Origin of the sequence: Sulfitobacter sp. SBS6 (assembly GCF_048285585.1) — a bacterium.
In the GTDB taxonomy this organism is placed as follows: Bacteria; Pseudomonadota; Alphaproteobacteria; order Rhodobacterales; family Rhodobacteraceae; genus Sulfitobacter; species Sulfitobacter pontiacus.
On record NZ_JBLWBA010000005.1, the window covers coordinates 617,598 to 672,655 of the forward strand.

At 61.9% G+C, this 55,058-nt stretch carries 55 protein-coding genes and 1 tRNA gene (2 of these 56 cut by a window edge); 19 read left to right on the forward strand and 37 right to left on the reverse strand.

The features are described from left to right. Together ACNQ62_RS06415 and ACNQ62_RS06420 are read left to right on the forward strand one after the other, a co-directional pair. Positions 1 to 335: the 3' portion of a cation:proton antiporter gene (locus ACNQ62_RS06415; RefSeq protein ID WP_418094451.1), read on the forward strand. 1,468 nt of this gene lie to the left of the window's left edge; 335 of the gene's 1,803 nt are visible here — the last part of the coding sequence; the start codon falls outside the window, past its left edge; it ends in the stop codon at positions 333 to 335. 139 nt (positions 336 to 474) lie between these two features. Then, positions 475 to 987, forward strand: a complete 513-nt coding sequence (locus ACNQ62_RS06420; protein ID WP_418094452.1) for a hypothetical protein — start codon at positions 475 to 477, stop codon at positions 985 to 987. 122 nt (positions 988 to 1,109) lie between these two features. Here ACNQ62_RS06420 and ACNQ62_RS06425 read toward each other — a convergent pair. Continuing rightward, a tRNA-Leu gene (locus ACNQ62_RS06425) sits at positions 1,110 to 1,193 on the reverse strand. 103 nt (positions 1,194 to 1,296) lie between these two features. Then, positions 1,297 to 2,139 carry an NAD(P)H-hydrate dehydratase gene (locus tag ACNQ62_RS06430; RefSeq protein WP_418094453.1) on the reverse strand — a complete coding sequence of 281 codons (843 nt, stop codon included), beginning with the start codon at positions 2,137 to 2,139 and terminating at the stop codon, positions 1,297 to 1,299. Between the two features lie 246 nt (positions 2,140 to 2,385). Between ACNQ62_RS06430 and ACNQ62_RS06435 the strand changes: the two genes are divergently transcribed. The 4 genes from ACNQ62_RS06435 (at position 2,386) to ACNQ62_RS06450 (ending at position 5,856) form a co-directional block, all read left to right on the forward strand. After that, positions 2,386 to 2,724 (forward strand): P-II family nitrogen regulator, encoded by a 339-nt coding sequence (locus tag ACNQ62_RS06435; RefSeq protein WP_005852659.1) that lies wholly within the window; start codon positions 2,386 to 2,388, stop codon positions 2,722 to 2,724. Positions 2,725 to 2,760: 36 nt separating this feature from the next. Further along, complete coding sequence (gene glnA / locus ACNQ62_RS06440) at positions 2,761 to 4,167, forward strand: type I glutamate--ammonia ligase (protein WP_005852657.1); 1,407 nt, start codon at positions 2,761 to 2,763, stop codon at positions 4,165 to 4,167. A gap of 149 nt (positions 4,168 to 4,316) precedes the next feature. Continuing rightward, positions 4,317 to 5,120: a lytic murein transglycosylase gene (locus ACNQ62_RS06445; RefSeq protein WP_005852656.1), complete on the forward strand. Its 804-nt coding sequence runs from the start codon at positions 4,317 to 4,319 to the stop codon at positions 5,118 to 5,120. Positions 5,121 to 5,418: 298 nt separating this feature from the next. Beyond that, entirely contained in the window at positions 5,419 to 5,856 is a 438-nt protein-coding gene (locus tag ACNQ62_RS06450) for a glyoxalase superfamily protein (RefSeq protein WP_418094454.1), read from the forward strand. 39 nt (positions 5,857 to 5,895) lie between these two features. On the opposite strand, the gene ACNQ62_RS06455 is transcribed toward ACNQ62_RS06450, so the two are convergent. The 10 genes from ACNQ62_RS06455 to yajC form a co-directional block, all read right to left on the reverse strand. Beyond that, a complete protein-coding gene (locus ACNQ62_RS06455) occupies positions 5,896 to 6,618 on the reverse strand; it encodes a heme-dependent oxidative N-demethylase family protein (RefSeq protein ID WP_418094455.1) in 723 nt (240 codons plus the stop codon). A 151-nt stretch (positions 6,619 to 6,769) separates the two neighbouring features. After that, the gene (locus ACNQ62_RS06460; protein WP_037943946.1) at positions 6,770 to 7,309 is read right to left on the reverse strand and encodes a DsbE family thiol:disulfide interchange protein; all 540 of its coding nucleotides are present in this window, start codon (positions 7,307 to 7,309) and stop codon (positions 6,770 to 6,772) included. Then, positions 7,302 to 7,451 (reverse strand): heme exporter protein CcmD, encoded by a 150-nt coding sequence (ccmD, locus tag ACNQ62_RS06465; protein WP_386173699.1) that lies wholly within the window; start codon positions 7,449 to 7,451, stop codon positions 7,302 to 7,304. The genes ACNQ62_RS06460 and ccmD overlap by 8 nt, the downstream gene beginning before the upstream one ends. Continuing rightward, positions 7,451 to 8,185, reverse strand: a complete 735-nt coding sequence (locus ACNQ62_RS06470) for a heme ABC transporter permease (protein ID WP_418094456.1) — start codon at positions 8,183 to 8,185, stop codon at positions 7,451 to 7,453. Before ACNQ62_RS06470 ends, ccmD begins: the two co-directional genes overlap by 1 nt. A gap of 52 nt (positions 8,186 to 8,237) precedes the next feature. After that, the gene (gene ccmB, locus ACNQ62_RS06475; protein ID WP_418094457.1) at positions 8,238 to 8,894 is read right to left on the reverse strand and encodes a heme exporter protein CcmB; all 657 of its coding nucleotides are present in this window, start codon (positions 8,892 to 8,894) and stop codon (positions 8,238 to 8,240) included. Continuing rightward, positions 8,891 to 9,508, reverse strand: a complete 618-nt coding sequence (gene ccmA, locus ACNQ62_RS06480) for a heme ABC exporter ATP-binding protein CcmA (protein WP_418094458.1) — start codon at positions 9,506 to 9,508, stop codon at positions 8,891 to 8,893. The genes ccmB and ccmA overlap by 4 nt, the downstream gene beginning before the upstream one ends. Before the next feature lies 1 nt (position 9,509). Next, on the reverse strand, positions 9,510 to 9,863 hold the full coding sequence (locus tag ACNQ62_RS06485) for an Mth938-like domain-containing protein (protein ID WP_005852646.1): 354 nt from the start codon (positions 9,861 to 9,863) through the stop codon (positions 9,510 to 9,512). 167 nt (positions 9,864 to 10,030) lie between these two features. Beyond that, complete coding sequence (gene secF, locus ACNQ62_RS06490) at positions 10,031 to 10,999, reverse strand: protein translocase subunit SecF (RefSeq protein ID WP_037943943.1); 969 nt, start codon at positions 10,997 to 10,999, stop codon at positions 10,031 to 10,033. 11 nt (positions 11,000 to 11,010) lie between these two features. Beyond that, positions 11,011 to 12,660, reverse strand: a complete 1,650-nt coding sequence (gene secD / locus ACNQ62_RS06495) for a protein translocase subunit SecD (protein ID WP_386166837.1) — start codon at positions 12,658 to 12,660, stop codon at positions 11,011 to 11,013. A 36-nt stretch (positions 12,661 to 12,696) separates the two neighbouring features. Then, a complete protein-coding gene (gene yajC, locus ACNQ62_RS06500; RefSeq protein WP_005852640.1) occupies positions 12,697 to 12,975 on the reverse strand; it encodes a preprotein translocase subunit YajC in 279 nt (92 codons plus the stop codon). A gap of 264 nt (positions 12,976 to 13,239) precedes the next feature. Here yajC and serS point away from each other — a divergent pair, with 264 nt between their 5' ends. Next, positions 13,240 to 14,532: a serine--tRNA ligase gene (gene serS / locus ACNQ62_RS06505; RefSeq protein WP_418094459.1), complete on the forward strand. Its 1,293-nt coding sequence runs from the start codon at positions 13,240 to 13,242 to the stop codon at positions 14,530 to 14,532. Between the two features lie 59 nt (positions 14,533 to 14,591). Continuing rightward, the gene (locus tag ACNQ62_RS06510) at positions 14,592 to 15,299 is read left to right on the forward strand and encodes a hypothetical protein (RefSeq protein WP_418094460.1); all 708 of its coding nucleotides are present in this window, start codon (positions 14,592 to 14,594) and stop codon (positions 15,297 to 15,299) included. A gap of 49 nt (positions 15,300 to 15,348) precedes the next feature. On the opposite strand, the gene der is transcribed toward ACNQ62_RS06510, so the two are convergent. Genes der through ACNQ62_RS06525 form a run of 3 tightly spaced genes read right to left on the reverse strand, consistent with a single transcriptional unit; the run spans position 15,349 to position 19,022 of the window. Next, positions 15,349 to 16,824 (reverse strand): ribosome biogenesis GTPase Der, encoded by a 1,476-nt coding sequence (gene der / locus ACNQ62_RS06515; protein WP_037962876.1) that lies wholly within the window; start codon positions 16,822 to 16,824, stop codon positions 15,349 to 15,351. A gap of 50 nt (positions 16,825 to 16,874) precedes the next feature. Then, positions 16,875 to 18,254: a PQQ-like beta-propeller repeat protein gene (locus tag ACNQ62_RS06520; protein WP_005852629.1), complete on the reverse strand. Its 1,380-nt coding sequence runs from the start codon at positions 18,252 to 18,254 to the stop codon at positions 16,875 to 16,877. 54 nt (positions 18,255 to 18,308) lie between these two features. After that, positions 18,309 to 19,022, reverse strand: coding sequence for a tetratricopeptide repeat protein (locus tag ACNQ62_RS06525; protein ID WP_418094461.1), 714 nt, complete (start codon positions 19,020 to 19,022; stop codon positions 18,309 to 18,311). Positions 19,023 to 19,251: 229 nt separating this feature from the next. Between ACNQ62_RS06525 and ACNQ62_RS06530 the strand changes: the two genes are divergently transcribed. Both ACNQ62_RS06530 and ACNQ62_RS06535 read left to right on the forward strand, forming a co-directional pair. Beyond that, the gene (locus ACNQ62_RS06530; RefSeq protein ID WP_418094462.1) at positions 19,252 to 20,502 is read left to right on the forward strand and encodes an efflux RND transporter periplasmic adaptor subunit; all 1,251 of its coding nucleotides are present in this window, start codon (positions 19,252 to 19,254) and stop codon (positions 20,500 to 20,502) included. Then, positions 20,499 to 24,341: an efflux RND transporter permease subunit gene (locus ACNQ62_RS06535; protein WP_418094463.1), complete on the forward strand. Its 3,843-nt coding sequence runs from the start codon at positions 20,499 to 20,501 to the stop codon at positions 24,339 to 24,341. The genes ACNQ62_RS06530 and ACNQ62_RS06535 overlap by 4 nt, the downstream gene beginning before the upstream one ends. 3 nt (positions 24,342 to 24,344) lie before the next feature. On the opposite strand, the gene ACNQ62_RS06540 is transcribed toward ACNQ62_RS06535, so the two are convergent. Next, on the reverse strand, positions 24,345 to 25,571 hold the full coding sequence (locus tag ACNQ62_RS06540; protein ID WP_418094464.1) for a multidrug effflux MFS transporter: 1,227 nt from the start codon (positions 25,569 to 25,571) through the stop codon (positions 24,345 to 24,347). A gap of 236 nt (positions 25,572 to 25,807) precedes the next feature. Here ACNQ62_RS06540 and ACNQ62_RS06545 point away from each other — a divergent pair, with 236 nt between their 5' ends. Beyond that, positions 25,808 to 26,266, forward strand: a complete 459-nt coding sequence (locus tag ACNQ62_RS06545; RefSeq protein ID WP_418094465.1) for a DUF302 domain-containing protein — start codon at positions 25,808 to 25,810, stop codon at positions 26,264 to 26,266. Positions 26,267 to 26,298: 32 nt separating this feature from the next. Here ACNQ62_RS06545 and ACNQ62_RS06550 read toward each other — a convergent pair whose 3' ends face one another. Together ACNQ62_RS06550 and ACNQ62_RS06555 are read right to left on the reverse strand one after the other, a co-directional pair. Next, positions 26,299 to 28,098: an ABCB family ABC transporter ATP-binding protein/permease gene (locus ACNQ62_RS06550; protein ID WP_418094698.1), complete on the reverse strand. Its 1,800-nt coding sequence runs from the start codon at positions 28,096 to 28,098 to the stop codon at positions 26,299 to 26,301. Between the two features lie 144 nt (positions 28,099 to 28,242). Further along, positions 28,243 to 29,502 carry a peptigoglycan-binding protein LysM gene (locus tag ACNQ62_RS06555; RefSeq protein WP_418094466.1) on the reverse strand — a complete coding sequence of 420 codons (1,260 nt, stop codon included), beginning with the start codon at positions 29,500 to 29,502 and terminating at the stop codon, positions 28,243 to 28,245. A gap of 111 nt (positions 29,503 to 29,613) precedes the next feature. Here ACNQ62_RS06555 and ACNQ62_RS06560 point away from each other — a divergent pair, with 111 nt between their 5' ends. Continuing rightward, positions 29,614 to 30,168, forward strand: coding sequence for a TIGR00730 family Rossman fold protein (locus ACNQ62_RS06560; protein ID WP_005852616.1), 555 nt, complete (start codon positions 29,614 to 29,616; stop codon positions 30,166 to 30,168). A gap of 262 nt (positions 30,169 to 30,430) precedes the next feature. On the opposite strand, the gene ACNQ62_RS06565 is transcribed toward ACNQ62_RS06560, so the two are convergent. From ACNQ62_RS06565 to ACNQ62_RS06600, 8 genes are all read right to left on the reverse strand, one after another. After that, positions 30,431 to 30,886, reverse strand: a complete 456-nt coding sequence (locus ACNQ62_RS06565) for a host attachment family protein (protein ID WP_037943926.1) — start codon at positions 30,884 to 30,886, stop codon at positions 30,431 to 30,433. Further along, positions 30,883 to 31,122: a hypothetical protein gene (locus tag ACNQ62_RS06570; RefSeq protein ID WP_009826641.1), complete on the reverse strand. Its 240-nt coding sequence runs from the start codon at positions 31,120 to 31,122 to the stop codon at positions 30,883 to 30,885. Before ACNQ62_RS06570 ends, ACNQ62_RS06565 begins: the two co-directional genes overlap by 4 nt. Before the next feature lie 123 nt (positions 31,123 to 31,245). Beyond that, positions 31,246 to 31,845: a superoxide dismutase gene (locus ACNQ62_RS06575; protein ID WP_005852611.1), complete on the reverse strand. Its 600-nt coding sequence runs from the start codon at positions 31,843 to 31,845 to the stop codon at positions 31,246 to 31,248. Positions 31,846 to 32,040: 195 nt separating this feature from the next. Beyond that, on the reverse strand, positions 32,041 to 32,622 hold the full coding sequence (locus ACNQ62_RS06580; protein WP_260001808.1) for a sarcosine oxidase subunit gamma: 582 nt from the start codon (positions 32,620 to 32,622) through the stop codon (positions 32,041 to 32,043). Then, positions 32,615 to 35,632, reverse strand: coding sequence for a sarcosine oxidase subunit alpha family protein (locus tag ACNQ62_RS06585; protein WP_418094467.1), 3,018 nt, complete (start codon positions 35,630 to 35,632; stop codon positions 32,615 to 32,617). Before ACNQ62_RS06585 ends, ACNQ62_RS06580 begins: the two co-directional genes overlap by 8 nt. A 79-nt stretch (positions 35,633 to 35,711) precedes the next feature. Beyond that, the gene (locus ACNQ62_RS06590) at positions 35,712 to 36,041 is read right to left on the reverse strand and encodes a sarcosine oxidase subunit delta (protein WP_074635171.1); all 330 of its coding nucleotides are present in this window, start codon (positions 36,039 to 36,041) and stop codon (positions 35,712 to 35,714) included. A gap of 93 nt (positions 36,042 to 36,134) precedes the next feature. After that, the gene (locus tag ACNQ62_RS06595) at positions 36,135 to 36,371 is read right to left on the reverse strand and encodes a hypothetical protein (protein WP_005852605.1); all 237 of its coding nucleotides are present in this window, start codon (positions 36,369 to 36,371) and stop codon (positions 36,135 to 36,137) included. Positions 36,372 to 36,468: 97 nt separating this feature from the next. Continuing rightward, entirely contained in the window at positions 36,469 to 37,713 is a 1,245-nt protein-coding gene (locus tag ACNQ62_RS06600; RefSeq protein ID WP_039912259.1) for a sarcosine oxidase subunit beta family protein, read from the reverse strand. 234 nt (positions 37,714 to 37,947) lie between these two features. Here ACNQ62_RS06600 and ccmI point away from each other — a divergent pair, with 234 nt between their 5' ends. From ccmI to ACNQ62_RS06615, 3 genes are read left to right on the forward strand one after another with little or no spacing between them, the layout of a single operon-like run. Then, positions 37,948 to 39,174 (forward strand): c-type cytochrome biogenesis protein CcmI, encoded by a 1,227-nt coding sequence (ccmI, locus tag ACNQ62_RS06605; protein ID WP_418094468.1) that lies wholly within the window; start codon positions 37,948 to 37,950, stop codon positions 39,172 to 39,174. After that, positions 39,171 to 39,656: a Holliday junction resolvase RuvX gene (gene ruvX / locus ACNQ62_RS06610; RefSeq protein WP_037943920.1), complete on the forward strand. Its 486-nt coding sequence runs from the start codon at positions 39,171 to 39,173 to the stop codon at positions 39,654 to 39,656. Before ccmI ends, ruvX begins: the two co-directional genes overlap by 4 nt. A gap of 34 nt (positions 39,657 to 39,690) precedes the next feature. Beyond that, entirely contained in the window at positions 39,691 to 39,933 is a 243-nt protein-coding gene (locus ACNQ62_RS06615) for a DUF1289 domain-containing protein (RefSeq protein ID WP_278376209.1), read from the forward strand. 41 nt (positions 39,934 to 39,974) lie between these two features. Here the strand turns inward: ACNQ62_RS06615 and ACNQ62_RS06620 are convergent, their stop codons facing one another. Beyond that, positions 39,975 to 40,178 (reverse strand): hypothetical protein, encoded by a 204-nt coding sequence (locus ACNQ62_RS06620; RefSeq protein ID WP_235183771.1) that lies wholly within the window; start codon positions 40,176 to 40,178, stop codon positions 39,975 to 39,977. 301 nt (positions 40,179 to 40,479) lie between these two features. Here ACNQ62_RS06620 and dusA point away from each other — a divergent pair, with 301 nt between their 5' ends. Both dusA and ACNQ62_RS06630 read left to right on the forward strand, forming a co-directional pair. Beyond that, positions 40,480 to 41,493 (forward strand): tRNA dihydrouridine(20/20a) synthase DusA, encoded by a 1,014-nt coding sequence (gene dusA / locus ACNQ62_RS06625; RefSeq protein WP_418094469.1) that lies wholly within the window; start codon positions 40,480 to 40,482, stop codon positions 41,491 to 41,493. 37 nt (positions 41,494 to 41,530) lie between these two features. Then, positions 41,531 to 42,352: a sulfite exporter TauE/SafE family protein gene (locus tag ACNQ62_RS06630; RefSeq protein ID WP_037943915.1), complete on the forward strand. Its 822-nt coding sequence runs from the start codon at positions 41,531 to 41,533 to the stop codon at positions 42,350 to 42,352. A gap of 16 nt (positions 42,353 to 42,368) precedes the next feature. On the opposite strand, the gene ACNQ62_RS06635 is transcribed toward ACNQ62_RS06630, so the two are convergent. The 10 genes from ACNQ62_RS06635 to glpD form a co-directional block, all read right to left on the reverse strand. Next, on the reverse strand, positions 42,369 to 43,502 hold the full coding sequence (locus tag ACNQ62_RS06635; RefSeq protein WP_418094699.1) for an iron-containing alcohol dehydrogenase: 1,134 nt from the start codon (positions 43,500 to 43,502) through the stop codon (positions 42,369 to 42,371). Between the two features lie 4 nt (positions 43,503 to 43,506). Continuing rightward, on the reverse strand, positions 43,507 to 44,490 hold the full coding sequence (locus tag ACNQ62_RS06640) for a class 1 fructose-bisphosphatase (protein ID WP_304950494.1): 984 nt from the start codon (positions 44,488 to 44,490) through the stop codon (positions 43,507 to 43,509). 10 nt (positions 44,491 to 44,500) lie between these two features. Further along, positions 44,501 to 45,988, reverse strand: coding sequence for a glycerol kinase GlpK (gene glpK, locus ACNQ62_RS06645; RefSeq protein WP_286780109.1), 1,488 nt, complete (start codon positions 45,986 to 45,988; stop codon positions 44,501 to 44,503). A gap of 153 nt (positions 45,989 to 46,141) precedes the next feature. Further along, on the reverse strand, positions 46,142 to 47,863 hold the full coding sequence (locus tag ACNQ62_RS06650) for an ABC transporter substrate-binding protein (protein WP_037943910.1): 1,722 nt from the start codon (positions 47,861 to 47,863) through the stop codon (positions 46,142 to 46,144). 71 nt (positions 47,864 to 47,934) lie between these two features. Further along, a complete protein-coding gene (locus ACNQ62_RS06655; protein ID WP_005852584.1) occupies positions 47,935 to 48,207 on the reverse strand; it encodes a DUF2160 domain-containing protein in 273 nt (90 codons plus the stop codon). A 24-nt stretch (positions 48,208 to 48,231) separates the two neighbouring features. Continuing rightward, the gene (locus ACNQ62_RS06660) at positions 48,232 to 49,071 is read right to left on the reverse strand and encodes a carbohydrate ABC transporter permease (RefSeq protein ID WP_009826627.1); all 840 of its coding nucleotides are present in this window, start codon (positions 49,069 to 49,071) and stop codon (positions 48,232 to 48,234) included. Beyond that, positions 49,071 to 49,943, reverse strand: a complete 873-nt coding sequence (locus ACNQ62_RS06665; RefSeq protein ID WP_037943909.1) for a carbohydrate ABC transporter permease — start codon at positions 49,941 to 49,943, stop codon at positions 49,071 to 49,073. The genes ACNQ62_RS06660 and ACNQ62_RS06665 overlap by 1 nt, the downstream gene beginning before the upstream one ends. A 51-nt stretch (positions 49,944 to 49,994) precedes the next feature. Further along, a complete protein-coding gene (locus tag ACNQ62_RS06670; RefSeq protein ID WP_418094470.1) occupies positions 49,995 to 51,074 on the reverse strand; it encodes an ABC transporter ATP-binding protein in 1,080 nt (359 codons plus the stop codon). Positions 51,075 to 51,089: 15 nt separating this feature from the next. Next, positions 51,090 to 52,178, reverse strand: coding sequence for an ABC transporter ATP-binding protein (locus ACNQ62_RS06675; RefSeq protein ID WP_005852576.1), 1,089 nt, complete (start codon positions 52,176 to 52,178; stop codon positions 51,090 to 51,092). Between the two features lie 13 nt (positions 52,179 to 52,191). Next, complete coding sequence (gene glpD / locus ACNQ62_RS06680; protein ID WP_418094471.1) at positions 52,192 to 53,805, reverse strand: glycerol-3-phosphate dehydrogenase; 1,614 nt, start codon at positions 53,803 to 53,805, stop codon at positions 52,192 to 52,194. Positions 53,806 to 54,091: 286 nt separating this feature from the next. Here glpD and ACNQ62_RS06685 point away from each other — a divergent pair, with 286 nt between their 5' ends. Together ACNQ62_RS06685 and ACNQ62_RS06690 are read left to right on the forward strand one after the other, a co-directional pair. Continuing rightward, positions 54,092 to 54,847 carry a DeoR/GlpR family DNA-binding transcription regulator gene (locus tag ACNQ62_RS06685; protein WP_418094472.1) on the forward strand — a complete coding sequence of 252 codons (756 nt, stop codon included), beginning with the start codon at positions 54,092 to 54,094 and terminating at the stop codon, positions 54,845 to 54,847. A gap of 21 nt (positions 54,848 to 54,868) precedes the next feature. Further along, positions 54,869 to 55,058: the 5' end (the start) of a carbohydrate ABC transporter permease gene (locus ACNQ62_RS06690; RefSeq protein WP_418094473.1), read on the forward strand. 683 nt of this gene lie beyond the right edge of the window; only the first 190 of its 873 coding nucleotides appear in the window; its start codon is at positions 54,869 to 54,871; its stop codon lies off the right edge, out of view.

The following is a 55,058-nucleotide window of genomic DNA, read 5'->3' on the forward strand; positions in this document are numbered from 1 at the left end:
TGGCACCGGAATTCGGCCGCGAGAATGTGTTTCAGGTGATGCGCGAGAAATCCGAAAGCAGCCGCCACCAACTGCCCCGCACCCTTGGCGGCCGGCCCTTGGGGCTAGAGGCGACACATGCGGAACTGCGTGATCTGATTGCCCAAGGCTGGCGCTTCCGCAGCACGCGTCTCTCCGAGGAGTTCACGCTGGAAGACTGGCGCGCCGAAAGCCCCGAGGCGCGGTTGCTCGCCCAGATCACCGCCAGCGGCGAGATCAAGTTCATGCGCAAGAACGAGGAGTTCAAAGGCGGCGACGGCATCCATGTTATCGCTCTGCGCCCGCCGGAAGAGTGATCAAACCACACCGACCCGCGCAGCATACTATCTGCGCGGGAATTTCAGCTTTGCATTAACCTTAATTGGACCATTTTTTCGCCACACCGGTCAGGCAGTTGCTTCAGTCATGTAGGTAACCAACTGAAAAGGCAAATCTATGTTAATAAGTTCACTTTTCTCTGGCGGCAGCCAGCAGTCTCAGCCCAAAGGGGCCGAGAAACAGAAAGATAAGTCCGAGACCGGTAACACCGAAAAGAACAACGCCAAAGCCAAAGACGAACAGCCGGCCGCGCAAGAGACGCAGCCCACCGCTGAAACTGCCCCTGCGCAGTCGTCTCAGGCCGCCGCCCCTGCGCAGAAAGCGCAAGCCCCCGCTGCGGAGGCTCCGGCCCCCGTCGCCCCAACCCCGATTGCCACCTCGGACGCCGAAGACAGCGGCATGAGCGAGGCGCAAGCCCGCGCCGCAGCCGAAGCCCGGATCGAAGCCGCACAGGCCCGCAGCCTGATCGACTCGATTGCGCCGGTCAGCAGCTCGCCCCAGCAGGCCAGCAAATCCTACCTGTCGGCCTTGCTGAAATCGAACGCGCCAACCGAAGCCGCATCAACGGCCAAATCCGCCGCTGAGCCCGTCGCCGACAAGGCCGACAAAGCGCTGAAAGCCGCCGCGTAACCCACGCAGCCCCGCCGCGCCCGAACACCCTTCGGGCGCGGCGCATGGTCCACGGCCAAGACAGACATCAAAACGCAGGCGCTGAAGCGCGCGAATTATGCATGATTATCAATGAGTTGAAGTGGTGCGGGTGAAGGGACTCGAACCCCCACGCCATAGGCGCCAGAACCTAAATCTGGTGCGTCTACCAATTCCGCCACACCCGCATTGCGCGTTCAGTATCAAAGAAATTTCCCAGTGGCGAGGGGGAAAAACGCGCATGACGTATAGTTTTTCTCACCTGCCACGCGTGCCTGCACCCGACGGCCGCTAGAGGTCCAGCGCCTTGAAGATGCGGGGGATTTCTTCGACCAGATCTTCGGCGATCAGCCCCGGTCCGAACTGACGTGCTGCCTCTACATGCAGCCACGTGGCGTATTGCGCCGCCTCGAAAGGCGCGATGCCGCGGGCCAGCAGACCGGTGATCATGCCCGACAGCACATCCCCCGCGCCTGCGGTGGCAAGCCACGGGGCCGCGCGATCGCCCGTGCCGTGATGCGCCGCAACGCGGCCGTCGGGATGCGCGATCAGGGTGGTCGCCCCCTTATACAGAACAACCGCCCCCGCCTTTTGTGCCGCCATCAGACAGACCTGCGCCTTATCGGCGTCACCCTCGGATATGCCCTTGAAAAGACGCGCGAACTCTCCGCCATGCGGGGTTAGCACGCAGTGCGGGCCAAGGCGCTCCCACAGGGTGGGCTCCTGCGCGATCAGGGTCAGCGCGTCGGCGTCCAGCACGCAGGGCTTGCCGCATTCAAGCACTGCCCGCACCAGCGCCACATGGGCCGGTTCAAGCCCCAAGCCCGGCCCGATGCACAGCGCCCGCACGCGTTTGTCACCGGCCAGATCTGCCAGATCCTCGGGGCCTGTGACGCGCGACAGCATCAGGGCGGTGATCTGCATCGCCACCTCCATCTGCGCGGCGGGCGGTACGGCCAGTGTGACCAGCCCCGCCCCCATCCGCAACGCCGCACGCCCGGACAGCCGCGCCGCACCCGTGCGCCCGGCCCCACCGGTCACGACAATCGCATGCCCGTGGTCGAACTTATGCCCCTGCCCCTTGGCCAATTGATCAAAGTCCAGCGTGTCTGCGGTGATGGCAATCGATTGCATGGCAGCCCCTTTCCGGTCCGTCTTTTGCCCAAAGATAAACCACCTGCCCAAGCGATAGCCAAGCCTGCCAGCACATGGATTTTCAAAATGCACATATTTTAATCGCAGCGCACATAAAACAGCCGATGCGCACAAATTTTCGCCTCTTTCGGTGGACTCCATCGCGCGTCTGGTAGACCGTCGGCCCGCACGGTGAGATGACACCGATGTAGACCGAAAATCACCCGTCTGGCAGGGAGGCCTCAGATGAAAAAGATCGAAGCTGTAATCAAGCCGTTCAAGCTTGATGAAGTCAAGGAGGCGCTCCAAGAGGTTGGCGTTCAGGGCCTTAGCGTTATCGAAGTCAAAGGCTTCGGGCGTCAAAAGGGCCATACAGAATTGTACCGTGGCGCTGAATATGTCGTGGATTTTCTGCCCAAGGTAAAAATCGAAATCGTGTTGGACGACGATCAGGTAGACGCCGCCATCGAGGCCATCGTATCGGCCGCGAAGACCGAAAAGATCGGCGACGGCAAAATCTTCGTCAGCCCCATCGAACAAACAATCCGCATCCGTACCGGCGAGACCGGGTCAGACGCGCTTTAATCGAATTTACGAGATTCAAGAAAAGGATATCATCCAATGAGCACCAAGGACTTCCTGAAGAAGATCAAGGACGAGGACATCGAATACGTTGATGTACGTTTCACCGATACACGCGGTAAACTGCAGCACGTTACAATCGTCTCCGATCTTGTTGACGAAGATTTTGTCGAAGAAGGGTTCATGTTTGACGGCTCCTCCATCGCGGGTTGGAAAAGCATCGAAGCCTCCGACATGAAGCTGATGCTCGACACGGACACCGCTTATGTTGATCCGTTCTATGCCGAAAAAACCATCTGCGTGCACTGCTCTGTTGTAGAGCCCGACACCGGCGAAGCCTATGAGCGTGACCCCCGTGGCACCGCGCAAAAAGCCGAAGCCTACCTGAAAGCCTCCGGTATCGGTGATGTGGCCTATATGGGTCCGGAAGCCGAATTCTTCCTGTTCGATAACGTCAAATTCTCGAACTCGATCAACAAGGTATCCTACGAAGTTGATGCGTCCGACGCGTCCTGGAACACCGACACCGACTATGAAATGGGCAACATGGGCCACCGCCCGGGCCTCAAGGGCGGCTACTTCCCCGTGAACCCCACGGACGAAGCACAGGACCTGCGCGCCGAAATGCTGTCGACGATGAAACGTCTTGGCATGAAGGTCGACAAACACCACCACGAAGTGGCGTCCTGCCAGCACGAACTGGGCCTGATCTTCGGCACGCTGACCGAACAGGCGGACGAGCTGCAGAAATACAAATACGTGATCCACAACGTGGCGCACGCCTATGGTAAATCCGCAACCTTCATGCCCAAGCCGATCTATGGCGACAACGGCTCCGGCATGCACGTGAATATGTCGATCTGGAAAGACGGCAAGCCCCTGTTCGCAGGCGACAAATATGCCGACCTGAGCCAGGAAGCGCTGTATTTCATCGGCGGCATCCTGTCCCACGCGAAATCGCTGAACGCCTTCACCAACCCGGCGACCAACAGCTACAAGCGTCTGATCCCCGGTTTCGAAGCCCCCGTTCTGCGCGCTTATTCCGCACGCAACCGCTCGGGCTGTGTCCGTATCCCATGGACCGAATCCCCCAAGGCAAAACGCGTAGAGGCCCGCTTCCCCGATCCGGCGGCAAACCCCTACCTGTGCTTTGCCGCGCTGCTGATGGCCGGCCTTGACGGGATCAAGAACAAGATCGATCCGGGCGAAGCCATGGATAAAAACCTCTATGATCTGCCCGCCGAAGAACTGGCCGATATCCCGACCGTTTCCGGTTCCCTGCGCGAAGCGCTGGAAGAGCTGCAGTCGGATATGGATTACCTGCTGGCCGGTGACGTCTTCACCAAAGACCAGATCGAAGGCTATATCGAACTCAAGATGGAAGAAGTGCACAAATACGAGCACACCCCCCACCCTGTTGAATTCGGCATGTACTACAGCTGCTAAACGCGGTCCCCACCCGGACGGGTGGCCAGACCAACAGCAAAGGGCGTCCCTATCGGGGCGCCCTTTCGCTTGGAATGCGTCTTGCTATTTGAAGTTCGAAACAGCTGGGCTAGAGTCAGCCGAAGTTTAATATAGTCAGAGGTTATTTCATGCGCCCCACCAAACGTCTTGCCACGGCACTTATGCTTTCTTTGGGCTTCGCCGCCCCAGTTGCAGCGGCCCAATGTGGCAACAACGCGGGAGGCTTCGACGCCTGGAAACCCGCCTTCGCGAAAGAGGCCGCCGCCGCGGGTGTCGGTCAACGGGGGCTCGATGCACTGGCAAACGCGCGCTATGCCAGCAGCACCATCGCCGCCGACCGCAACCAGAAATCCTTCAACTATTCGCTCGATAAATTCATGCAGGTGCGCGGTGCCGATACGATCGTCGCCCAAGGCCGCAAGCGCAAGGCCCGCAATGCAAGCTTCTACCAGTCACTCGAAGCGCGCTACGGCGTGCCAGCGGGGGTGATCATCGCGATCCACGGGATGGAAACCGCCTTTGGTGGCTTCATGGGCGATACCTCGGTGGTGTCTGCAATCACCACGTTGACCTATGACTGCCGCCGTTCCGATTTCTTTGCCCCCCACGCCATCGGCGCGCTGAAACTGGTTGATACCGGCGCGATCAATGGCGGCACCAAAGGCGCAAAACATGGCGAGCTTGGCCACACCCAATTCCTGCCCGGCAATGCCCTGCGCTATGGGGTGGACGGTAACGGCGACGGCCGCGTTGATTTCTACAACCAGACCGACGCGCTGGCCTCGACCGCGAACTTCCTGCGTCAGAAAGGCTGGCAACCCGGTGCCGGCTATCAGGAAGGGCAAACCAACTTCAATGTGATCAAACAGTGGAACGCTGCCGGCGTGTATCAGAAAGCCATCGCAATCATGGCCGCCCGCATCGACGGCTAACCCCCTCGAAAGTAAAAACAACCGCCACGGGGGGGGGGGGGGTGTGGGGNNCGCCGGTCCTGCGGCGCGCGCGTTTTGCTTCCAAATGGCTAAAAATCCTCGCCGAAGGCATCCGCCCCGTGCCACCCCGCACCGCCCCATTGCAATTGCAGCACCCAAGCGCCATATAGCGCCCATAGGGAAAGGCCCCTGCCGTCCGCATATCGGTGAAGTCCTTGATCAAGAACACACCTTCAATCTCGCGGATTGACGGGCAACGCGGACCCCCTTCGACTTTTGCGAGAGCAGGAGTGTTATGATGACAACCCAAAACCATCCCACCGCCGTACCTTCGGCTGATGTGTTGAAATCCCAAGCCAAACGGCTGCGCGCGGACCTTGCGGCCCAAGGCACAGCACTGTCCCATGCGGCGACGCTGGAAATGGTGGCCCACCAATGGGGCGCGCGCGACTGGAACACGCTGAGCGCCCAAGCCGCGGCCCCTGCGCAAGGCTGGACGCCCGGGGACCGCGTGCAAGGCCGCTATCTAGGCCATCCCTTTACCGGCGTGGTCAAGGCGGCGCGGCTATCGGGCAGTGGCATGTGGTCGCTGACCCTGCGCTTTGACACGGCGATTGACGTTGTGACCTCGCCCCTGTTCAGCAATATGCGGCGGCAGATCAATGCGGTGGTCGATGCGCAGGGGATCTCCCCGCGCAAGACCTCTGACGGGCAGCCGCATCTGGCTCTGACCTAGCGCCATCAATCCCGAACCATCGCGCCTGTCTGGGTCCGCTCAGGCAGGCGCATCTCCGTCGCGCACCACATAGGTGTGGATCGTAAAGACCACCGCGTCGCTTTCGGGCAGACGCAGGATGCACTGCCGCTCTGACCGGATAAAGGGCATGTCACTGCCTGTTTCGCGCCGCCGCGGCTGGTGCAGATCCGCATCCGCATAGCGCAGCTTGTTGAACCGCCACAGCGGCCGCCCTGCCCGCACGCCGTCAAACAGACGTTGCACACGCCGCGCGATGTCGGCGTCATATTCCTCGACCGGGGTGTGAATGCCCGTCAGGGGTTGCTCTATCTTATCCGCCAGACGCCAGTTCGCCGGAAAGCACAGTGCCGCAGCGGTCAGCACATGTTCATCGCCACGTTTTTGCAGGATGCAGAGGTCTTCTTGCACCAGATGCGCCAACGTCCACAGCGGTTGCGACCGGTCCAGCGTGACCTTGCGCCCGTCGGGGCAGACCACCGCATCAGCCCCGAGGGTGAAACCGAAACGCGGCAGAAGGGGCAGCGCCTCTGACAACAGCTCTGCCGCGGCGGGTCTGGCGGCCTCGCTTTGGTAGAACACAGCCTCGGGTCGTTCCGCCAGCAGCGCTTCGCGGTAGACCATCTGCGGCGCGTAGGCTTCGTCCATCAGCAACCAGTCCTCCGCCCCGCAAGGCCCCGTGCCCGGCAATCCGGGCGTGCCGGTCTGCGCGTCCGGTAGTCTGGTTTGCAATATCACGGGCATGAGGTCTCCTTTTTTGGTAAGCGGATGAGGGCCAGCCGGGTGGGGTCAGCCGGTGCGAAACCGGCGGCGTGGCGCATAGGCCCGCTGCCGGGGCGCAGCCCGCTACGGGCCATGCCTTCGGCGAGGATTTAGGGCCATTTGGAAGCGGGTGTCAGTTCTTCAGAGCGTCTTGCAGCGCTGGCAGGAAGCGTTGTTCGTAGTCACTGCCGACCAGCGGACCGGCATAGCGGAACAGAACCGTGCCGTCGCCCGCGATGATGAACGTCTCTGGCGGGGCGGTGACGCCCCAGTTGATGGCGGTGCGCCCCTGCGGGTCAAAGGCGACGCCTTCGAAGGGGTTGCCATCATTGGTCAGGTAGCTGGTTGCGGGGCCGACCGTGTCTTTGAAGTTGACCCCGATGATCGACAGCCCCTGCGCCTGCATATCAAGCAGCTGCGGATGTTCGGCGCGACAGGGCGGGCACCAGCTGGCCCAGAAGTTGACCAGCGTCACCTCGCCATTGGTCAGCACATCCGGTGCCGCCGCGGGAAACCCTTCCAGTGGTTTTTCGGGCAGCGCGGGGGCCATCTGTCCCACCAGCGTCGAGGGCAGCCCTTCGGGATCGGGGCGGAACATGCCAAAGGCGGCAAGTGCCACGAAACCGGCGAAAACCAGCGGTGGCGCGATCATGAGCGGAGAGATTTTAGCCATCTTTACGGGCCTCTATATCAGCAAGTGTGGCGCGGGCCTTGCGCCCTTTGTTCAGGCTCAGCCCCACCAGCCCCGCCAGCAGCAGCAGCGACACCCCATAGGCGGCCAGCACCTCGGCGGCGTATTTCCCAAGGTCCGGCATCATGCGCCCCTTTCGCTGCGCGCCAGCAGCGCGCGGGCGCGGCGCAGACGGATTTCGGTCCCTGTGCGGTACAATACCAACGCCAGAAACAGCAGACCAAAGCCGACCATACTGATCAGCAGCGGGTAGAAAAACACATCCGATACGGTACGCCCGCCGGTGGCCAGCGGGACAGAGGTGCCTTGATGCAGCCCCTGATTCCAGAACTTGACCGCATAGCGCGACAGCACCGCAAAGACCGAGCCCACCAGACACAGGACCGCGGTCAGGTCTGCAGCGGTATCGGGGTCCTCGACCGCTTCCCACAGGGCGATATAGCCGAGGTAGAAGAGGAACAGGATCAGAAAGGACGTCAGCCGTGGATCCCATGCCCACCAGGTGCCCCACATGGGCTGCCCCCAGATCGCACCGGTGATCAGCGCGATCACTGTCATGGTGACGCCCACAGGGGCCGCCGCCTTGGCCGCGAGGGCGCTGACGTGATGCCGGCGGATCAGCCAGACCAGCGAGGCCACCAGCATCATGAACCACGCGTTGATCGCCATCAGCGCCGCGGGCACATGCAGGTAGATGATCTTGACCGTCGATCCCTGACGGTAATCATCCGGCGTGCCGAAAAAGCCCCAGCCCAGACCGACGATCAGACACAGCGCCGCCCCCCCCCAGACATAGGGTTGTACGCGGGCCGAGAGGCCTAAAAATTTCACCGGATTGGCGTATTCCCATAAAGACATGGCGGGGTTCTATCGCTCCGTTTCCTGGCACTCAATGGTCAAAAGCGCGCACTCACCTTAAGGTCATCCGCAGCACCGCGGCAGAGGCGAAGGGCATGAGCGCGATGGTGCCAAAGGTGATGCCAGCCAGCAGGGTCAGAGGGGTCGTGGCATCCAGCCCCATTGCGCCGCGGCGCGCGGCCTCTGCCCCGAAGATCAGCGTCGGCACGTAAAGCGGCAGCACCAGCAACGACATCAGCAACCCGCCGCGTTTGATGCCCACGGTCAGCGCCGCGCCAAAGGTGCCGATCACCGACAGCGCGGGCGTGCCCAAACCCAGCGAGGCCACCAGCCACAGATACCCCGAGGGCGCGAGGTTCAGCATCACCCCCAACACAGGGGCCGCAAGCACCAGCGGTAGCCCTGTCGTCACCCAGTGGGACAGCGCCTTGACGCTCAACGCCGCCTCAAGCGGCAGCGGTGCCGTGGCCAGCAGGTCCAGCGTGCCATCCTCGTAATCCAGCGCAAGCAACCGGTCGAGCGAGAGCAGGCAGGCCAGCAGCGCCCCCAGCCAAAGCACACCGGGCGCGATGGTCCCCAACAGATCGGGTTGCGGCCCAACCGAGAAGGGAACCAGTACGGTGACAATCAGGAAGAACGCCAGCCCGAGGCCAAAGCCCCCGCCCGCCCGAAAGGCAAGGATCAGGTCACGGCGCAGCAGGGCGATCACAGGAAAGCCTCGTCACTGGCACCGCTGCGCTGTGATGGTTTGGCGCGAAACGGGGTGATGTCAAAGCTATGCGCCTTCAGGCCAAGGTCGATATGTGTCGCGATCAGCGCCGTGCCGCCTGCCCCCAGATGCGCCGTCACCGCGGCGGCGAAAAGCCCGACGGCGGCGGCGTCCAGTGACACGGTCGGCTCGTCCAGCACCCAGATGGGCCGCCCCGTGACCATCAACCGCGCCAGCCCCAAGCGCCGCTTCTGCCCCGCAGACAAGGTGCCTGCCAGCCGGTCTTGCAGCGGCTCGAGGTCATAGGCGGTCACTGCGTCAGAGATATCGCGCTGCCCGAATACCTGTGCCCAGAATGTGAGGTTTTCGCGCACGCTCAGCATCGCTTTCAGCCCGTCGGCATGACCGGCGTAGGCGATGGTTTCCTCTGCCCCGTCGATCTGCCCCGACAAGGGCGGTTGCAGCCCCGCGATGCAGCGCAGCAGCGTGGTCTTTCCCGCCCCGTTCGGCCCACGCAGGATCAAGGCAGCCCCCGGTTCAACCGCAAAGGACACCCCGTCCAGCACGGGCACACCGCCGCGCGCGACGGCAAGGTCGGTGACACGCAGGGTCATATCAGACGGGGATCATGGCCAAGGCGATGCGACGGCCTTCGCTGAGCAGGACGTTATAGGTCCGCGCCGCGGCGGGGGACGACATGACATCAACCCCGATGCCCGCATCTTCGAGCGTGCTGCGCAGGTCGGCCGGGATATGCGCAATCTCGGCCCCGGTGCCGATGAACAGGATGTCGATCTTGCCCGCCAGCGCCAGCAGCGGTGCGTGATCATCGAAGCCCTGCCACGCAGAAACCCCAGAGGTGCCTGCGATCACCGGCCCTTCGAACACCGTGCCGCCAATGCGGAAGAAACCGGGGCCATAGCCTTCGACGGGTTTGGCATCCGAATACACGACCTCGTTCAAACGCATGATGTTCTCCTTCTCGCGGGGGCTGCGCGATCATAGCGGATCACGCGCGGACAATACAGATCAACTGGCGGTGAAATGGGGCGGGCCCTATGGGCAAAGCGTCGCGCCGGATGCGGGCGCGGAACGGTGCTGCCAGCAAGGGGGTGCCCTGCTGGCAGCGAAATATATTACGCGTCGATATTGGCGTATTGGCCGGTGTTATTGTTGTCTTTCTTGGACCAGTCGCGTTTGACGCCCAGAAACAGCACGACGTTCTTGGCCACATAGACCGAGGAATAGGTGCCCACAACAACGCCCCATGTAATCGCGAAGACAAAGCCACGGATCACATCGCCGCCCAGAACCAGCAGCGCGATGAGCGCGAGCAAGGTGGTGCCCGATGTCATCAAGGTACGGCTCAGGGTCTCGTTAACGCTGAGGTTCATGATCTCGCGCAGGTCGCGTTTCTTGTATTTGCGCAGGTTTTCACGCAGGCGGTCAAAGATCACCACGGTGTCGTTGATTGAATAGCCGATGATGGTCAGGATCGCCGCGATCACCGCCAGATCGAAGCGGATCTGCAACGCAGAGAAAACGCCGATGGTCAGCACCACATCGTGGAACAGCGCCGCGACCGCCCCGACAGAGAACTGCCATTCGAACCTGAGCCAGATGTAGATCAGGATCGCCCCGAGGGATGCAGCAACCGCCAGAAACGCGGTCTGGATCAGCTCGCCCGATACTTTGGGGCCAACAGATTCGACCGAGGTGAAGACGATGTTCGGGGCCACGGTTTTCAACGCTTCCTCGACATTCTGGATCATCTCGGGGGATGCGGCCTCTTCGCCCTCCTGGGCCTGGATGCGGACCATCGCGACATGTTTGGTGCTGTCGCTGGCAGGGTCAAACACCTCTGAGATGGACACATCGCCAAGCTCCAGCGGTTCCAGCGCCGTGCGGTAGGCCGCCACGTCCACGGCTGCGTCGCTTTGCGTGCGCAGGGTCGTCCCGCCGCGGAAGTCGATGCCGTAGTTCAGGCCCATAGTGAACCACACGGCCAAGGCCAGCAGCACCGCCACACAGGACGCCCCAAAGGTCAGTCTGGCGTGTTTGAAGAAGTCGATATTCGTATCGTCGGGGATCAGTCTCAGCCGCATGGTGCGCGTTCCTATACCGTGATTGTCTTGGGACGGCGGCGTTCAAACCAGAACACCACGATCAGACGTGTGACGAAATACGCCGTAAAGACCGACGTGACGATGCCAAGCCCCAGCGTCACCGCGAACCCGCGCACAGGGCCGGAGCCCAGCACAAAGAGGATCGTTGCAATGATGAAGGTGGTGATGTTGGCGTCCAGAATGGCGCTAAGCGCGCGTTCATAGCCAAGGCTGATGGCGCGGGCCGGTCCCTTGGCGGTCTTGAGCTCTTCGCGGATGCGTTCAAAGATCAGCACGTTGGCGTCCACCGCCATACCCACTGTCAGAACGATCCCCGCGATACCGGGCAGGGTCAGCGTGGCACCAATCAGGCTTAGCAAGCCAAAGATCATGCCGACGTTGATGATCAGCGCGATATTGGCGAACAGCCCGAACAGCCCGTAGCTGGCCCACATAAAGAACAGTACCGCGCCAAAGGCGACGCTGGTCGCGATCTTGCCCGCGTCAATGCTGTCCTGACCCAGTTCCGGCCCGATGGTGCGTTCCTCGACAAAGGTCAGCCCCGCAGGCAAGGCCCCTGCCCGCAGCAAGACGGCCAGATTGGTGGATTCCTCGACAGTGAAGTTGCCGGTGATGATGCCTGACCCGCCGGGAATAGCGCTTTGGATGGTGGGGGCGCTGATGACCTCGTCATCCAGCACAATGGCGAAAGGCGCGCCGATGTTCTCTGCCGTGTAGGTGCCGAACTTGCGCGCGCCGGTGGTGTCAAAGCGGAAGCTGACAGCGGGGCGGCCGTTCTGGTCAAAGCTGGGCTGCGCATCGACCAGCTGTTCGCCGGTTACGACGGGCGCGGTTTCGATGATGTAAAAGACACCGGGCGCTTCAGCGTCGGGCAAAAGCGAATTGCCCAGACCCGGTGCCGCGTTTTCATTGGCACCACGGTTCACCACGGGGTTGAACGTCAGCTGCGCCGTGGTCCCGATGATCGCTTTCAGCTCTGCGGCCGACCCGATGCCGGGCACCTGAATAAGGATACGGTCCGCGCCCTGACGCTGGATCGTGGGTTCGCGTGTGCCCACCTCGTCGATGCGGCGGCGGATGATTTCCAGCGACTGCTGCATCGTGCGCTCGTCCGTGGCCTGTTTCTCGGCATCGGTCAGCGTGATGGTGATGATGTCATTGGCACCGTTCACCACGATGTCGTTTTGCCCTGTGCCCGTCAGCGACTGCACGGGGCGGGCCAAGGCACGGGTCGCCTCTAAAGCTTGTGCCATGACAGAGGCATCGTTGATGCGCACGCGCAGCTCGCCCTTGGGGGCGTCAACGCGGCGGACCGGCGTGATCGAGCGCAACGCATCGCGGACCTCGGGCCAGGCGGCCTCCATCCGGTTGGCGTAAACGTCTTCGACATTCACTTCGGCCAACAAATGGGCCCCGCCGCGCAGATCGAGGCCAAGGTTGACCAGACGTTCCGGCATCCACTCGGGCCAAAGCGCCTTTTGCGCCTCAAGCTCGGGGGTGGAGCCAGCAACGCTGATCGCCTTGACCGCATCATTGTGCTGTTCGACGGGACCGTAGAACGCATTGGGCAGCGCCAGCCACAGGCCAGCGGCACAGGTGAGGATGATCAACACCCGTTTCCACAGATCAATCTGAAGCATGGTACTGCCCTTTTCTCGACACGCCCGAAGGGGCGCTTACTTGGCTGGTTCGGTCTTGGAGACGACGGTGGCGATGGTCGATTGCACAACGCGCACTTTGACGTTGTCGGCCAGTTCGACTTCCAGCTCGCCGTCATCTTTGACTTTGACGACTTTGCCGATCAGACCGCCAGCGGTGACCACTTGATCACCACGACGCAGACCGTCCACCATTGCCTTATGCTCTTTCACCTTCTTTTGCTGAGGGCGGATAAGCAGAAAATACATGATCGCGAAGATCAGGATCAGGGGTACAAATTGCTGAATGGCTTCCATGGAGGTCGTCCTTTGTGTTGGGCGCATGCCGCAAACGGCCTGCCGTCTAAGTTTGGCGGAACCTATGGTCAGACGCGGGGCTTTGCAAGGTGGGTTCCGGGGGGAAATGGCGCTGCCCGGTGTCGCAGCCTGCAATAAGCTGTTTGCGCAAGCATCCAAGGGCGCGATCCCCCCCCCGCGCATCCACATCTGGCACCGCGATCCACAATCGGGCATAACGCGCGCAACGCAGATCATGCGACTCGGACGACAAAGGAACAGCCCATGCACGACATCAAAGCCATCCGTGAAAACCCCGATGCTTTCGACGCGGCCCTCGCACGGCGCGGCGACACCCCTGTGACCGCGCAGGTACTGGCACTGGACGAGGCACGGCGGGCCAAGATTTCAGCAGCGGAAACCGCGCAGGCCGAGCAGAACAAAGCCTCCAAACTGGTGGGCGCGGCCAAGGCCAAGGGCGACGAGGCAGAATTCGAACGTCTGCGCACCTTGGTCAGCGACAAGAAGGCCGAAGTTACCGCCATGCAGGCAGAGGCCAAGGATCTGGACGCGCAGTTGACCGACATGCTGGCGCGCATCCCCAACCTGCCCGCCGATGATGCCCCAGATGGCGCGGACGAGGCCGACAATGTCGAAGTGAACCGCTGGGGCGATGTACCAACGTTTGATTTCAAGGCGAAAGAGCATTTCGAGATCGCCAGTGTCGCGGCGTCGATGGATTTCGAAACCGCCGCCAAAACCTCCGGCGCGCGCTTTGTGATGCTTAAAGGGGCCGTGGCGCGGATTCACCGTGCGCTGGCGCAGTTCATGATCGACACCCATGTCGATGAAAACGGGCTGACCGAACATATGACCCCCGTGCTGGTGCGCGACGAGGCGATGTATGGCACCGACAAGCTGCCCAAGTTCGGCGACGACAGCTATCAGACCACAAACGGCTGGTGGCTGATCCCCACCTCCGAAGTGACGCTGACCTATTCGGTCGCCGGTGACGTGCTGGAAGAAGCCGCCCTGCCCCGCCGGATGACCGCCCATACCCTGTGCTTCCGTTCCGAAGCCGGCAGCGCGGGCCGCGACACCTCGGGCATGCTGCGCCAGCACCAGTTCGAGAAGGTCGAGATGGTATCGGTCACCCACCCCGATCAATCGGATGACGAACAAAAGCGTATGCTGCGCTGTGCCGAAGACATGCTGGAACGTCTGGGCGTGCCCTACCGCACCGTGATCCTGTGCACCGGTGACATGGGCTTTGGCGCGCGTCGGACCTTTGACATCGAGGCCTGGCTCCCCGGTCAGAACGCCTACCGCGAGATCAGCTCTGTCTCGACCACGGGGGATTTTCAGGCGCGGCGGATGAACGCACGGTTCAAACCCGCAGATGGCGGCAAACCGCAGTTCGTGCACACGTTGAACGGGTCCGGTCTGGCCGTCGGGCGCTGCCTGATCGCGGTGCTGGAAAACGGTCAGCAGGCCGATGGGTCGGTCAAACTGCCCGATGTGCTGGCCCCCTATCTGGGCGGCAAGACCACTTTGGGCGTTGACGGCACGCTCAGCTGATTGAACGCTGGGATCATCGGGCTATCTGAGGCGAGAACCACTTTTCGCAAGGTAGCCCGATGTCCCGTTCCCTTATTGCCCTTCTGACCTTTCTGCTGGCGATCGGCTTTGCCCTGTCGCCTTTTTTTGTCTCCGGCTTCAACGGCTTTTCGCCGGACCAATTCCCCATTCCCCAAGACAACCCGCCGGTGCAGCCTGCGGGCTACGCGTTCTCGATCTGGGGGCTGATCTATGTCTGGCTGATCGTCGGCATGGGCTGGGGCCTGTGGAAACGCCGCGAGGATACCCTTTGGCACGACATGCGTCTGCCGCTTGCGCTATCGCTGTTTGTGGGCTGTTTCTGGCTTGCCGTGGCCGTGGCAAGCCCGATCTGGGCGTCGGTGTTGATCTGGGTGATGCTGGTGTCGGCGCTTTACGCGTTGTTCCGCGCCCCGCGTGAGGATCGCGGCTTTGCCGCCCTGCCCGTGGGGCTTTATGCGGGCTGGCTGAGCGCGGCCTCCTGCGTGTCTTTGGGGCTGCTGGCGGCCGGCTATGGCTGGATGAGCGGGCAAACCGCGGGGCTGGTCTTTGTCGGGCTGGCGATTGTGATTGCAGCGGGGGTGCAATCGTCGCTGATGCGCGCGCCGACCTATGGGATCGGGGTGATCTGGGCGCTGGTCGCTGTGGTGGTGGCGAATGTCGCGACGGCCCCGACCGTTGCGGCGCTGGCCGCGGGGGGTGCCATTGCGTTGATCCTGCCCACCTACCGGTCATGGCGGCGCGGTTAAACGCAAAGGTCCGGAGTTTTGAAAACTCCGGTCCCGATTTCTGCAACTTCTAGCGGTCCTTGCGGTGCCCGTCGGTATGTTTGCGCAGCTTCGACGGCTTCGCTTTTTTGCGCCCCTTATAGGGGTTGGCGTCCGACTGGCCGCGCATCCACAGGCGGATCGGCGTGCCCGGCATGTCAAAGTCCAGCCGTAACCCATTGACAAGATAGCGGTTATAGCTTTCCGGCACCTTATCGGGGTGGCTACACATGACCACGAACCCCGGCGGGCGGGTCTTGGCTTGGGTCATATAGCGCAACTTGATGCGCTTGCCCTGCGGCGCGGGGGGCGGGTGCGCCTCCATCATGCCGGACAGCCAGCGGTTGAGCTGTGCCGTGGTGACACGGCGGTTCCAGACCTCATAGGCGCGCATGATCGCGTTGTGCAAGCGGTCCATACCGCGCCCGGTCTTGGCCGAAACGGTCACCAAAGGCGCGCCCTTAAGCTGCGGCAGAAGCCGTTCAAAGCTTTCGCGCAGGTCTTTCAACTTGCCCTGTTTGTCGGTCTCAAGGTCCCATTTGTTCACGGCAACCACAACGGCACGGCCTTCGCGTTCGGCCAGATCGGCGATGCGCAGGTCTTGCTGTTCAAAGGGGATATCTGCATCCAGCAGAACCACCACAACCTCGGCGAATTTCACCGCACGCAAACCGTCGCTGACGCTCAGCTTTTCGAGCTTTTCCTGCACCTTGGCGCGTTTACGCATCCCGGCGGTGTCAAAGATCCGCATGGGCACGTCGAACCAGTCGGTCTGCAGCGAAATCGCATCACGGGTGATCCCCGCCTCCGGTCCGGTGAGCAGACGATCCTCGCCCATAATCTGGTTGATCAGGGTGGATTTACCCGCGTTCGGACGCCCTACCACGGCCACCTGCAAGGGCTTGGTCTTGGTGGGGACGGGCATGGGTGCCTCTTCGTCGCCCAGTTCGGCTTCTTCCTCGGTCAGGTCCACATCTGTTTCCGGCGCATCGGTTTGCGCCCGCTCGGCGAAACCGTCGGCGATTGGCATCAGATGGGTGTAAAGATCGTTCAGCCCCTCGCCGTGTTCGGCAGACAGGCGGATCGGTTCGCCAAGGCCAAGGCTGTAGGCCTCGATCACACCGGCGTCGGCGGCTTTGCCCTCGGCCTTGTTGGCGGCCAGAATGACATGGGCGGATTTCTTGCGCAGGATATCGGCAAAGACCAGATCAGACGGCGTGACACCCACGCGGGCGTCGATCATGAACAGGCAGATGTCCGCCATATCCACGGCACGTTCGGTCAGGCGGCGCATCCGGCCCTGCAAACTGTCGTCGGTGACTTCTTCAAGTCCGGCGGTATCCACCACGGTGAATCGCAGGTCGGCAAGCCGCGCCGCGCCTTCGCGCAGATCGCGCGTTACACCGGGCTGATCATCGACCAACGCCAGCTTTTTACCGACCAGACGGTTGAACAGCGTGGATTTCCCGACGTTGGGACGGCCCACAATGGCGAGGGTGAAAGACATGGAACGGCTCCGAAGACTAGGTCAAGCCCGCCGCTTAGCCTATTTGCGGCCTAACGGAAAGCGTGCAATTGCCCTTTCGCGGATACGACGTAAAGAACGCCCCCCGCCACGACCGGCGCAGTGGTCGCCCCGCCGGGGATCGTCACCTGTGCAACCAGCGCGCCATTGGTGGGGTCAAAGCTGCGCAGCGTGCCATCGCTAGAGGCCACGATCACGCGGCCACCGGCAAGAATGGGGCCGTAGTTGCCAAAGACCTCGGACTGGCGCTTGGGCTTGTCCTTGACGAAATTCGGCAGCGGCGTGCCCCAGATGCGGGTGCCGGTGCTGGCATCCAGACGCACCAGCTCGTTCAGGTCGGTCACGACAAAGACGCTGTCGCCTGCGGGCCAAACGGGGCCGATCGCGCCTTCGCGCGCGGTCCACTGACGTTCGCCGCCGCCAAGGCTCAGCGCCGCCAGACGGCCCGACTGGTTGCCCACGTAAACGGTATCGCCAGAGATCACCGGCGCGCTTGTCACGTCAGAGATATTGGCCAGCGCGCGCCCCGGGCGTTTGCCCACGACAGACGTGTTCCAACGATCCAGCCCGCCCTGACGGAAAAGCCCTTGCACCTCGCCCGAGCCAAAGGCCAGCACGGCGATCTGCGACCCCACGGCGGGGGCCGGTGCGCCAAGCACATTGTTGATGCTGCTGGTCGACCCGGTCTGCCATTGTACGCGGCCGTTGGATTTGTTCAGCGCCCAACCGGTATCGTCGCCGGAGGTGAAGTAGACCATATCGCCAAAGACTGTCGGGGCCCCCGATCCGGTGCCGTCGATATCCTGCGTCCAGCGCGTGCCGCCACTGTCGACATCCAGCGCCGTGACCGACCCGAAGCCAAGCGAGACATAGACTGTGTTGCCATCGACGGCCAAGCCGCCGCCCGTCGCATCGCCCTGCCCGTCGCTTTGCGGCGTCAGGTCACGGGTCCAGAGGGTCGCCCCCGATGTGGCAGAGGTCGCGGTGACCGTCGCGCCGGAATCGATGGTAAACACACGCCCGCCAGACACGACAGGCGTCGCGGTGATGCGTTGCTTGCGGCTGTCGCCCTTCCCGATAGAGGCGGACCACGCAAGCTGCGGGGCCGCACCAAGCGCGGGGTGGCTGACGCGGGTGCTTGGCGTGCCGGGGCTTTGTGACCAGCTGGCGTTTGTGGTCGCTGCGGGCAGTGAAATCGCGCGTGTTGTATTGGCTGGCACCGGCGCATCGGCGGGGGCTGCAAAGCCATCGCTGCCTTGCAGGACCGATCGCACATCCTCGCGCACGCCGGGCAGGATCACCTCTGGTTCGGCGCAGGCCGACAGCAGCAGCGATGCCACCACCGCCCCCATCCCAAGTGAGGCACGGCGCGTCGACGTGGGTTTCAAGGAGATGCTGTGGAGAATGGTCATGGCCCTGCTCGCTTTGCTCTTTAAGTCCGTGTCACCTGAAAGGTTCAGGCAGGATTAGTTATTGTCTGCATCCAGCGCCGGCACGGTGTCCGTTTGCGGCGCGGGGGCTGCGTTACCCATTTGCGGATCCCCCCCCAAGGCGACAATCACCTGAAGGGCGCGTTGTTGCAAGTCCGAGGTCACATCCGCGTCGTTCAGGATACCCTGATAGCGTTCGATCGCCGCCTCGGGGGCGTCTTCTTCGATGTCGATCATGGCCAGTTGTTCTTGCGCCAGCAAGCGCAGGCTGCTGCCCGGCTGCGCCAGATTTTCCAACGCCAGACGGCGTTCATTGGCGGGCATATCCGATCCTTGCAGGGTAATCGCCTTGAACTGGGCGATTTCGCGGTAGATCGCGGGCACATCCGCATCCAGCCCGATGCCGTTCAAGGTTGCGACGGCGGCGTCGGTCTCGCCTGCTTTGGCTTGTTCGGCGGCGGTCAGCAAGCCCAGCATGGCACCGGCGCGGGGGTTTGTGGCCTCGATTTTTTCAAAGGCGGCAGCGCGGGCGGCTGTGTCTTCAGCGGAAAGTGCCGCAAACATCGCGTCGCCAAGGGTTTCCGCCTCTGCGCGGGCCTGCGCTTTTTGGTATTCGTTCCACGCGGCCCCACCGACCAGCAGGATCACGGCCAGCACCGCAATCCAGCCATAGCGCTTGAGCATAAAGTAGAACCGGTCGCGGCGGACCTCTTCGTTTACTTCGTCGATGAAACTGTCTGTATCGCTCATGTGGTACCCGTCCCGCCTGATTTAACGCCCCTCTTAACCTGCGGCTGCGGGGCTGCCAAGGGCTTGGCTGCACAGCAAGTGACCCACGCGTTGTTCACAAGGTCGCATGTCGCAAGTTTTTTCAATAGTGAACTATGCAGTTCAGTTTTATTCGCTTAAGCATTTGGCCCTATAGCATACGACATACTGCGGTGCCGCAAAGCCCGCGTTTCACTGAACCGAGGCCCGAATGCGCATCTTCCCCCTTCTGGCGGCCATCGCCGTTTCCGCCCTGATGTATATGGCAATTTTCGAACGTGACGCCCTGTTGGGGCTGGCACAGGGGGCCGCGCAACCTCCTGCCCCTGCGGTGGATGCCGACAGCACCGATACCGCGTCCCCGTCCGATGTGGCAGAGCCCGCGCGCGTGAAGGTCGTGGTGCAGCGCAGCGCGGCGGCACCGCTCGCCTCTGCCGTGATCGTGCGCGGTCAGACCACGGCGGCGCGGCAGGTGGCGGTCAAGGCGGAGACCTCAGCCGTTGTGGTATCGGCCCCGCTGCGCAAGGGCGCGACCGTGAAAGCGGGCGATGTGCTGTGCGAGCTGGACCCCGGCACCCGTGGCGCGCAACAGGCAGAGGCGCAAGCCCGCCGCAACGAAGCACAATCCCGCGTCCCGGAGGCACAGGCCCGCGTGGCCGAGGCGCAGGCCCGTCTGGATGAAACCCTGATCAAGCTGAACGCGGCACAAAAACTGGGCGAAGGCGGGTTTTCGTCGCAGACCACGCTGGCCACCGCCGAAGCAGCTGTCGCCGCCGCGCGCGCCGCACTCAGCTCTGCTGAGGCGGGGCTGAATGCGGCACATTCCGGCATTGAGGCTGCGGAGGCCGCCGTCGCCAGCACCCAGGCCGAGATTGACCGGCTGACCCTCACCGCGCCGTTCGAAGGGCTGCTGGAAAGCGACACCGCAGAGCTTGGCAGCCTGCTGCAAACCGGATCGCTTTGTGCGCAGGTGATCCAGCTTGATCCGATCAAACTGGTGGGCTTTGTCCCCGAGACCGAGGTTGACCGCGTCAGCCTTGGCGCGCAGGCGCAGGCGCGGCTGGCCGCGGGCGACCGCGAGATCGCAGGCACCGTCACCTTTATCTCGCGCGCCTCCGATCCGACGACGCGCACCTTTCAGGTGGAAATCGAGGTGCCCAACCCCGATCTGAGCATCCGCGACGGCCAGACCGCCGAAATCGCCATCGCCTCGGCCGGGGTCGAGGCGCATCTGCTGCCGCAATCGGCCCTGACGCTGAATGATGACGGCACCCTTGGCGTGCGTCTGATCGACGCCGAGAATACCGTTGATTTCGCCGCAGTCACACTTGTGCGCGACACGCCCGAAGGCATCTGGGTCACCGGCCTGCCTGAACAGGCAGATGTCATCGTTCTGGGGCAGGAATATGTCACCGCTGGCGTGACCGTGACCCCGACCTTCCGCGACGAGGCCCCGGAATGAGCGGCATGGTCGATTGGGCCGCGGGCCGTGCCCGTATGGTCATGGCGTTTATCCTGCTGAGCCTCGTGGTGGGGGGCTATGCTTATTCCACCCTGCCCAAAGAGGGCGAGCCTGACATCGAGATCCCCGCGCTTTTCGTCTCGGTCCAGTTTCCGGGCATCTCTGCCGCGGATAGCGAAACCCTGCTGGTCAAACCGATGGAGACGGAGCTTTCCGATCTGGACGGCCTGAAGACCATGACCGGCACCGCCGCCGAAAACTACGCCGGTGTCGCGCTGGAATTCGAATTCGGCTGGGACAAGTCCAAGATCATGGCCGACGTGCGCGACGCGATGAGCACGGCGGAATCCAAATTCCCCGAAGGCTACGAGAAATATTCGATCACAGAGATCAACTTTTCCGAATTCCCCATCATCATCGTCAACCTGACCGGCCCCGTGCCCGAACGTACCATGGCCCGCGTCGCGCGTGATCTGCAGGACGCGCTGGAAAGCGTGGATGCGGTGCTTGAAGCAGGGTTGGCGGGCGACCGTGACGAGATGCTTGAGGTGCTGATCGATCCCTTGCGGCTGGAAGCCTATGACGTGACCGCGGGCGAGCTGATCAATGTGGTGCAGAATAACAACCAGCTGATTGCCGCGGGCGAAGTGCAGTCGGATCAGGGCAGTTTCTCGGTCAAGATCCCGTCCTCCTTTGATGAACCGCGCGATGTCTATGCGCTGCCGGTCAAGACTAACGGCGACCGCGTGGTGACACTGGGCGATCTGGCGACCATCAACCTGACCTTTGAAGACCGCGAAGGCACCGCACGGTTCAACGGGGAAAAGACGCTGGCGCTGCAGGTGGTCAAACGCAAGGGCTATAACCTGATCGACACCTCCACCCAGGTGAAAGAGATCGTCGCCGGCCAAAGCGCCGCCTGGCCAGAGGGGCTGAAAGCCGCTGTCACGCTTGGCACCTCGAACGACCAAAGCCGCATTGTCGACAGTATGGTGCAGCAGCTTCTGGGGTCGGTCTTTACCGCGATTGCGCTGGTGATGATCGTGGTGCTTGCCGCCCTGGGGATCCGTGCGGCCCTGCTGGTGGGCTTTGCGATTCCCACGTCGTTCCTGCTGTGTTTTGCCTTTCTCGCGCTGATGGGGATCTCCATCTCGAACATCGTGATGTTCGGGCTGATCCTTGCGGTGGGGATGCTGGTGGATGGCGCGATTGTTGTGGTGGAATATGCCGACGCGCGTCAGCAACAGGGCGAAGGCCCCATGGCCGCCTATGTCGAGGCCGCCAAACGCATGTTCTGGCCCATCATCTCGTCCACCGCGACCACGCTTTGCGCGTTCCTGCCCATGCTGTTCTGGCCCGGCGTCCCGGGGGAGTTCATGGGCATGTTGCCGGTCACGCTGATCTTTGTGCTCTCCGCCTCGCTGGTGGTGGCGCTGATCTATCTACCCGTCATGGGCGGCGTCACCGGACGGCTGGAACGCTGGATGGCGCAGAACATGACTGCCATCGCCAAACTGCGGTTCTATCTGCATCTGCTGCTGTTTCCCATTGTCGCCGCGATGATCGCCCTGCCGCTGGCGCTGATGCAGCCGCTGTTTGCCGTGATCTCGGCGCAGTTCGCGGGCATGGACGGGCTGGATATCCTTGGCTCGGTCATTCCGGTCTTTGCCGTGGTCTTTATCTGCATCGCGGTGCTCTGCGCGCTGGTGGCGGTGGCGATATCGGGCGTACTTTTGGGGCTGACCAGCTTTTTCGCGCTGTTCACCCGCATGGGCCGCGGGGGCCGCTGGGTCACATCACGGCTGTTCCGCAAAGAGCCCACCGTGATCAAGGCCGGCTACCGTCGATCAGCCTTCGGGCGGCTCATTGCCTTTATCGCGGGCAATCCGGTGATGCCGCTGGTGGTCGCGGGGGTCGTCTTTGTCTTTGTTGGCACCACGATGATCTTCTTTGGCAACAACAGCAAAGGCGTGGAATTTTTTGTCGAATCCGAACCCGAGCAGGCGATCGTCTATGTGCTGGCCCGGGGCAACCTGTCGCTGGCGGAAAAAGACGCGATCATGCAGCAGGCGGAGGCGATTGTGCTGGCGCATCCCGGTGTCTCTACCGCCTTTGCCTTTGCCGGTGAAGGCGGGCTCGACAGCAATACCGGCGGGGCGCAGGCCCCCAAGGACAGCATCGGTCAGGTGCAGCTTGAAACCATCCCGTGGGAAGACCGCGCCCTGCGCCCGGAACTCGACGGCGACATCGTGATCGCAGAGCTCACGGAAGCGCTGAGCGCGATCCCCGGCATCAAGATCGAAATCCTTGCACAGGCGCGCGGCCCTGCGTCGGGCAAGCCGGTGCATCTGCGTCTGAAATCCGACAGTTTCACGGACCTGATCGCCGCGACGGCACAGGCCCGTGACACCTTCGAGAAAACCCCAGGCCTGACCCTGATCGAAGACACCCGTCCCCTGCCCGGCATCGACTGGCAGATCGACGTGGATGTCGCCAAGGCGGGGCAATACGGGGCTGATGTGGTCACCGTCGGCGCAATGGTACAGCTGGTCACCCGCGGGCTGCTGCTGGACACGATGCGGGTCGACAGTTCGGACGAAGAGATCGAGATCAGGGTGCGCCTGCCGCAAGAAGACCGTGTGCTCAGCACGCTGGACACGCTGAAGGTGCGCACGGTGGATGGGCTGGTGCCGCTGTCGAACTTCATCACCCGCACCCCCGTGCCCAAGCTGGCAGAGATCAACCGGATCGACCAGAAACGCTATCTTGATGTGAAGGCCGATGTCTTCCCCGGGCTGGTCAAACTGGTGCGCACGGTGGATGCCTCCCAAGACACCGCGCAAGCGGGCACGGCACAGGCGGACACAGAACAGGCGGGCGAGACGACAATCACCCTCGCTACGATGCGCCCTGCGGGGGACGCGGGCGATATCACGGGGCCCGAGGGCGCGGCCTTCAAGATCACCAACCGGACCAATGCCGCCCAAGGCGTCGATCTACAACAAGAGCTGGACAATGGCACCCTGCGCATGATCCCGATCAATGCCAACGAACGGATTGCGGAGCTGACCAAATGGCTGGAAACCCGGCCCCTGCCCGCGGGCGTCAGCTATGAATGGACCGGCGACCAAGAGGATCAGGCCGAAAGTCAGGCGTTCTTGTCCTCGGCCTTTACCGCGGCACTGGGGTTGATGTTCATCATCCTGCTGGCGCAGTTCAACAGCATCTACAACTCGGTGCTGGTGCTGCTGGCGGTGGTGCTATCGACCACGGGCGTGTTGATTGGCATGTTGGTGATGGATCAGACGTTTTCGATCATCATGACGGGCACGGGGATCGTGGCGCTGGCGGGGATCGTGGTGAACAATAACATCATCCTGATCGATACCTATCAGGAGTTCAGCCAGTACATGCCGCGGATCGAGGCGATCATTCGCACGGCGCAGGCCCGTATCCGCCCCGTACTGCTGACCACCATCACCACGATGGCTGGGCTTGCGCCGATGATGTTCGGGCTGAGCCTCGACTTTGCCAATGGCGGCTACACCATCGACAGCCCCACGGCGCTGTGGTGGAAACAGCTGGCAACGGCGGTGGTCTTTGGTCTGGGCATCGCGACGGTGCTGACGCTGCTGGTCACCCCGTCCATGCTGGCGATCCGCGTGTGGGCCACCACCTACGCCCGCTGGATCGCGCGGCTGCTGGCCAAGATGTCGCTGGGGCGCGCCAGCAAATCCGCGCAGGACTGGGCGCTGGCGCGCGACGCACGCAGGCTGCAAACAACCGTGATCCAGTGGGAGGACACCGGACCGCCGGCCCATACCCCACCGGCGGAATGACCCTTAGGCCGCGGCGGGCATCTGGTCGGCCGCCGCGGCCTCTTGCTGCTGGCGCAGCTTGGGCATGGTAAAGATCACCAGCCCCAATGCGGCCACACCACACAGCGCGATGCTCACCACCATGGGCACGGCGGTGCCGTCAAAGAACGGCGTCGTCGCAGCGATGCAAAAGGCCCCCGTCAGCATTGTCAGGCTCCCACTCAGCGAGGACGCCATACCCGCGCGCCGCCCATGCGCATCAAGTGCCGCGACCATCGCCGACGGCACAACGACCCCCAGAAAGGAATAGGCCAGAAACAGCCCGATCAACAGCACCGGCAGCGTGCCGAAACCGGCCAGCACTACGCCCGTCAACAGCGCAGAGCAGACGGCAAAGCCGGTGACACCGCGCCCGATCAGCGTGGCAAGCCCCCACATATCCGCCAGACGCCCCGCCGCCTGCGTGGCGATAAAGAACCCCACCGCGTTAAAGGCGAAGGCCAGCGAGAACTCGGTCGGGGTCAGCCCGAATTGACCGGTGTAGACGAAGGACGCGCTGGAGATGAACAAGAAGAAGCTCGCCATGCCGAAACCCGCAATAAAGGTCAGGCCGACGAACACCGGATCGCGGAACAGGATACCACAGCTGCGCGACAGCTCGCGCAGATTGACCTTGCGGCGTTTGTCTGCGGTCAGCGTCTCGGGCAGCGCGATCTGCGCCATCGTCAACGTCGCCGCCGCAAGGATCGCGAGGGCGAGGAAAATCTCGCGCCAGCTGCCAAAGCTGACCACCGCGCTGCCCGCTAAAGGGGCCAGCATGGGCGAGACCGAGATCACCAGCATGATCGACGACATCAACCGCGTCGCCTGCGCTCCGGTGTACATATCGCGCACAATGGCACGGGGAATGACCATCACCGTCGCCCCGCCGATGCCCTGCACCAGACGCCCCAGCAACAGCGTCTCGATGTCGGGGGCCACAGCACATATCACCGCGCCGACGCAGAAAATGCTCATCCCGATGGCAAGGGTCTTTTTGCGCCCGATCTGGTCGGACAGCGGCCCATAGACCAGCTGCGACACGCCGTAGGCGAGGAAATAGGCGACCAGTGTGATCTGGGCCGCCGAGACAGAGACATCCAGCGCCTCTTCGATCGCGGGTAAGGCAGGCAGATACATGTCGATGGCAAAAGGACCTGTCACACAGATAGAGCCAAGAATAAGGGCGGTACGGAACATTCCGGCAGGCATGGGTAGTCCTTCAAATTTATGGGCAGGGCTGTGGGGGTGCCGCGCGTCGTGGCGCTCGGCCAGCGCTGAGCTAGCACATATGCACCCGACGGCAAGAATGCACCATGTTGTTTGTATGCATATACCGGCAATTCACTGCTTGTTGATCGAATTTTGCTCGTTCATGGGGCAAGACGTACTAGGTTCCAGAGGGAAGCCGTGGCCCCGCGGGCCGCGCAAACCGAAGGAGAGACCTCATGATCCGCAAGACACTCGCCGCGACAACGCTCGCCCTCACGACGCTGGCCGCCCTGCCCGCCGCCGCCGAGATCATCACCAAGATGAGCCCCCATTCCGTGCCCGACACAATCGACCGTCTGGAAGCAGCCGTGACCGAAGCCGGTGCCACGGTCTTTGCCCGCGTGCACCACGCCGAAGGGGCGACCAAAGTGGATATGGAGCTGCGCCCGACCACGCTGCTGATCTTTGGCAACCCCAAGCTGGGCACGCCTGCGATGCTGGATGGTCAGACCGCCGGTCTGGACCTGCCCATGCGCGTGCTGGCCTATGCCGATGACAGCGGCATGGTGCATGTCAGCTACCACGACCCCGCCACATTGGCCGCAGACCACGGGTTGCCCGATGACGCGGAGTATCTGACCAAAATGACCGGCGCGCTGGACAAGCTCACCGATAAGGCCATCGCGGAGGAATAACCCCCGCGCCGACCAAACCTTTGTGGCGCCAGCTATTCGCCCTCGGATTGCTGGCGTTGCCACAGTTGCGCGTAACGCCCGTTGCGTGCCAGCAGATCGTCATGGGTGCCCTGCTCGACCACCTCGCCTTGCTCCAGCACGACGATACGGTCCGCCTCGGCCACGGTGGACAGGCGGTGCGCGATGGTCAGCACCGTGCGCCCCTTGCCCGCCTGACGCAGGGCATCCTGAATCTCGTGCTCCGTCTCGCTGTCCAGCGCGCTTGTTGCTTCGTCCAGCAGCAGGATCGGCGGGTTTTTCAGCAGGGTCCGCGCGATACCGACACGCTGCTTTTCCCCCCCCGACAGTTTCAGCCCGCGTTCACCCACAGCGGTTTCATATCCGTGGGGCAAACGCTGGATAAAGTCGTGGATCTGCGCCGATTTTGCTGCCGCTTCGATGTCTTCTTGCGTGGCGTTATCGCGGCCATAGGCGATGTTATAGCCGATGGTATCATTGAACAGCACGGTATCCTGAGGCACCACGCCAATCGCGCGGTGCAGGCTGTCTTGGGTCACATCGCGCACATCTTGCCCGTCCACGCGCACGGCACCGCCCTGCACATCATAGAACCGGAACAGCAAACGCCCGATGGTGGATTTCCCCGATCCGGTAGAGCCGACAATCGCCACCATTTCTCCCGGGGCGGCTTCGATCGACACGCCCTTGAGGATCTCTCGGTCGTCGTCATAGCCAAAGCGCACATTGTCCAGCGTGACACGCCCGCCGGAGACTTGCAGCGCAGGGGCATCAGGCTTGTCCGAGATTTCGGCCGGTTGATCCAGCAACGTGAACATCTGCCCCATATCGACCAGCGCCTGACGGATTTCGCGATAGACGGTGCCAAGGAAGTTCAGCGGCACGGTCAACTGCACCATATAGGCGTTGACCATGACGAAATCCCCCACGGTAAGATCACCGTTCTGCACCCCGATAGCTGCCAGGATCATCACGCCGACCAACCCGCAGGTGATCAGCAACGACTGGCCGAAGTTCAGGAAGGCAAGCGAGTAGTTCGTCTTGATCGCCGCCTCTTCATAGCCTGCCATCGCCGCGTCATAACGCTGCGCCTCGCGCTGTTCGGCGACGAAATACTTGACGGTTTCATAGTTCAGCAGGCTGTCGATAGCCTTTTGGTTGGCATCTGTGTCGCGGTCGTTCATCTGGCGGCGCAGCTTCACGCGCCACTCGGTCACCGCGAAGGTAAACCAGACGTAAAGCCCGATGGTGACCGTCACGATCAGTAGATACCACGCGTCAAACAGCACGGTCAGGATGATGCCGACCAGCAGCAGCTCCAGAACCAGCGGCCCGATGGAGAAGAGCAAGAAGCGCAGCAGGAATTCGACACCCTTGACCCCACGTTCGATGATCCGGCTCAGCCCGCCGGTCTTGCGCGTGATGTGATAGCGCATCGACAGCTTGTGAATATGCTCGAACGTCTCCAGCGCAAGCATCCGCAGGGCGCGCTGGCCGACACGGGCAAAGACCGCGTCACGCAGCTGTTGAAAGCCCACGTTCATCGCGCGGGCCATACCATAGGCGATCGTCAGCCCCACCGCGCCAAGCGCCAGAAACGGCACGCCCTCATTCGCGAGAGCATCCACCGCGTCTTTGTAAAGTACGGGAATAACAACAGAAATCAGCTTGGACACCACCAAGAAGATCAGCGCCCAGACCACGCGTTTCTTGACCCAAGGCATATCGTCGGGCCACAGGTACGGAGCCACCTTGCGCAGGACAAGCAGGTTCGACTGCCGCTCTGCAGCTTGGGCGATCTCCTCTTCTGTCATGGGATATTGGGTGGCGGGTTTGGGCTGGCTGGCAGTGCGCGGGCTATCGGCTGACATGAACGATCCTGTGTGGTTGCCCCTTACATAGGGCCGTCAGCCGGATCATGCCAGTGCAGCAGTTTCATCTGTCTGCATAGCCGCTCGTCAATCGGGCAGATCAAAGACCTGACCGGGGTAGATCAGATCGGGATCGCGGATTGATGAGCGGTTGGCGGCAAAGACGCGCACATAAAGCGTCGGGTCACCATAGCGTTCGCGCGCGATGGCCCAAAGCGTGGCCCCTTCCTGCACGGTCACCGCCTTGATCGGGCCGTCGTTGTCTGCGGTGGCACGGGCCAGCACCTCGGGGGATTCACGTTTGAACGGGGTTTCGACGCGGCTGATCACGTCGCCGCCCTGATCCAGCTCATCCACGCGCAGGGTGTAGATGCCGGTCTTGATATCCTCGATATCGCCACGCCAACGGCCTTGGGGGTCCACCTCAAGCGCGCCGACGCTGCGGTTGTCCAGATAGACCCGCACGGAAGACGCCTGCGCCTGTGCGCGCCCCGCCAGCCGGACCTCGCCCTCATCGGAATAGGTGATCGTGTCAAGCGCGATGCGGTCGGTCACCTCGGGCGCGGTGCCGTGCAACAATTCCACCCCGTCGGCGTCGGATTTCAACAGGGCGACGGGGGTATCTTCTGTGGGGGGCGCGGGATCGGGCTGCGGCGTCACGGCGGCGACCTCGGTCATCTCGGGGGCGCTGTTCTCGGGTGCTTCCCCCAGCGGTTCCGCGACCGGAGCGGAGGCTGCTTCAGGGGCCGTGTCGTCTGGCGCGGCCTCTGATGTGGCCTCTGATGTGGTGTCTATGGATACGTCTGCTGGTTCCGCCAGCGCCACCTGCGCCACGGCAGGCGCGGTGATCGGGGCCAAGATGACTTCCTCGACCGAGGCGACAGGGCCTGTTTCGGCATCCGCGCTCAGGCTCAGGATCTTGCCGCTGCCATCGGGCGGCAAAATGGCAAGCGTGGCGAATTTGCCAGAGCGATCGGCCTGCGCGCTGGCGACCTCTGCCCCGTTGCTGATGACGCTGACGCGGGCCCCTGGTGCTGCGCGGCCTGCGATCACGGTCATCCCGTCCCCCTCGCGGCGCACCTCGTCAAAGCTGGGGGTGGCGGGCGATGCGGCAGGGTCAGGCGTTTGCGGCGCAGGGGGAACGGTGGCGGCGGCCTTGGTGTCTTGGGGTGCGGTGGCGGTCTGCGCGGGGGGCTGGGCCGCGGGTTTCGGCTGGGCGGCAGTGTCTTTCGCCGTATCCGGCACGACGGGACCCGCATCTTGCGACCAGATATATCCCGCAACGGCAACCGCCACGACCAGCGCGGCGCCCGCAAACTGAGCACCCCGCGTTTGAAACACCGACATCCCGTTCATCCCTTTGAACTTCCCCACATTGAGGACTTGTACCAAGCAGGCTATCACGGGTCAAAATGCAGCTGCATGCCATGTGCATATTCGCAAAAAGGACCCCCGTTTATGATCCAGAAATCCGTATGTGTTTACTGCGGCTCGCGCCCCGGTGATGACCCCGAATATACCGCACAAGCCGACGCTTTGGGGCGCGCTTTGGCGCAGAACGACTGGCGGCTGGTCTATGGCGCGGGGGACGTGGGGCTGATGGGCACCGTTGCACGCGCAGCACAAACGGCGGGCGGCACGACCTTTGGCGTGATCCCCGATCATCTGGTGAAATGGGAGGTCGGAAAGACCGATCTGACCACCTATGTCGTGACCGAAACCATGCATGAACGCAAAAAGGTGATGTTCATGAACTGCGATGCCGTGGTGGTCCTGCCCGGCGGTGCCGGATCACTGGACGAGCTCTTCGAAGTGCTGACCTGGCGCCAGTTGGGGCTACATCAGAAACCGGTAATCCTATTGAATACAAATGGTTACTGGGATCCACTCACAGCGCTTCTGGATCATGTCGTCGCCCGCGGCTTTGCCGAAGAAAGCCTGCTTGGCTATGTGGATACGGTCGATGACGTTGACGGCGCGCTGGACGTTCTGCGCCGCAGCCTGACCGCATAGAGGTACGCATGGCAGCTCGCGCGGTAGTGCAGAAAGCGCCTGCGCGACAACGGGTTGACCGGCGGCGAAGCAGGATCAGGAGTGTTATGGGCGGTAGGTGAAAACGGCCGACGCCATACTCCCTGTTCGCCGCGAGGACGCGCGATACAGCAAAGGGCACCCACGGTTGGATGCCCTTTCAAATCACCGCCCTGCGGCAACCCCAAGACCTATAGATCCGGCCGCATAGCCAGAATTCAACTGTTGCTATGCGGCCACATCATCACGCTGTTTCAAGCGTCGATTTCACGATATTCTCGATCTCTTCGATGGGGTGGTTCGTCAGCGTCTTGGGGATTTCGCCCACGACCTTGTCTGCGACCTCTTTGTGCATCTCGTGACGCAACTCGCCCAGAGTGTTCGGCGGTGCGACCAGAATGATCTTGTCAAACCTGCCCTTATGCGCCTGTTTGTACAGGATATCCGCCAGCTCGCTGGCAAAGCGGTCCTTGGACAGCTGGTGCCAGTCGGTGTCGTCCACAGCCGAGCGGTGCACGGACGGGCCATCGTTGAAGCGTCCACGACGATTGGCGGCCTGATCGCGGTTGGGCGGGTTGTCCTGCTCTTCCTCGCGGAAGACCTGCAGGAACGGATCCTCTCCGTCGGTTTCATTCACCATGAACAGCGCTTTTTCACCGTCTGCGATCAGCACCCAAGTGCCATTTTCAATCTTGGTCATGCGTCTTCTCCGTGGTTGCGTTTGTCTTCGCCAGTGACGCGGGTGTCAGCGCCGGGTTTGTCGACCACCTGTTTCTCTTCGTCTTGTGTGCCGACATCGCGTTGCAGCCCGCCGCCCGAGCGGCCCTGATGGTCAATATCATCGGCTTCGCTGATGTATTTGTCGGTTTCCTTGACGCCGTCCTTCGATCTGTGACGCTCTGCCATCGTGGTCTCCTTCTCATCTTGTGGGTTCATGGGTAAAACGCCCCAATCACGCCCGCGGTTCCACAAGAAAAGGCCCCACAGCGGAATGCTGCAGGGCCTTTCACATAAATATTTCAACAGGTTGGCGCGATGCCTTAACCCATCATATCGCGATTACATGCGCGACGCGACATTGTCCCAGTTGACCAGATTGTCGAGGAAGTTCGACAGGTAGTCGGGGCGCGCGTTGCGGAAATCGATGTAGTAGGAGTGTTCCCAAACGTCGCAGCCCAGCAGTGCGGTCTGACCAAAGCAGACAGGGTTCACGCCGTTTTCGGTCTTGGTCACTTTCAGGCCACCGTCGGTGTCCTTGACCAGCCACGCCCAACCGGAGCCGAACTGACCGCCACCGGCTGCCTTGAATTCATCCTTGAACTTATCGACAGAGCCAAAGCTTTCGGTGATCGCTTTTTCCAGCTCGGACGGCATTTTGCTGTCTTCGGGGGACATCATTTCCCAGAACTGGTTGTGGTTCCACAGCTGGCTGATGTTGTTGAAGATACCGCTTTGCGCAACCGCGTCAGGGTTGTAGGTGCCCTTGATGATTTCCTCGAGGGTCTTGCCTTCCCACTCGGTGCCTTCAATGGCTTTGTTGCCGTTGGTCACATAGGCGTTGTGGTGCTTATCGTGGTGATATTCCAGCGTTTCCTTGGACATACCTTTGGATGCAAGCGCATCGTGGGCATAGGGAAGATCAGGAAGAGTAAAAGCCATGAGAAAAGCCTCCGTTATTGAATTGCGTCTGGGTCACATGAAGCCCGTCCCGTCATAAGGTCAAGTGCTGATCGACCCGCAAGGGGGAAACCGGCACAGCCGACGGGGCGCTTCTATCGTCACCCGCTTAAGGGTAAAACGGCTGGCTGGGGCGAATGTTCCCGCCAGTCCGCCGCCCTGCCCCTGACCAGCGGCTTACCGCGCGGTGCTATAATATTCGGGGGCGGACCCGGGCTGTGCCGCGGTTTTAAGCAGATCAAACACATATTGCGCGACCGAGCGGAAGCAAACCAGACGGAAGCTGTCGCCGTCCTCGATCCAGAACGCCGCCGGCACCTGCGCCAGCCGCGTGCGGCGGATCATGCCGGGGGTGAAACTGTCTGGCGACAGATCCACGGGGGCGAGCTTGGCCAGCACATCGCGGCTGTGCGCCCCGCTGATGCGAAACACCGCCCGCGCATCGGATACATTGACCGCCAACGTGTGATTGCTGCCAAAGCATTTGGTCAGCATGTCGATGGTGTCGCTGACCTGATCGTAGGGGCAGAGCAACAACAGCTCGTCCGGTGACATCCACGCGACACCGCGATCCCCGTTGATCTGGACACTGCGTGTATCGGGAAGGCCCAGGCCAACGGCTTTTTTCAGCGCCTTCTTCATATAGCCCGCCCCCAGATCCCCGCGGACAGAGATCATGCCAATCGGGTCCATCAGGGTCACCTCGGCAATGCCGCCGGTGAATTCCGCCGCTTTCAATGCGCTTACCGCCTCAGACATTTTGCTTGGCCCCTTCTTTGTCATAGAACACCGGATCGACGATTTTCGCCTGATAGGTCTTGCCGTCGGTCCCGGGGAAATCGATCACCTCGCCCATGCGGTCCGGCCCGTTCAGCACCAGCCCCATCGCGATCCCCTTGCCCAAGGTCGGCGAATGATAGGTCGAGGTGACGCGCCCGATCATATTGCGCTGGCCGTTCTCGTTCACGCCCTCGCCCACGGCATAGGCCCCGTCCGGCAGGGTGCTGCCGTCGGTTGTTTCCAGCCCCACCAGCTTCCAGCGCGTCGGGTCCACCATATGGGACCGCTGCTGCGCGCGCTTGCCCAAGTAGTCGTCTTTCTTTTTCGAGATCGCCCAGTTCAGCCCCAGATCCTGCGGGATCACAGTACCGTCGGTTTCGTCGCCGATCATGATAAAGCCCTTTTCGGCGCGCAGGATGTGCAGACATTCGGTCCCATAGGGCATCACGCCCAGATCATTGCCCGCCACCATCAGCGCATCCCAGAAGGCCTGTCCCTGCCCTGCATCCACCGCGATCTCGTAGCTCAGCTCGCCCGAGAAAGAGATCCGGTAAACGCGGCACTTGAAGCCCCCCAGCGTGCCGTCCGCCCACTCCATGAAGGCCAGCGCGTCTTTGCTGACATCCATGCCGCCCAGCTTTTCCAGACATTTGCGTGCGTTGGGGCCGACCACGGCGATCTGCGCATATTGCTCGGTGACATTGGCAACATAGACGTTGAAATCCCACCACTCGGTCTGGAGCCATTCTTCCATATGCTGGTGGATGCTTTCCGCGCCGCCCGTCGTTGTGTGGCACAGGAAGGTGTCGTCATCGATCCGCGCAACGACACCATCGTCGATCAGGAACCCGTTTTCCGAACACATCAGGCCATAGCGGCATTTACCCGGTTTCAGCGTGCTCATCATATTGGTGTACAGCATGTCGAGGAAGCGCCCCGCGTCCGGTCCTTTGACGATGATCTTGCCAAGGGTGGAGGCATCAAGCATCCCCAGTTTGCTGCGGGTATTGGTGACCTCGCGCATCACCGCGTCATGGGTGGTTTCGCCCTTGCGCGGATAGGCATAGGGGCGTCGCCATTGGCCGACGGGTTCCCATTCGGCACCGTTCGCGTCGTGCCAATCATGCAGCGGGGTGCGGCGGATCGGTTGGAACACATCGCCACGCGCCTCGCCCGCGATCGCGCCCATCGAAATCGGGTGGTACGGCGGGCGGAAGGTGGTGGTCCCAACGGCGGGAATATCCGCATCCATCGCGCCCGCCAGCGTTGCCAGCCCGTTGATATTGCTGAGCTTCCCTTGATCCGTTGCCATGCCGAGCGTGGTATAGCGTTTGGCGTGTTCGACGCTGACAAAGCCTTCTTGCGCGGCAAGCCGCACGTCTGACACTTTGACATCGTTCTGATAATCCAGCCACGTCTTCTCGCGCAGCTTCACATTTGCGCCTTGCGGCATCATCCAGACGGGGGCGAGCGGCGCTTCCTCTTGCCGGTCGGCGTTTGGCGAGACGGCATCGGCGGGCAGCTTGAACCCCAGCGTCGTGACCACCCCATCGGCGGCGGCATGGGCGTCGTGCAAGATATCATCCAGCGCAAAGAACCCACCCGCGGCACCGGCAGCGGTGACAAAACCATGCCCGTCCGCCCCCAGCGGCGGATTGTTCACATCGGGGCGGAACATGGCCCCGGCGGTATCCCAGGTCAGCTTGCCGCCGCAATGGGACCACAGATGCACCACCGGCGACCAGCCGCCCGACATGGCCACGGCGTCACAGGGGAAGGTTTCAAGCACCGCACCCTCGCCCGCTTGGCTGCACACCTCTACGCCCGTGACGCGTTTGCCGCCTGTGACCCGCGCCACGGCATGACCTATCATAACGCGAATGCCCAGATCTTTGGCGCGCGTCATCAGCGCGGAATCCTGCGGCAGCACGCGGGCATCCAGAATGGCGGGCACGGTCAGACCGGCCTCGGTCAAGGCGATGGCGGTGCGGTAGGCGTCGTCATTATTGGTGACCACCACCGTGCGATCCCCGACCGACACGCCATAGTTCACCAGATAATCCCGCACAGATGCGGCCAGCATCACGCCCGGGATGTCATTGCCAGCAAAGGACAAAGGCCGTTCAATCGCGCCGGTGGCGGTCACGATATGACCGGCGCGAATGCGCCAGAGCCGGTGGCGCGGTCCGGCAGTCTCGGGCGCGTGGTCCGTCAGACGTTCATAGCCCAGCACATAGCCGTGGTCATAGACTCCCGCCCCCATGACACGGGTGCGCAGGGTAACGTTTGCCATCCCCGACAGCTCTGCCACCAGCGCGTCAATGAAATCGGCGACGGGTGTGCCATCGACCGTGCCGCCATCCACGGGCGCGCGGCCGCCCCAATGGGCGGTCTGTTCCAGCACGATGACCTTGGCACCGGACAGGGCCGCGGTGCGCGCGGCCTCTAGCCCCGCGACACCGCCGCCGATGATCAGCACATCGCAAAAGGCGTGGAAATGTTCATAGGTATCGCCATCGGTCTCCTTGGGCGCTTTGCCCAGACCGGCAGAGTGGCGGATGATCGGCTCGTAGACATGCTTCCAGAAGGGGCGCGGGTGGATGAACATCTTGTAGTAGAAGCCCGCGGGCAGAAAGCGGCTCAGGTGTTTGTTGATCGCGCCAACGTCGAACTCGAGGCTGGGCCAATGGTTCTGGCTTTCCGCCTTGAGCCCGTCGAAAAGATCGGTGGTCGTGGCGCGTTGGTTGGGCTCGAACCGGTCGCCCTGCCCGAGGTTCACCAGCGCGTTGGGTTCTTCCGGGCCCGCCGCCACGATGCCGCGCGGACGGTGGTATTTGAACGACCGCCCCACCAGCATCTGGTCATTCGCCAGCAAGGCCGAGGCCAGGGTATCGCCCTCGAACCCGCGCAGCTGCTTTCCGTTGAACGAAAAACCGACAGCATTTGATTTGTTCAGCAGGCGGCCGCCTGTGGCAATTCTGGTGCTCATGAAGTCAAACCTTGGTGTGGGGCGAAAGCGCGGGCGCCTCCGGCGGGAGTTTTCTTGGCAAAATGAAGAACGGCAGCGGTCATGGGGCGGCGGCGGCCTGCCAATCGGGGCGACGGTCCTGTATCTTGTCGATGATCTCTTGCGGGACCGTGCTGGTCTGGGCGGTATAGGTGCCGAAGACTTCGAGCGTCATGGTATCGCGCGCGGCGTGGAACCATTTGCCACAGCCATAGACATGCCGCCAGCGTTCAAAATGCACGCCCTTGGGGTTTTCCCGCATAAAGAGGTATTTTTCGAAGTCGCTGTCAGAGGACCCCGGACCAAAACGTTTCAGATGCGCCTCGCCGCCCGCGTGGAATTCGGTTTCCTCGGCGGTGATGCCGCAGTTGGGGCATGTCAGGGTCAGCATGGGGCGCGCCTTTCTAGGGTCGGTTGAAACGCAAAAAGGCCAGCCCCCGCGCGAGGGCCAGCCTTGATCATATTGGATAGAGCGGAAAGCGGCTTAGTTGCCGGTTGCTTCCTCGGCCGCGCCTTCGACGGCATCGGCAGCACCATCAGCCGCGCCTTCGACGTTGACGTTGATGTCACCGGAGTCGTCCATCGGGTTGCCACCGGCGAAGAAGTAAAAGCCGAAGCCAAGGACCAGAACGACGAGAACGCCGATGACGATCCCCGATCCGGTGCCGCTGGTTTTGTTGACGGTGGTGTGTGGCGCTTGGTTGTTGTCAGGCGTAGCCATGGAAATGGTCCTTCATAAACTTGATATGAAGTGCAAACCCCGTTCACGGGCAAAAAGTTCCACAGCCCCATAGGGCGGGCAGGTTTCCGCGCGCCGATCAATGCGCCACCCCGGCGGCCACGGATTCGTCGATGAACCGCCCTTCTTGGAACCGGTTCAGGCCGAAGGCATCCGTAAGCGGCGACCGTCCCTTGGCCATCAGCTCGGCCATGGCCCAGCCCGAGCCGGGGATCGCCTTGAACCCGCCGGTCCCCCAGCCACAGTTGACAAACACGCCCTCGACCGGTGTTTTGGACAGGATCGGAGAGCGGTCCCCCGTCACATCCACAATCCCGCCCCATTGGCGCAACATCTTGAGACGGGACACCATCGGGAAGGTCTCGACCAAGGCGCGTACCGTTTCCTCGATATGATGGAAAGAGCCGCGTTGGGTGTAGTTGTTATAGCCATCCGTCCCGCCGCCGATCACCATCTCGCCCTTGTCGGATTGGCTCATGTAGCCATGCACCGTATTGGCCATGACCACGACATCCATGCAGGGTTTGATCGGCTCTGAGACCAGCGCTTGCAGGGCGACAGATTCGATGGGCAGACGGAAGCCCGCCATATCAGCCAGATGACCAGAGTGGCCGGCGACCACCATGCCCAGCTTGTCACAGTCGATATCGCCACGGTTGGTCGACACGCCCGTCACCTTGCCGTTTTCCTGACGGATGCCGGTGACCTCGCATTTCTGGATCACGTCCATGCCCATGTCGGAACAGGCCCGCGCATAGCCCCAGGCCACCGCATCATGGCGTGCTGTGCCGCCACGGCGCTGCCAGAGCCCGCCCAGAACCGGATAACGTGGCCCGTCGATATTGATGATCGGCACCAGTTCCTTGACCTTTTCGGGCCCGATGAATTCGGTCTGCACCCCCTGCAGCGCGTTGGCATGGGCCGTGCGCTGGTAGCCACGCACCTCGTGATGGGTCTGCGCCAGCATGATCACGCCGCGCGGGCTGAACATGACGTTATAGTTCAGATCCTGGCTCATCGTCTCGTAAAGCGACCGCGCCTTTTCATAGATCGCGGCGGAGGGGTCTTGCAGGTAGTTGGACCGGATGATCGTGGTGTTGCGGCCCGTGTTGCCGCCCCCGAGCCAGCCTTTTTCCAGAATGGCGACATTGGTGATGCCGAAGTTTTTACCCAGGTAATAGGCCGTCGCCAGACCATGCCCCCCGGCCCCGACGATGATCACGTCATAGCGTTTCTTCGGCTGTGCATCGCGCCAGGCCCGCTGCCAGCCGGTATGATGGCGCAGGGCTTCGCGGGCGACGGCAAAGGCTGAGTATTTCTTCATGAAAGCGGTCTCCGGCAAAGATTCGTACGCCGCGGCGTAGGCTTGGCTTCTTTCTGGGTCTTCGGGCGAAAAAGAGGATACCCGGCGCGGCATTCCTTAACAGTTTTACGACATCCGCCGCAATCTGGCAAAAACCAAGCCGCCGCCGCGACAAGGTGCAGCAATATGGCCTCTTTTGTCACGTCGCCGCAGCGGTTAGGTGTGCAGCAGCTATAATTACTGGACCGCATCTTTATGAGTTTCTGGATCATCGCCGCCGCCGGAGCCGCCCTTGTGACCGTGTTGCTGGCGCGTGCCCTGACCCGTGGGGCCAGCGCGCCAGCCGAAACCGGTGCCGCCCATGATGTGCAGGTCTATCGCGACCAGCTGGCCGAGGTTGAACGCGATGTCGCGCGCGGGGTGTTGCCCGAAGCCGACGCCATCCGCGTGCGCACCGAAATCTCGCGCCGTATTCTGGCCGCGGATGCTGCCGGACAAAATGTTCCCGCCGCAAGTGGCACGCCGTCGCCTGTCGTCATCGTGGTGATCGCGCTGGTCTTGCTGGGCGGGAGCCTTGGGCTCTACTGGCAGTTGGGTGCGCCGGGCTATGGGGATCTGGCGTTGCAGGACCGTATCGCGCGGGCCGAAGACATGCGCCGCAACCGACCCGATCAGGCCACCGCCGAGGCAGAGCTGCCCGCCGCCGATTTGCCACCCGAGCTCAGCCCCGAATATGAAGCGCTGCTGACCCGCCTGCGCGAAACGGTTGCCGCGCGGCCCGATGATGTGCAGGGCCATGTCCTGCTGGCCCAGAACGAGGCGCGCGTTGGCAACTATGCCGCCGCCGCCGCCGCGCAGGGCAAGGTTGTGCGCCTCAAGGGGGCGGAGGCCTCGATTGACGATGTGTCGGGCTATGCGGAGCTGCTGGTGATGGCGGCAGGGGGCTATGTCTCCCCCGAAGCCGAGGCGGTGTTGCGCGCGGTGCTGACCCGTGATGTCGAAAACGGCACGGCGCGGTATTATTGGGGGCTGATGTTGGTGCAAACCGGGCGCCCTGATCTGGCGTTCCGCATGTGGGACGGGTTGCTGCGCCGCGGCCCCGAGGATGCCCCGTGGATCGCGCCTATCCTGGCGCAGATCACCCCTATCGCCACGATGGCCGGTGTGGACTATACCGTGCCCGAGATTGGCAGCGGCGCGCTGCGCGGCCCCTCGGCCGAGGATATCGACGCGGCGCAGGATATGTCCCCTGCCGAACGGATGGAGATGATCGGCGGCATGGTCGAAAGCCTGTCGTCGCGGCTTGCCAGCCAGGGCGGGCCGGTCGAGGATTGGGCGCGGTTGATCTCTTCGCTTGGCGTGCTGGGGGAAACGGCACGGGCACGGGCGATTTACGAGAATGCGGTAGAGGTCTTTGCCGATGACCCCGCCGCGATGGATGATATTCAACGCGCGGGCGAACGCGCCGGGGTGACCGAATGATCTATGACGACATATCAGATTTTGCCGCCGCCCTGCCCCCGATGCAGGCGTTGATCGGGTTGGACCTTGGGGAAAAGACCATCGGCGTTGCGGTCAGCGACAGTTTTCTGTCGATCGCCACCCCGCTGGAAACCGTGCGCCGCAAGAAATTCGGGGTTGATGCCGCCCGCCTGTCAGAGATCATTGCCGCCCGCGGGATCGGCGGGGTGGTGCTGGGCTTGCCGCGCAATATGGACGGATCGGAAGGCGCGCGCTGTCAGTCGACACGGGCCTTTGCGCGGAACTTTGACCGGCTGGGAGATATTCCCATCGGGTTCTGGGATGAACGGCTGAGCACGGTCGCCGCGGAACGTGCGCTGCTGGAGGCCGATACATCGCGTCGCCGCCGCGCCGAGGTGATCGACCACGTGGCTGCGGGCTATATTCTGCAAGGGGTGCTGGACCGTTTGCGTGTGATCAAGGCGCAGGGCGCGTCGGCCTGAGGCCACATAAGCGCGACAGCGCGAGGATAAAGCGATGAGTGACGAGATCTGGAAACGGAACGAAGTCGAAAGCCCCTGCGTGAAACTTTGCGTGGTGCACCCCGAGACGCGCCTGTGCACAGGCTGTTACCGATCCATTGACGAGATCGGCGCGTGGTCGCGTATGACGCCCGAAGAGCGCCGCAGCATCATGGAAGAGCTACCATCGCGGGCGGGTGCGTTGACGAAGCGGCGGGGGGGCCGTTCTGCGCGGCTCAAGCGTGACAGCACCGGCTGATCTGGCGAACCGGCTAGGCCGTCTGGACCGTTGAAGATGATTCAGCGGGCCACGCGGTACAGAAAATCAAGCATTTCGCTGCTGGTCTGGGCCCCTTCGTGATCTTGCGGGGCGTAATTGTCATTCGCCGCTGGCACCACGGGGGTCGCCCCAAAATGCTGCGCCACGGTCACGCATTGCCATGTTGCTGCTGCGGGCACGAAGCGAAGGATATTGGTCTGCGGGTCTTGCGCTGTATCTGTCATGTCCATCTCTGCCATCTCTCGGGTCGTTCAATTTGTGCGCCGGTCGATTCGATTCTCGGTCGCCTGTCGGTAGTTTGGCTCCGACAGTGTGATATAAGTGTTAAGATATGGCAGTATTTGGGCAAAATCAGGGTAATAAACGTATCAAGCCCTGCACATTCCGGCCCAATGCCGCGGATTTAGGCAAACAACGGGCGCGTGATATCGGCCCCCTGCCCCTTGCCATGCCCGCCCCGCTATAGCATTGACCCTCCCGAACCCCCATATTTCCAGCTCGATAGACGATAAGGCTTAGACCATCATGGGACATAGATCCGATCTCACCCGCGCCGCACGGCTTTCGGTCGCCCCTATGATGGACTGGACCGACCGGCATTGTCGCTACATGCACCGGCTATTTTCAAAGCAGACGTTGCTTTATACCGAAATGGTGACCTCGCCCGCCTTGGTACGCGGCGGCGCGTTGCATTTGCTGGATCATGATACCTCTGAACATCCCGTGGCCTTGCAGCTTGGCGGGTCTGACCCGGACGAGCTGGCTGAGGCGGCGCGGATCGGGGCGCAGGCGGGGTATGACGAGATCAACCTGAATGTCGGCTGCCCGTCGGATCGTGTGCAATCGGGCTGTTTTGGCGCGGTGCTGATGGAGCAACCGGCGCTGGTGGCGAAATCCGTCGCGGCGATGCGGCGCGCGGTGGATGTGGACGTGACCGTCAAATGCCGGATCGGCGTGGATGACCAGAACCCCGCCGAGGTGCTGCCCGAGTTTCTGGCGCAGATCGTCGGCGCGGGCTGTGAACGGGTGACAATCCACGCGCGCAAGGCGTGGCTGCAAGGGCTCAGCCCCAAGGAAAACCGCGACATTCCCCCCTTGGACTACGAGCTGGTGCACCGGATGAAGGGGCTTTTCCCGAACCTGCATATCTCGATCAACGGAGGCATCACCTCGCTTGATCAGGCAGAGGCGTTTCTGGACGCCGGTTTGGATGGCGTGATGATCGGGCGCAGCGCCTATCATAACCCGAACGATATTCTCGCACAGGCGGATCGCCGCATTTACGGCACCGGCGCAGACACCACACCCGAGGATGTCGTGGCGCAGATGCTGCCCTATATCGACGCGCATATCGACGGCGGGGGCAAGCTGAACCAGATCACACGCCATATGATGGGGCTCTTTGCCGGTCGCACCGGCGCGCGGGTCTGGCGGCGCACCCTGTCCGAGCAAGCCTCTCGCCCCGGTGCCGACCGTCAGGTGCTGCTAGAGGCGCTGGACGCGATGCAAACACTGGCCGAGGCGCAAGAAGCGGTATAGCAACAGGGGCAACCGCACGACATTCAGGATCGCCCCCATGCAAGACCCCACCCTCCTTCTGCAGATTGTCCTTATGATCATGGCCATCGGTGCCTTTGCCGGTGTGCTGGCGGGGCTGCTGGGTGTCGGTGGCGGCATCGTCTTGGTGCCCGCGTTTTTCTATGCGTTCCAAGCGCTTGGCTATGACAGCCCGCAGCTGATGCAAATGTGTCTGGCGACCTCGCTGGCGACGATCATCGTGACCTCGCTGCGGTCGGTGCACAGCCACAATAAAAAGGGCGCGGTCGATTGGGCGATCCTCAAGACATGGGCACCGGGGATCGTGATCGGGGCCATCATCGGGATGCTGGTGGTGGCACAGCTGCGCACGAGCGTCTTGCAGGGCATCTTTGGCGGGCTGGCGCTGGTCGTCGGACTATACATGGCCTTTGGGCGGGCGCATTGGCGCTTGGGACAGGCGATGCCCCGTGGGGCCGCGCGTGCGGCGCTGTCACCCTCTGTCGGGTTTCTATCGGTGCTGATGGGGATCGGCGGGGGCAGTTTCGGCGTGCCGCTGATGAGCCTGTTCAACGTGCCGATCCACCGTGCCGTGGCGACGGCTGCGGGGTTTGGCGTGCTGATCGCCGTGCCCTCCGTCATCGGGTTCCTGCTGGTGGATGCCGCGCCCAACAGCCCGCCCCTGACGGTGGGGGCGGTGAACCTGCCCACCTTTGCGATTGTCATCGCCATGACGCTGATCACCGCGCCGCTGGGGGTTAGACTGGCCCATGCGATGGACCCGAAACCGTTGAAACGGGTGTTCGCGGTCTTCCTGATCCTCGTGGCGCTGAACATGCTGCGCAAATCGCTGGGGCTGTAACCCGCCACGATAAGCGTCAGGCGCGCAGGATGGCGATCAGCTCGTCCTGCGTCAGCGCGAAGGGCGTGCCCTTCATCGAGGATGCACCGGCAGAGAGGCGTGCGACCTCTGCGTGATCCTCGGGGTTCAGTCCCATTTCCGCCAGCGTGCGCAGCCCCATCTGACGGGACCAATCGCGCAGGGCGGCGATCCCTGCCCCGTTTTCGACGTTGAAGGCATCGTCGATCAGGCCAAGCACCCACATCAGGCGCGTGTGGATCTGCGTGCCTGCCTCTGCCTTGTCCAAGTGAGACGCCAGCACCGCGGGCAGAAGCGCGCCGCAAATCTCTCCGTGTGGCGCGCCGGTCTGGCCGCCGATCACACCGGCAAAGCCATGCACCGCCCCCAGCCCCGCATTTGCCAAGGCCAAGCCACCGCAGGTGCTGACCCAAGCCATGTCGTCCCACGCTTCCGCTGCGTCTTGTTCAACCACGGCGCGCAGGGCGGCCAGCCCCTTAGGGATCGCCGCCTGACACAGCGCATCCGTCATCGGCGTGGCTTTGACGGACAGGTAGGGTTCGATCACCTGCGTGACCGCATCCAGCCCCGCCGCAAGGGTGACGCGGCGCGGTGCGCCCTGCATCAGCCCGGCATCCACGATGGCGATATCGGGAATCATCCGCGCGTCGCGCAGGCTGACCTTGACCCCGTGTTCCGGCACGGCAATCACCGCGTTCTTGGTCACCTCTGCCCCCGTGCCCGCCGTGGTCGGCAGCGCGATCATCGGCAAAGGTGCGCGGTCGAGCGGTTTGCCGCCCCCCACCCCTTCGAGGTAGTCCAGCGGTGCCCCCGCGCAGGGGATCAGCGCCGCGAGCGCCTTGGCAAAGTCGATCACCGATCCGCCGCCAAGTGCGACAACCACATCCGGCCGATCTGCGGACACACGGGCGAGCGCTGCTTCCAATGCTGGCAGGCTCGGCTCGGACCCGCAGCTTTGTGTGGTGACCGACAGACCAGCCGCGCGGCAATCCTCGACCAACCAAGCCGCGCGCGCTGCATTGGCCCCGTGTACGATCAGCACATGCGTCCCAAAGCCAGCGGCCAGCGTGGCCGTCTGCGCGGCCTGTCCACGCCCGAAATGCAGCGCTTGCGGAGAGAAAAACGAGAACATCGGCTTAGCTGTCAGCGGCGTCTTTGTGGTAGCTGTCAAGCACGGCAACCTCATCGCGCGAGCCAAGGATCACCGGAACGCGCTGGTGCGGTGCCGTGGGGGCGACATCCATAATCGCGCCCTGCCCTGTCGACGCAGCACCGCCTGCCGCTTCGATCACCATCGCCATCGGGTTCGCCTCGTACATCAGACGCAGCTTGCCGCCGGTCTTCTGGTTGTTGCTGTCAGCGGGGTACAGAAAGACGCCACCACGCGTGAGGATACGGTGCACATCCGCGACCATCGACGCGGTCCAGCGCATGTTGAACGACCGGCCACGGGGGCCTTCCTTGCCGGCAACAGCCTCGTCCACATAGCGGCTGACGGGGGCGTACCAATAGCGTGCGCGTGACGTGTTGATCGCATATTCCGAGGTCTCGGCGGGCACGGTCATCTTGGGGTGGGTCAGGCTGAATTCGCCCGTGTCCGGATCGCTGCTGAAGCCTGCAACCTCGTCACCCTTGGTCACCACAAACATGGTCGAGGGCCCGTAGATCGCATAGCCCGCGCAAATCTGGTTGCGGCCGTTGTGCAGCACGTTGCGGTCACCATCGGCCTGCACCTGCATGACCGAGAAGATCGACCCCACCGACAGGTTCACATCAAGGTTAGACGACCCGTCCAGCGGATCGAAATACAGCAGGTAGTCGCCCTTTTGCGGCTCTTTCAGCCAAGTAACCTCTTCCACCTCTTCCGACACAAGTGCTGCGACACGCGCGCTGTTGGCACACTCACGCTCGAACACGTCATTGGCCATGATATCGAGCGTCTTTTGCGCCTCGCCCTGCACGTTGATCTCTCCGGCGGCACCAAGGTTGCCCTCGAATGCACCACGACGCACGAGACCAGCGATCAGTCGCGACGCCGATGCGATGTCTTCCAGCAGAAACACCAGATCGGGGTCAAAGCTGTTTTGGGTCAGATACCGGCGAAGCGTTGGGGCTGTCATGGGGAGTTCCTTAAAAATTCAGGGTCGCGTCAACGGCCTTTTTCCAGAGCGCATATTTCGCGTCGCGCTGGTCATCGTCCATTTTCGGCGTGAATTGGGTTTCCTGTGTCCACGATTTCGCGAACTGTTCCTGGTCAGGATAAACGCCCGCGTGCATCCCCGCAAGCCACGCGACCCCGAGGGCGGTGGTTTCATGCACGGTGGGCCGGTCAACGGGGGCCGCGATGATGTCCGACAGGAATTGCATGGTCCAGTCGCTGGCAGACATGCCGCCATCGACGCGCAAGGTGGGCTGCACGCCATCGGCTTTCCAGTCGGCGGACATCGCTTCGAGCAGATCACGCGTCTGGTAGCCGACGCTTTCCAGCGCCGCGCGGGCCATTTCGGCGGGCCCCGTACCACGGGTCAGCCCAAAGACCGCGCCACGACAATCGGGGTTCCAATAGGGCGCACCCAGCCCGACAAAGGCCGGCACCAATACCACGTTCTGATGCGGATCCGCCTGTTCGGCCAGCCCTTGCGTCTCGGCCGAATCCTGAATGATCTGCAAACCGTCGCGCAGCCATTGCACCACGGCCCCCGCGACAAAGATCGACCCTTCAAGCGCGTAGGTCGGCTTGCCGTCGAATTGATAGGCAATGGTGGTGAGCAGCCGGTTTTCCGACCGCACCGGCGTGTCGCCCGTGTTCATCAGCGCGAAACAGCCCGTGCCGTAGGTGGATTTCAGCATTCCCGGCTCGAAACACGCCTGCCCCACCGTGGCCGCCTGCTGGTCGCCCGCGACCCCGTGGATCGGAACGGCAGCGCCCAGAACATCGGGATCGGTACTGCCGAAATCATCGGCGCAATTCTTGACCTCTGGCAACATCTCCATCGGGATGTCGAGCAGGTCACAAATCGACCGGCTCCACCGGCCTTTGCGGATGTCATACAGCATGGTGCGCGCGGCATTGGTGGCATCCGTCGCATGGGACGCCCCACCGGTCAGCTTCCAGATCAAAAAGCAATCGACAGTGCCGAACAGCAGCTCCCCCTTGGCGGCACGGTCGCGCGCGCCTTCGACGTTGTCCAATATCCAGGCCAGCTTGGTGCCCGAGAAATACGGGTCCAACAACAGGCCGGTGCGGTCGGTGAACATCTCTTCGTGGCCCGCATCGCGCAGGGTGCGGCACTGGCTGGCGGTGCGGCGGTCCTGCCAGACGATGGCGTTATAGATCGGGCGGCCGGTCTGCTTGTCCCAGACCACAACCGTCTCGCGCTGGTTGGTGATGCCAATGGCGGCGATATCGCCCGCCGTGATCCCTGCCTTGTCGATCGCCCCGCGGCAGGTCGCCTGCGTGGTGCGCCACAGATCATCGGGATCATGTTCAACCCAGCCGGACTGGGGGAAATGCTGGGGGAATTCTTCCTGGGCGCTGGCAATCGACGTCATCGTGTCATCGTAAACGATGGCCCGTGTGGAGGTGGTGCCCTGGTCAATGGCAAGGATATACGTCATGCGCGTCCCTTTGGAAGTGTAGCAACCGTCAGATGGTGCCGTATCCTAGCAAGGGTCGGCAGGCCCGACCAGATGTCAGGGCAATGACGGATGTCGGCGTTGTTGGAAAATCAAAGGTTCCGGGGCCAGCGAACCGGCCCCGGAAAGAGTGGCTTACTGCCAGGATTTGATCAGCTCATCATAGGCGATGGTCTGTGGCTCTTCGTCTTCGCTTTCCAGTTTCGCTTTGGGCGAACCCGGCTGGGACAGCCAGTACTCTGGGTCACGCTCTTCGTTCATTTTGGGGCCAATGTCCCCTTGAACGCCGGCACGCTCCAGACGGATCAGGACTTTTTCCTGATCGGCGCACAGGGCATCAAGCGCTTCCTGAGGGGTCTTCGCACCGGACATGGCGTCGCCGATGTTCTGCCACCACAGCTGCGCCAGCTTTGGATAGTCAGGCACGTTGGTACCAGTTGGGGACCACTGAACGCGCGCTGGCGAACGGTAGAATTCAACCAGACCACCCAGTTTCGGTGCACGCTCTGTAAAGCTTTCGTGCTGGATCGACGATTCACGGATGAAGGTCAGGCCAACGTGGCTTTTCTTGACGTCCACAGTCTTGGAGGTGACGAACTGCGCATAGAGCCACGCGGCCTGTGCACGGTCGACCGGCGTGGATTTCATCAGCGTCCACGACCCGGCATCCTGATACCCGATCTTGGTGCCTTCGGTCCAATATGCACCGTGGGGCGAAGGTGCCATGCGCCACTTGGGCGTGCCATCTTCGTTCATCACGGGCAGGTCAGGCTCTACCGACGCGGCGGTAAAGGCGGTGTACCAGAACATCTGCTGGGCCACGTTGCCCTGCGCCGGAATTGGGCCCGCTTCAGAGAAGGTCATGCCCGCAGCCGCCGGAGGCGAATACTTCTGCAGCCATTCGATCGCTTTGGTCACAGCATAGACCGCTGCTGGCCCGTTTGTGGCACCGCCACGCGCAACGCAAGACCCCACAGGCTGCGAGTTTTCGTTGACGCGGATACCCCATTCGTCGACGGGCAGACCGTTTGGCTCGCCCACGTCACCGGCACCGGCCATCGACAGCCACGCATCGGTGTAGCGCCAGCCAAGCGACGGGTCTTTCTTGCCGTAGTCCATGTTGCCAAAGACTTCGCCTTCGACGCCAAGACGCGACAGGTCGCGACCGGTGAAGAATTCGGCGATGTCCTCATATGCGGACCAGTTGACCGGAACACCCAGATCGTAGCCATATTTCTCTTTGAAATCAGCTTTGTTCTGTTCGTCGTTGAACCAATCGTAGCGGAACCAATACAGGTTCGCGAACTGCTGGTCGGGCAGCTGGTAGATCTTGCCATCGGGGCCGGTCGTGAACGACAGGCCGATGAAGTCTTCGAGGTCGAGACCGGGGTTGGTCACGGCCTTGCCTTCGCCTTCCATCCAGTCGGACAGATTGCGGGCTTGCTGATAGCGCCAGTGCGTCCCGATCAGGTCGGAATCGTTGATATAGGCGTCATAGATGTTCTCGCCCGACTGCATTTGCGTTTGCAGCTTTTCGACAACGTCACCTTCGCCGATCAGGTCATGGGTGACCTTTATGCCGGTGATCGCTTCGAAAGCGGGGGCCAGAACGGTGGATTCGTAGGTGTGCGTGCCGATTGTCTCGGACACGACGTTGATCGACATGCCTTCAAACGGTTTTGCAGCGTCGATAAAGAACTGCAGTTCGGCTTCCTGGTCTTCCCGCGACAGCGCGGAGAGATCGCCGATTTCCTTATCAAGGAAAGCCTTTGCGGCCTCCATGTCGGCGAACGCAGGTGCGGCAAACATGCAAGCCGCAAGCCCGATCGCAGTCGTTCCCTTTAAGCGCAAGTTCATGATGTTCCTCCCTAGAATTGAACATTTGAGAGGTCCGGTTCTTGCAGGCCGGCCCCCCTTATTTTCCTGTCCTAGACCCAGCGGAAAACCGCGATGGCATAGAAAAGGCAGACGACCAATGCCCCCCATTGGGGCGCACTGAGCAGCCCGAGCCAAGCCAGATTGATAAAGGCCGAGCCCAGAAGCGTGATGAACAACCGGTCACCGCGCGTCGTTTCCATCCCCAGTATACCGGCGCGCGGTACTTCGGGGAATTTGATTGCAAGGATCGTAAAGGTGATCAGCGTCACCGCGATGATCCCAAAGAAAGCGGCGGTGGGCCAAGTCCAAGCCATCCAGTCCATAATGTTTCCTCCGGTCTTTCTTTGTTAAACGCGGCCCAAGGCAAAGCCTTTGGCGATGTAGTTGCGCACGAAATAGATCACCAAGGCACCGGGCACGATGGTCAGCACCCCTGCCGCGGCCAGCACGCCCCAGTCGATCCCGGCGGCCCCGACAGTACGGGTCATGGTGGCGGCAATCGGCTTGGCGTCCACGCTGGTCAACGTCCGGCTCAGCAGCAGCTCAACCCAGCTGAACATGAACAGGAAGAAGGCCGTGACCCCGATCCCCGACGCCACCAGCGGCGTGAAGATGCGGATGAAAAAGCGCGGGAAGCTGTAGCCGTCGATATAGGCCGTCTCGTCGATCTCTTTCGGGACGCCGCGCATGAACCCTTCGAGGATCCACACCGCCAGCGGCACGTTGAACAGACAATGCGCCAGCGCCACAGCAATATGCGTGTCGAACAACCCGACGGAGCTATAAAGCTGGAAGAACGGCAGCGCGAAAACCGCGGGCGGGGCCATCCGGTTGGTCAGCAGCCAGAAAAACAGGTGCTTGTCGCCCATGAAGCTATAGCGCGAGAAGGCATAGGCCGCCGGCAGCGCCACTGCGAGCGAGATCACCATGTTCATCACCACATAAGCCATCGAGTTCAGATAGCCCGTGTACCATGACGCATCCGTCAGGATCGTCATATAGTTGTCGAAGGTCAGATCACGCGGCCACAGGGTAAAGCTGTTGAGGATCTCTGTGTTGGTCTTGAGGCTCATGTTCAGCAGCCAATAGATCGGCAGCAGCAAGAACAGCAGATAGAGCGCCATGACAATCGCATTGCCCTTGATCTTGGGCAGGGCAAACCCTCTTTTTTGTGCAAGATCAGACATCAGTGGCCATCCCTTTTATCAAGGTTCGTCATCACGGTGTAGAACACATAGGAGATCAGCAGGATCACCAGATAATACATGATCGAGAACGCCGCCGCAGGACCAAGGTCAAACTGTCCGAGGGCCATCTTGACCAGATCGATCGACAGGAAGGTGGTAGAGTTACCAGGCCCCCCGCCCGTCACGACGAACGGTTCGGTGTAGATCATGAAGCTGTCCATAAACCGCAGCAGGATCGCGATCATCAGAACGCCCATCATCTTGGGCAGCTCGATATAGCGGAAGACTTTCCAGCGGCTCGCCTGGTCGATCTTGGCCGCCTGATAGTAAGCATCGGGGATGGATTGCAGACCGGCATAGGCCAGCAGCGCCACCAGCGACGTCCAGTGCCAGACATCCATCACGATCACAGTGATCCATGCGGCATAAAAATCCTGGGTGTAGTTATAGTCGATGCCCAAGGCCGACAGCGTGTAGCCCAACAGGCCAATGTCCACGCGGCCAAAGATTTGCCAGATGGTGCCAACCACGTTCCACGGGATCAACAGCGGCAGCGACATCAGAACCAGACACAGCGAGGCCCAGAACCCCTTCTTGGGCATGTTCAGCGCCACAAAGATCCCCAACGGGATTTCAATCGCCAGAATGATCACCGAAAACGCGATCTGACGGCCCAAGGCGTTCCACATCCGCTCGGATTCAATCATCTCGCGGAACCAGTCGAGGCCAGCCCAGAAGAACTGGTTGTTCCCGAAGGTATCCTGCACGGAATAGTTCACCACGGTCATCAGCGGGATCACGGCAGAGAAAGCCACCAGCAGCAGCACAGGCAGCACAAGGAACCAGGCCTTTTGATTGACGGTCTTGTTCATGACGCGGTCCTTTCAGCGAGGGTCAGCGGGAAAGCGGCGGATTGGATCATCTTAGGCCCCCTGCGGCGCAACGCGCCAGCTGTTGGCATAGACATTCACCCCGGCAGGGTCGAAAACAATGCGGTTCATATCCGGCGAAATCTCGGCACCTTCTTCGGCGATCACGTTGATTTCACTGCCATTAAAGTCAGCACGCACGATCTTGTGGCGGCCCACGTCCTCGATCCGCTTGATCGTGACGGGCAGCCCCGCCGCGCCCGTGGCAAGCCGTGTGAATTCGGGCCGCACGCCCAGTTCGACCTTGCCGTCCAGCGGCGCAAAGCCGTGGCCCAAGGCGATCTCGTGGCCGCCAATGACGGCCTTGTCGCCGGTCACCGTCGCGTCGAGCACATTCATACCGGGCGAGCCGATGAAATAACCAACGAAGGTGTGCTGTGGTGTCTCGAACAGCTCTTGCGGGGTGCCCATCTGCACAACGCGGCCGTCATACATGACGACGACCTTATCCGCAAAGGTCAGCGCCTCTGTCTGGTCGTGGGTCACATAGATCATGGTGTGACCGAATTCATGGTGCAGTGATTTCAACTGCGTGCGCAGCTCCCACTTCATATGGGGGTCGATCACGGTCAGCGGCTCGTCGAACAGCAGCGCGTTCACGTCCTCGCGCACCATCCCCCGCCCGAGCGAGATTTTCTGTTTCGCATCCGCCGTCAGCCCGCGCGCCTTGCGGTTCAGCATGTCTTCCATGCCGATCATCCCCGCGATCTGCTGCACGCGCTCCGCGACATAGGCCGCATCCGCGCCCCGGTTGCGCAGCGGGAACGCCAGATTGTCGCGCACGGTCATCGTGTCATAGACCACCGGAAACTGGAAAACCTGCGCGATGTTGCGCTTGGTCGTGGGGTCGTTGGTCACGTCACGGTCGTTGAACAGGATGCGGCCCTGACTGGGGTGCAGCAGGCCCGAGATGATGTTCAGCAACGTGGATTTCCCGCAGCCCGACGCGCCCAAAAGCGCATAGGCTTCGCCGTCCACCCAATCGTGGTTCAGCTCTTTCAGCGCGAAATCATCTTCGCTGGTGGGGTTGGGCAAATAGGAATGCGCCAGGTTATCAAGGGTGATTTTTGCCATTGGTCCGGTCCTCCCTCAGGCCGCTGCCGCATAGGATGCGGGGGCCACGGATGTGCCGTCTTCGGCAAAGATGTAAACATGTGTCGGGTCAAGATAGACGTTCAGCGGTGCCCCGATCTTGAGGTCTTTGACCCCGTGCACCAGACCGACCCAGTTTTCACCGTGGTGATCAAGGTGGATAAAGGTTTCCGACCCTGTAATCTCGGTCACGTTCAGCTTGCCCGCAAACTCCAGCGCGTCGTCAGACTGCTTGGACAGTTCAAGGTGGTTGGGGCGGAAGCCCGCAACATAGCTGCCATCGGCCACGGTCTTGAAGTTCCCGAAGGTCGCGACCTTGTTGCCATCGCCAAAGGTCAGCGTGTCGCCGGCCTTGGTGATGTTGAGGAAGTTCATCGGCGGGTCAGAGAAGACGCGCGCGGTCGTGGCATCGACGGGCTGGCGGTAGACCACGGGGGTCAGGCCGAATTGCGTGATGCGCCCTTCCCACAATGTGGCGGTGTGCCCGCCCAGCAAAAGCGCCTCTTCCGGTTCGGTCGTGGCATAGACGAAGATCGAGCCTGCTTCTTCAAAGATTTTCGGGATCTCGGCCCGCAGCTCTTCGCGCAGTTTGTAGTCGAGGTTCGCCAGCGGCTCGTCCAGCAGCACCAGCCCCGCGTCCTTGACCAAAGCCCGCGCAAGCGCGCAGCGTTGCTGTTGCCCGCCCGACAGTTCAAGCGGCTTGCGGTCCAGCATCGGCGTCAACTGCATCAGATCGGCGGCCTTGCGCACGGCGCTGTCGATCTCGTCCTTGGATTTGCCCAGCAACCGCATGGGGCTGGCGATGTTGTTGTAGACGGTCATCGACGGGTAGTTGATGAACTGCTGATACACCATCGCCACACCGCGATCCTGAACGCGCATGCCGGTGACATCCTCGCCGTTCCAGATCACCTTGCCGGTGTTGGGCACATCCAGCCCCGCCATCAACCGCATCAGGGAAGTCTTGCCCGCAGATGTCGGCCCCAGCAGCACGTTCATGGTGCCGGACTGCAGCTCAAGATCTGTCGGATGAATATGCGTCTGGCCGTTTACGACCTTGGACACGCCTTGCAAAACGAGCGACATGTTCCTCTCCCCTTCACGCGCCAGTGGCGGCTGTAGTGTTGTCGGCGGGCGTGGCGGTGGTTTCCACCATCCATGCTTCCAACGTGTTCAATTCATCCGCGTCAAGCCGCAGGCCCAGTTTGGACCGGCGCCAGATGATGTCGTCAGCGGTGCGGGCAAATTCCTTGTCGATCAGCCACTTGGCCTCACGCTCGGTCAGGGTCGCACCGAAATCACGCCCCAGATCTGCCGCAGTTTGCGCGTCGCCCAAGACATCAAATGCCTCGCGCCCATAGGCTTTGACCAGACGATCCGCCCAACGATGGGTCAAAAAGCCGTAGCGGTCCTGCAACTCTTGTTTCAACGCCGCCACGCCGTCTACCGGAAAATCGCCGCCAGGCAAGGCGACACCCGCCGTCCAGGGTTTGGCGTCATTGGCGAAATAGGGCTGGATCTTCTCTAGCGCGCTTTCGGCAAGACGGCGGTAGGTGGTGATCTTGCCGCCAAAGACGTTCAGCACCGGCGCACCGGCGGATGTATCGACCTTCAGCACATAATCCCGCGTCGCCGCCGTGGCAGAGCTCGCCCCGTCGTTATACAGCGGGCGCACACCGGAGTAGGTCCAGACGATATCGTCGGTGGTGATCTGCTTTTTCAGGTATTTGGACGCAAAACGCACGAGGTAATCTTGCTCCTCGGGGGTGCAGACCGGCTTTTCGGACACATCCGTGTGGTCGGCATCTGTGGTGCCGATCAGGGTAAAATCCGTCTCGTAAGGAATGGTAAAGATGATGCGCCCGTCTTCGCCTTGGAAGAAGTAGCATTTGTCGTGGTCATAAAGCTTGGGCGTCACGATATGGCTGCCCCGCACCAGCCGCACCCCTTCCGAGGAATTGATGCGCACGGTGTTGCGGATCACGTTTTCCACCCACGGGCCACCGGCGTTGACCAGCATCTTGGCCTGTACCACGCGTTGGGGGCCGCCGTCTTTCGGTTCCAGCGTGACTTGCCACATGCCGTCGACCTGCTCGGCAGAAACAACTTTGGTGCGGGTGTTGATCCGCGCACCACGGGCTTGGGCGTCGCGAGCGTTCAGCACCACCAGACGGCTGTCTTCGATCCAGCAGTCGGAATACTCATAGGCCTTTTCGAACTTGTCCTGTAGCGGTGCCCCCTCGGGGGCCTGCGTCAGATCGACCGCGGTCGTCCCCTTGAGGATCTGCCGCCCGCCCAGATTGTCATACATGAACAGACCCAAGCGGATCAGCCACGCAGGGCGACGCCCCTTCATCCACGGCATGAACACGTTCAGAAGCTTTGAGGTGGGCGTATCCCCCTCGAACCGCATATCCTTATGATAAGGCAGCACAAACCGCATCGGCCAAGAGATGTGCGGCATCGCTTTCAGCAGGGTTTCGCGTTCGATCAACGCCTCGCGGACAAGGCGGACCTCCCAGTATTCCAGATAGCGCAGCCCACCGTGAAACAGCTTGGTCGAGGCCGAGGATGTTGCCGAGGCCAGATCGTTCATCTCTGCCAGCTCGACGGTAAACCCACGGCCCACGGCGTCGCGTGCAATGCCGCAGCCGTTGATCCCTCCGCCGATCACAAAGAGATCGACGCTGTGTTCTGTTTCAAGCTGGCTCAATGAAGCCTCCCCGCATCATTTTCGCGCCTCGCAGCTCGGTTTGCGGGACGTCGTGACAAAAGACACCAAGCCCCTTCGTTTTTCAAGATCGAACGTTCGTTTCTTTTCGTTTTCGACTATAGCCTTGATTTTAGGCGCATTAATCCTTCGCCTGACGCGCATTTCTGCGCCCTACAGACGATATACCACGATTCGCGGCCTTGACGTGCTTCGCTTTCCGTAGATTGTAAGTTTTGGTCGGGCGTGCAGAAATCTTGGGCATCCCCAGCCAAAGACGGGGGGATCTATGTCAAATTTCAGACAGCGCGAGATTTTGGAGCTGGCGCGCAAGGACGGCAAAGTCACCGTCGACGGGCTGGCAGAGGCGTATAATGTCACCGTGCAGACCATCCGCCGCGACCTGTCCGAGCTTGCTGAAAGCGGCAAGCTGGAACGGGTGCATGGCGGCGCGGTGATCCCGTCGGGGGTGGTGAATATCGTCTATGACGAACGCCGCCGCCTGAACGAGGAAGGCAAACGCGCCATCGCCGAACATTGCGCGCAGGCTATACCGCATGGGGCGTCGGTGTTCATGAACATCGGCACCAGTACCGAAGCAGTCGCGCAGGAAATGCTGCATCACGAAAACCTGCTGGTGGTGACGAACAACCTCAACATCGCCAATATCCTCGCCGCTAACCAAAGCTGCGAGATCATCCTGACAGGCGGCGTCTTGCGCCGTGCGGATGGTGGCATGGTGGGCGGGCTGACTGCCGAGATGGTCAAACAGTTCAAGTTCGATTTCTCGGTTCTGGGTTGTTCTGCCATTGATGCGGACGGCGATCTGCTGGATTTCGACGGGCAAGAGGTGCTGGTCAGCCGGTCCGCCATCGGGCGGTCACGCACGGTGATGGTCGTGGCCGACCACCTGAAGTTCCAGCGCAAGGCCCCGCTGACGATCTGTTCGCTGCGCGATGTGAACACGTTGTTCACCGACCACCGCCTGCCCGATGCGCTGAAGGCGGAATGCGCGGGCTGGGGCACCTCGGTTGTGACCACCTGACCCGAGTATGGACTTAACCCCATGAAGCAGCATGACCCGCGCGGCTGGCTTTTTGTCGCCCCCGCCTGCCTCTTGCTGGGGGTGGTCGGGCTGATCCCGCTGGTCACCGTCATCAACTATTCGTTCTTCGAGATTTTCACCCTGCAATCGCGCTTCTGGATCGGCACCGAATGGTTTCGCGACCTGATCACCGCCCCGCGTTTCTGGGCAA

What these genes read in the sequence shown, in the direction of transcription:
- ACNQ62_RS06675 (WP_005852576.1), bottom strand. Translation starts at nt 52,178, where the DNA reads ATGTCGCTCGTTTTGCAAGGCGTGTCCAAGGTCGTAAACGGCCAGACG.
- ACNQ62_RS06510 (WP_418094460.1), top strand. Translation starts at nt 14,592, where the DNA reads ATGTCCCGTTCCCTTATTGCCCTTCTGACCTTTCTGCTGGCGATCGGC.
- yajC (WP_005852640.1), bottom strand. Translation starts at nt 12,975, where the DNA reads ATGGAAGCCATTCAGCAATTTGTACCCCTGATCCTGATCTTCGCGATC.
- der (WP_037962876.1), bottom strand. Translation starts at nt 16,824, where the DNA reads ATGTCTTTCACCCTCGCCATTGTGGGCCGTCCCAACGTCGGGAAATCC.
- ACNQ62_RS06600 (WP_039912259.1), bottom strand. Translation starts at nt 37,713, where the DNA reads ATGAAGAAATACTCAGCCTTTGCCGTCGCCCGCGAAGCCCTGCGCCAT.
- ACNQ62_RS06575 (WP_005852611.1), bottom strand. Translation starts at nt 31,845, where the DNA reads ATGGCTTTTACTCTTCCTGATCTTCCCTATGCCCACGATGCGCTTGCA.
- ruvX (WP_037943920.1), top strand. Translation starts at nt 39,171, where the DNA reads ATGATCTATGACGACATATCAGATTTTGCCGCCGCCCTGCCCCCGATG.
- ACNQ62_RS06545 (WP_418094465.1), top strand. Translation starts at nt 25,808, where the DNA reads ATGATCCGCAAGACACTCGCCGCGACAACGCTCGCCCTCACGACGCTG.
- glnA (WP_005852657.1), top strand. Translation starts at nt 2,761, where the DNA reads ATGAGCACCAAGGACTTCCTGAAGAAGATCAAGGACGAGGACATCGAA.
- ACNQ62_RS06535 (WP_418094463.1), top strand. Translation starts at nt 20,499, where the DNA reads ATGAGCGGCATGGTCGATTGGGCCGCGGGCCGTGCCCGTATGGTCATG.
- ACNQ62_RS06585 (WP_418094467.1), bottom strand. Translation starts at nt 35,632, where the DNA reads ATGAGCACCAGAATTGCCACAGGCGGCCGCCTGCTGAACAAATCAAAT.
- ACNQ62_RS06685 (WP_418094472.1), top strand. Translation starts at nt 54,092, where the DNA reads ATGTCAAATTTCAGACAGCGCGAGATTTTGGAGCTGGCGCGCAAGGAC.
- ACNQ62_RS06590 (WP_074635171.1), bottom strand. Translation starts at nt 36,041, where the DNA reads ATGCTGACCCTGACATGCCCCAACTGCGGCATCACCGCCGAGGAAACC.
- ACNQ62_RS06420 (WP_418094452.1), top strand. Translation starts at nt 475, where the DNA reads ATGTTAATAAGTTCACTTTTCTCTGGCGGCAGCCAGCAGTCTCAGCCC.
- dusA (WP_418094469.1), top strand. Translation starts at nt 40,480, where the DNA reads ATGGGACATAGATCCGATCTCACCCGCGCCGCACGGCTTTCGGTCGCC.
- ACNQ62_RS06430 (WP_418094453.1), bottom strand. Translation starts at nt 2,139, where the DNA reads ATGCAATCGATTGCCATCACCGCAGACACGCTGGACTTTGATCAATTG.
- ACNQ62_RS06630 (WP_037943915.1), top strand. Translation starts at nt 41,531, where the DNA reads ATGCAAGACCCCACCCTCCTTCTGCAGATTGTCCTTATGATCATGGCC.
- ccmA (WP_418094458.1), bottom strand. Translation starts at nt 9,508, where the DNA reads ATGACCCTGCGTGTCACCGACCTTGCCGTCGCGCGCGGCGGTGTGCCC.
- ACNQ62_RS06455 (WP_418094455.1), bottom strand. Translation starts at nt 6,618, where the DNA reads ATGCCCGTGATATTGCAAACCAGACTACCGGACGCGCAGACCGGCACG.
- ACNQ62_RS06520 (WP_005852629.1), bottom strand. Translation starts at nt 18,254, where the DNA reads ATGACCATTCTCCACAGCATCTCCTTGAAACCCACGTCGACGCGCCGT.
- ACNQ62_RS06655 (WP_005852584.1), bottom strand. Translation starts at nt 48,207, where the DNA reads ATGGACTGGATGGCTTGGACTTGGCCCACCGCCGCTTTCTTTGGGATC.
- ACNQ62_RS06670 (WP_418094470.1), bottom strand. Translation starts at nt 51,074, where the DNA reads ATGGCAAAAATCACCCTTGATAACCTGGCGCATTCCTATTTGCCCAAC.
- ACNQ62_RS06620 (WP_235183771.1), bottom strand. Translation starts at nt 40,178, where the DNA reads ATGACAGATACAGCGCAAGACCCGCAGACCAATATCCTTCGCTTCGTG.
- ACNQ62_RS06640 (WP_304950494.1), bottom strand. Translation starts at nt 44,490, where the DNA reads ATGACAGCCCCAACGCTTCGCCGGTATCTGACCCAAAACAGCTTTGAC.
- ACNQ62_RS06615 (WP_278376209.1), top strand. Translation starts at nt 39,691, where the DNA reads ATGAGTGACGAGATCTGGAAACGGAACGAAGTCGAAAGCCCCTGCGTG.
- secF (WP_037943943.1), bottom strand. Translation starts at nt 10,999, where the DNA reads ATGCGGCTGAGACTGATCCCCGACGATACGAATATCGACTTCTTCAAA.
- ACNQ62_RS06570 (WP_009826641.1), bottom strand. Translation starts at nt 31,122, where the DNA reads ATGAACCCACAAGATGAGAAGGAGACCACGATGGCAGAGCGTCACAGA.
- ACNQ62_RS06665 (WP_037943909.1), bottom strand. Translation starts at nt 49,943, where the DNA reads ATGAACAAGACCGTCAATCAAAAGGCCTGGTTCCTTGTGCTGCCTGTG.
- ACNQ62_RS06470 (WP_418094456.1), bottom strand. Translation starts at nt 8,185, where the DNA reads ATGTCTTTATGGGAATACGCCAATCCGGTGAAATTTTTAGGCCTCTCG.
- ACNQ62_RS06595 (WP_005852605.1), bottom strand. Translation starts at nt 36,371, where the DNA reads ATGGCTACGCCTGACAACAACCAAGCGCCACACACCACCGTCAACAAA.
- ccmI (WP_418094468.1), top strand. Translation starts at nt 37,948, where the DNA reads ATGAGTTTCTGGATCATCGCCGCCGCCGGAGCCGCCCTTGTGACCGTG.
- ACNQ62_RS06650 (WP_037943910.1), bottom strand. Translation starts at nt 47,863, where the DNA reads ATGAACTTGCGCTTAAAGGGAACGACTGCGATCGGGCTTGCGGCTTGC.
- serS (WP_418094459.1), top strand. Translation starts at nt 13,240, where the DNA reads ATGCACGACATCAAAGCCATCCGTGAAAACCCCGATGCTTTCGACGCG.
- ACNQ62_RS06550 (WP_418094698.1), bottom strand. Translation starts at nt 28,098, where the DNA reads ATGACAGAAGAGGAGATCGCCCAAGCTGCAGAGCGGCAGTCGAACCTG.
- ACNQ62_RS06560 (WP_005852616.1), top strand. Translation starts at nt 29,614, where the DNA reads ATGATCCAGAAATCCGTATGTGTTTACTGCGGCTCGCGCCCCGGTGAT.
- ACNQ62_RS06530 (WP_418094462.1), top strand. Translation starts at nt 19,252, where the DNA reads ATGCGCATCTTCCCCCTTCTGGCGGCCATCGCCGTTTCCGCCCTGATG.
- ACNQ62_RS06485 (WP_005852646.1), bottom strand. Translation starts at nt 9,863, where the DNA reads ATGCGTTTGAACGAGGTCGTGTATTCGGATGCCAAACCCGTCGAAGGC.
- ACNQ62_RS06540 (WP_418094464.1), bottom strand. Translation starts at nt 25,571, where the DNA reads ATGCCTGCCGGAATGTTCCGTACCGCCCTTATTCTTGGCTCTATCTGT.
- ACNQ62_RS06660 (WP_009826627.1), bottom strand. Translation starts at nt 49,071, where the DNA reads ATGTCTGATCTTGCACAAAAAAGAGGGTTTGCCCTGCCCAAGATCAAG.
- ACNQ62_RS06445 (WP_005852656.1), top strand. Translation starts at nt 4,317, where the DNA reads ATGCGCCCCACCAAACGTCTTGCCACGGCACTTATGCTTTCTTTGGGC.
- ACNQ62_RS06450 (WP_418094454.1), top strand. Translation starts at nt 5,419, where the DNA reads ATGACAACCCAAAACCATCCCACCGCCGTACCTTCGGCTGATGTGTTG.
- ACNQ62_RS06565 (WP_037943926.1), bottom strand. Translation starts at nt 30,886, where the DNA reads ATGACCAAGATTGAAAATGGCACTTGGGTGCTGATCGCAGACGGTGAA.
- ACNQ62_RS06460 (WP_037943946.1), bottom strand. Translation starts at nt 7,309, where the DNA reads ATGGCTAAAATCTCTCCGCTCATGATCGCGCCACCGCTGGTTTTCGCC.
- ACNQ62_RS06580 (WP_260001808.1), bottom strand. Translation starts at nt 32,622, where the DNA reads ATGTCTGAGGCGGTAAGCGCATTGAAAGCGGCGGAATTCACCGGCGGC.
- ccmD (WP_386173699.1), bottom strand. Translation starts at nt 7,451, where the DNA reads ATGCCGGACCTTGGGAAATACGCCGCCGAGGTGCTGGCCGCCTATGGG.
- ACNQ62_RS06435 (WP_005852659.1), top strand. Translation starts at nt 2,386, where the DNA reads ATGAAAAAGATCGAAGCTGTAATCAAGCCGTTCAAGCTTGATGAAGTC.
- ACNQ62_RS06525 (WP_418094461.1), bottom strand. Translation starts at nt 19,022, where the DNA reads ATGAGCGATACAGACAGTTTCATCGACGAAGTAAACGAAGAGGTCCGC.
- ACNQ62_RS06555 (WP_418094466.1), bottom strand. Translation starts at nt 29,502, where the DNA reads ATGTCGGTGTTTCAAACGCGGGGTGCTCAGTTTGCGGGCGCCGCGCTG.
- glpK (WP_286780109.1), bottom strand. Translation starts at nt 45,988, where the DNA reads ATGACGTATATCCTTGCCATTGACCAGGGCACCACCTCCACACGGGCC.
- ACNQ62_RS06635 (WP_418094699.1), bottom strand. Translation starts at nt 43,502, where the DNA reads ATGTTCTCGTTTTTCTCTCCGCAAGCGCTGCATTTCGGGCGTGGACAG.
- secD (WP_386166837.1), bottom strand. Translation starts at nt 12,660, where the DNA reads ATGCTTCAGATTGATCTGTGGAAACGGGTGTTGATCATCCTCACCTGT.